Source organism: Nesterenkonia flava (genome assembly GCF_031432335.1).
In the GTDB taxonomy this organism is placed as follows: Bacteria; Actinomycetota; Actinomycetes; order Actinomycetales; family Micrococcaceae; genus Nesterenkonia; species Nesterenkonia flava.
In genome coordinates this window covers 1-56,782 of sequence record NZ_JAVKGT010000013.1, presented here as the reverse complement: position 1 = coordinate 56,782, position 56,782 = coordinate 1, and the positions used below count along the sequence as shown (strand labels likewise).

Here is a 56,782-nt window from a genome sequence, read left to right as displayed (position 1 = left end):
CAAGAACATCGTGGAGGAGGGCAACGAGACCGTGGCGCCGGAAGAGGCACACGTGCTCGAGAACCAGGATCTCGCAGACACCGATGAGCCCGATGAGGGCGATGTCGCCGCTGACTATCTCGAAGAGCTGCTCGACATCGTGGATCTCGATGGGGACATCGAGATCGAGATCCGCGGGGAGCGGACGTTCATCTCCATCCAGGCCGAAGACGGCGGCGACGAGCTGCAGGATCTCGTGGGTCCTCGCGGCGAGGTCCTTGACGCTCTGCAGGAGCTGACGCGACTGGCTGTCCTCTCCGCCACGGGCGAGCGCACACGGCTGGTGCTGGACATCAACGGACACCGCGCTCAGCGCAATGAGGAGCTCAAGACACTGGCTGAGCAGGCCGTCTCGGAGGTCAAGGAGCGCGGGGAGAACGTCCACCTCGAGCCCATGAGCGCTTTCGAACGGAAGATCGTCCACGACTTCGTGGCGGAGGCCGGCCTGGTCTCTGAGTCTGAAGGCGAAGGAAAGCGCCGTCACGTGGTGGTAGCCGCCAAGTGAGCGAGCAGGGGACCCCAATGAGCACCCAGTCTGATGAGACTCCCGAGAGGGAGCACACTCCTGAGCTGACGCCTGTAGAGCGCGCGGCGGCCGAGGCCATTTTCGGCGACCGGTTGCCCCTGGCCCAGCGATACGTGGAGCACCTGTGCACCACAGGCATCGACCATGGTCTCCTGGGTCCCCGCGAGGTGCCGCGTATGTGGTCTCGCCATGTGCTCAACTGCGCCGTGCTCGGACGGGAGCTTCCCGCAGGCGGCACGGTGGCGGACGTCGGGTCGGGCGCCGGACTTCCCGGTATTGCGCTGGCCATCGCACGCGCCGATGTGGAATTCACCCTCATCGAGCCCATGGAGAGACGCGTCGCCTGGATGGACACCGTGGTGAAGGACCTCGGACTCGAGAACGTTCAGCTCATCCGTGCTCGCGCTGAGGAAGCCGCGGATGAAGTCATGGCCGACGTCGTCACTGCACGCGCTGTGTCAGCACTGAAGAAGCTGATACCCATGACGGTCCCCCTGCTCGATGATGAGGGTGAGCTCTTGCTGCTGAAGGGTCGCAGCGCTGGGGAAGAGATCGAGGCCGCGGCTAAGGCGATCAAACGCTTCAGGCTTCAGCCGCCAGAAGTTCTTCTCGTGGGTGAGGATCTTCTGGAAGAGCCGACAACGGTCGTACGCTGTCGTCGTCGCTGAACCATCACGCCCATCCGGGCCCTGCCATAGACTCATGCTGAGTGTGGAGTAAAGGAGACAAGGTGAGCGAGGATAAGACCACCCCCGACGTTTCACGTGAAACGGGTCTGGCCGCCGACGCCGCGGAGGCCGCGAAGGTTGCCCAGGAGAGCTCGGTGCTCGACTCACTGTCCGCGTCTCCCCTGGCTGCACAGCTTGCGGATGAGCAGCGTCGCCGCAAGCTGCTCTCAGAGACAGACCTGGAGCGTCCCTCGGAGACGCGGATCATTACCGTCTCCAATCAGAAGGGCGGAGTGGGCAAGACGACGTCGACGGTCAATCTTGCTGCGGCGCTTGCTGATCACGGCTTCAATGTGTTGGTCATCGACATTGATCCGCAGGGCAACGCCTCCACTGCACTGGGCGTTCCGCATTCCGCGGACACTGATTCCATTTACGACGTGCTCATCGATGACCTCTCCATCGCTGAGGTGGTGGCACAGTGCCCGGACGTCGATCGACTCAGCGTCGTGCCCGCAACCATTCACCTCGCTGGGGCGGAGATCGAGCTTGTTTCCCTCGTGGCACGCGAGCAGCGCCTTCAGCGTGCTCTTGAGGAGTACCAGCGTCACCGGGAGACCGAAGGCCAGGAGCGCCTTGATTATGTCTTCATCGACTGTCCTCCGAGCCTGGGGCTCCTGACGGTCAATGCCTTTGTCGCGGCGAAAGAGGTGCTCATCCCGATCCAGTGCGAGTATTACGCACTGGAGGGACTGAGCCAGCTGTTGAACAACATCAATATGATTCAGAAGCACCTGAATCCACCCCTGCGCGTTTCTACTATCCTCCTGACGATGTATGACGCGCGGACCAACCTGGCCTCCCAGGTGGTCCAGGAAGTTAAGCAGCACTTCCCCAATGAAGTTCTCGAAGCCAAGATTCCACGCAGCGTCCGTATCGCCGAAGCCCCGAGCTATCAGCAGAGCGTGATCTCCTACGATCGCTCCTCCACAGGAGCACTGGCGTATCTTGAGGCAGCGGCAGAGATCGTGCAGCGCGGACGCTGAGTGAGGTGGCGTTTCACGTGAAACGCTGAGACCATTCTTCCGCCCGGTGTTCGCAGCCTGAGAAATCGCCCGGAGGGGATGCCCGTCAACCTGCCCATGGGGGCGGAAACAAGTATCAGGTCGCCAGGCCAACGAACCAGTTGTGTCTGGTCGACCGGGGTGTTTCGGAGTGGTCCCTACGAGCGGCGAGTCCCGTAAGGGTAGTAAATGCTGGCTCCCGGTGTCTGCTGCAGTATTCTCCGTGGAGACGCTAGGCATGGCGCGCCACGTAGGGGTGACAATTCCCAGCCGGGACCTTAGGGTTCGACGATGTGGGGCTGCGTCCCGCCTAGACCGTTGTTTTACATCCGCAGGCGCTCCCTTGGGGATCGCGTTTTCACGTGAAACGGGACGCCAGCTCGACAAGGTAGGGGCTTCGCAAGGAGTCTGCTCGAGAACTTGCCTGCGAGTACACAAACGCAGGGACGACGTGCTGGGTGATAGAGAAGGATTGGTGATCCCTATAGCGGAGCCGACTCGCCGCCGCGTGACCACAGGGCCGAGCCGCGGGACGGAGGCTCCGCCTCCGCCTTGACCTCAAGGGTGGACGACAATCCCACAACGCGATGACCTACTCATAGATTAATGGGACAGGAAGGCGACGGCTGGCGTGGAACTTCAGTCGCCTGCTTCGGATGCGGAGATGCCGGCGCCAGAGACCCTGAAGCAGGGACGCACGAGGGGATTAGGACACGCGAAGGCACTCAGCGCACGAGCACGGGCCTCAGCGCATGAGCAACGGGGTTTCATGTTTCACGTGAAACTGACCAGGAGGCAATTCAGCTTCCGACTCTAGAATGGAGGGGATTCCTCACGATGTAAGGAGCTGTCTTCATGGCTGAGCGCAAGCGGCGCGGTCTCGGGCGAGGCCTGGGTGCTCTCATTAACTCCGATGCCCAGGAGGCCGAAGCCTCGGGTGCGGCAGCTCATGCAGTGAGTGGCGAAGAGGACGCCACCACAAGTGAGACGACACCCGAGCGTCCCATTGACGTCTTCTTCTCGGCGAAATCCCATCTAGCCACTCAGCGTGTTTCACGTGAAACGGGCGTTGGTCCGGCCACTCCAGCCCCGCGTACGCGGACGGCTTCGCGGCGAACTAACGGGACTAAACGAGCGGAGATGCCGGACGTCCTCGGTGCTCGCAAGGCGTCATCCTCCGCTGACGTTTCACGTGAAACTTCGACTCCGGCCTCCGTCCCGGCGGAGCCACCCGTACACGCGGGGCCCGGTGACTTCGCGACGAGTGTGCCTGTTGAGGGTGCTGAGTTCCGCGAGATACCCGTAGACAGGATTCAGCCGAATCCTCGCCAGCCAAGGCAGGTCTTTGACGAAGACGATATGGCAGAGCTGGTGCACTCTGTCGGAGAAATCGGCGTGCTGCAGCCCATCGTGGTCCGGCCACTGGGCGGTGAGCAGTACGAACTCATTATGGGTGAGAGGCGGTGGCGCGCCTCAAAGACTGCCGGCCGGGAGACTATCCCCGCTGTCATTCGTATGACCAGCGACGAGGATCTCCTGCGAGACGCACTACTGGAGAACATCCATCGGTCACAGCTGAACCCCCTCGAAGAAGCAGCTGCCTACCAGCAGCTGCTGGAGGACTTCGACATCAGTCAGGAGGAGCTGTCTCGCCGCATCGGGCGGTCGCGTCCTCAGATCAGTAACACCCTGCGCCTGATGAAACTGCCTCCTGCCGTTCAACGCAGGGTTGCCGCGGGCGTTCTCTCGTCGGGCCATGCTCGTGCCCTGCTCAGCCTCGAGTCGGGGGAGCAGATGGAGGAACTCGCGCAGCGCATCGTCGCTGAGGGACTCTCCGTGCGTGCTGCCGAGGAGGAGGCCTCGGTGGCGAAGAAGGAAAAGAAAAGGGCGGTTTCACGTGAAACCGATCGGCTCCCCAGTACTACGCGTTACGAGCAACTCGACGAGTATGCAGAAGCTCTCACCGACCGTCTCGATACCCAGGTGAAAATTACCCTGGGTTCCAAGAGGGGACGCATTGCCATCGACTTCGCGTCTCTGGAGGACCTGGATCGGATTCTGGAGCAGATGGGGATGCACGTCCCACGCTGAAGCTATCGCGTGAGAGCGGTCAACTCGATCCCCTCTCGGCTGCTGCCGACTGCTGACCCACGGTCCTGGAAGACCCAGAGAATTTTCAGAGCATAGACAAGGACCCCGCCCCCAGTAGGGGACGGGGTCCTTGTCTATAGCGTGGTGCTGCGTAGAGGGCTCAGCTCAGCAGGTCGGAGAACTCTTCCTCCAGGGCTGGCTTGGGCTTAGCACCGATGGAGGTGTGGACATGCTCCCCACCCTTGAAGGCGAAGACGGCCGGGATGGAGGTGATGCCGTACTTGGCGGCAATGGACGGGTTCTCATCCACATTGACCTTGACGACCTCGATCTTGTCCTCGTGCTCCACCGCGAGTTCCTCCAGGACGGGAGTCAGCGCGCGGCAGGGGCCGCACCATTCGGCCCAGAAGTCCACGAGGACCGGCTTCTCGGACTGCAGGACGTCAGCTTCGAAGCTGGCGTCGGTGACACTCTTGAGATCGGACATGAGATGATCTCCTTTCAGCGGGTAGAGGTTCTTTAGGCGGTATTCAGAGCGCGGCGGCGGCCGGCTGGGGCTGCTCGGCCGCGTCGGAGTCGGCGAGCTCGGACAGGTAGTGCTCCACGTCCAGCGCCGCGGCACAGCCGGAACCGGCTGCGGTGATGGCCTGCCGGTAGGTGGGATCCAAGACATCCCCAGCGGCGAAGACGCCCGGCAGGGAGGTCTTGGACGTACGGCCTTGCACCTTGACCGTGCCCTCCTCGGTCAGCTCTAGCTGATCCTTGAACAGGCTGGTGCGGGGGTCATGACCAATGGCCACGAAGACACCTGTCACATCGAGAGTCGACTCTTCTCCGGTCACAGTGTTCCGCAGTCCCAGCCGATTGACCTTGCCATCACCCTGGACGTGGGTGACCGCACTGTTCCAGATGAACTCAATCTTCTCGTTCGCCTTGGCGCGGTCCGCCATGATCTTGGAGGCCCGGAGCTCGTCGCGGCGGTGGACCACATAGACCTTGGAGGCAAACTTGGTCAGGAACTGAGCCTCCTCCATCGCGGAGTCGCCTCCACCGATGACCGCAATGGTCTGCTCGCGGAAGAAGAAGCCGTCGCAGGTGGCGCACCAGCTGACGCCGTGGCCGGAAAGCTCCTTCTCGCCAGGCACACCGAGCTCGCGGTAGGCGGAACCGGTGGCCAGAATCACGGTGCGGGCGTGAAGCACGGCGCCGGAGCCGAGCGTGATCTCCTTGATGGACTGATCCAGCTTGACTGCGGTGGCATCCTCGTGACGGATATCCGCGCCGAAGCGGCGCGCCTGTGCCTCCATGTTCATCATCAGGTCAGGCCCCATGATGCCCTCGGGGAAGCCGGGGAAGTTCTCTACTTCGGTGGTGTTCATCAACTCACCGCCGGCGGTGACAGAGCCGGCAAGGACGATCGGCTTCAGGTTAGCGCGCGCCGTGTAGATGGCGGCGGTGTAACCGGCCGGGCCGGAGCCGATGATGATGACATCGTGAACCTGGTCGGGAGTCTGGTCTGTCACGGGGAACATCCTTTGAAGAGCAGTTGTGTCTTGCATGTCGAACGATACGGAGGTGCGGGCTATTCCGCGAGGTCCTTTTCCGGGCTCCGGAACAGTCAGCTGCGCGGAAGAGCGGCTAGTCCACCATAAACTCAGCAAGCTGGAGGCGGTAGGGCATGCCGCCCACAGTGGGGGCGACCTCCTGGGGCATCTCGGTCAGGTGCAGAATCACGTACTGAGCCTCGTCACCGCCGTCCACGCTGACAGAGACCTCGGTGCCGTCGAAGGAGCCGGATCCGATGCTCTGGGCGCCCTCCAGGGCGGGTTCGTCATTGATGAGAATCTCGAAAGCTCCCCCGGTGACGGCGTCCGGAAGGTTCAGCGTGACCGATTCGACCGGTGCCGGCTCCTCCAGTTCGGCCACCAAGGCCATGGAGGGCACGAAGCCGCCGAAGTTCGGTGAGTTGTAGCTGTAGGTGCTCCACACGGTGGCGGGATTGCCGTCGATGAGATTCGCCAGCTGACCGTCGGCCTCAGCATTGTGCTCCGGCGCGTCCTGGGCGCGGCTGATGCCGGTGATAACCGGATCCGGGGTTGTCGTCGGGGACGCCGGTTCCACGCCCTGCGCCTCGTTGGTCTCCTGGGCCTCAGGCTCCTCCTCCGGCGCGGGGTCCTCGGCAGGATCCTCCTGAGGATCGGCTGGAACGTTCTCCTCCACGGGGTCCTCGGAGGCCGGGTCTTCGCCGCCGCGCAAGCTCATAAAGACCAGGACAGCGGCGATCACCAGCACCAGGGCCAGTACGCCTGCCGCAATGAGTCTGCCCGGGGTGATCGCGGGTCCGCCGCGCTCCCGGGGGGCGCCGTCCTCCGCCTGTGGCTGCGTGTGCGCCGGTGCAGGTGCACGAGGTACGGGAACCGGTCCTGCGGCGCGACGTGGAGCCTCGGGAGTCTGGTTCTGCTCCTCCTCCTGGGGGGAGTGCGGGAAGGCGCTGCGCCGATGCGGCGCCACGGCGCTGATCAGCCCGGTGAACGTGCTTGCCTCCTCGGCCGCGCCCAGCGAGTGCTGCGCAGGGGACGAGGCGGGGGGCGCCGGCACGGTCTCCACTGCGCGAGTGCTTGGATGCGCAGAGGGCTGGGGGTCATATGAGTTGTCAGGACCCTCCGGCGGATTGTCAATGACCTCTTCGCCCTCGGCAACGCGCTCATCGACGTCAACGTCTCCGTGGGAGCGGCCGGCGGCGCTGTAGGCCACTGTGGACATTGCTTCTGAGGGGTCGCGCTCCACAAAGGGACCGGAGGCTTCAGGCTCGCTGTCGTCCTGAGTCTCGGAGGCCTCCAGATCCGACGAAGCTGAAGTCTCGGTCTCCACCACAGCGGCCGGCCTCGCCTGCGCTGCGGGGGCCGGTGGCGGCGGAATCAGAGGATCCGAGGAGGCGCTCTCGCGAGGCTCCCAGTGCGCCACCGCGTCGATCGTCTCGTCGGTATCGGCGGAGGCATCGGCGTCCACCACGTCCAGATCGCTGTGCAGACTCAGACGGGCCGAACCATGCGTGCCTCCCGCCGTGTGCGGCGACGCTGGGAGCGAGGTCACCGAGGCATCCTGCAGACCCCAGTCCTCGGCGGCCTGGGCCACCTCGTCCACGAGTTCATCCTCGGTGTAGTTCTCGGGCAGCTCCTCATCCTCGCGCCGGACCAGGCCGACCTTGTCGAGAAAAGCGGGACGCCGCTTCTTGAAGCGCGCAGCTGGGGTCTCCCCGGCGTCCTCGGCGCTCAGCCCAGCCTGCAGACGCGCGTAGTACTCGGCGTCGTCGTCGTAAGTCTCCGGCTCCATAACGCGGGACTGGCCAAAGAGCTCCGAGCCCAGCGAGTCGGTGAAATAGGGCTCCACGTAGGGAGCCGCATCAGGAACCACCAGGTCCAGCAGCTGGTTGGGGTTCACCAGGGAGGAGATGAGGTACGTGCGTTCCTCCACCAGGCCCAGGTCCAGGAGCTGCACATCAGAGTTTCGCTCGCCGGAGGCGAGTTCGCGGGCCGAGGTGGCCACTTGCTTGGCATTGGCCTTGGAGGCCAGGAGGATGTTCACATCCCGGTCCAGCACCTCATCGAGGCCCTGGAACACGATGTCCTGGTCCGCCGAAGTCACCACATGATGGGTGATCCGGTACCGACCGCCCACCACATCGCCGACGCCGAACGGCTGCGCCACTGATCCTCCCGGGGTTGACAAAGAACTGTGGAGACCAGATTACCCGGCCAATTTGGACAGAGCGGGCACCCTGCGGGCCACCGGTTCCATAAACTCGCGGAACTCCCGGACCTGCATGGCCCGCAGCACCGCGACGAACACGGCTCCCATCACGACGCCGACGGCGGCGCACGCCACCACGGCCGTCAGGATCGAGTTCCACGCAAAGCCCCAGTCATAGCCGCCCATGGCCCACAGAACGAGGGCGCCCGCCGCGCCGGCGGCCAGGGCGGCAAAGCCGGCGCGGACGTAGGCACTGAGGACCGAAGAGAGACCGAAGCCGCCCCATCGGCGGACCACCAGAATGTGGCAGAGCACATACTGCAGCAGATGCAGGACGCTGAAGAGCCCCACGATGAGGAACGGCAGTTGCTGATGGGGTGCCAGGAAAGCCATCACATACGCCGTGATCAGCCCGATTCCGGAGACCACTGAATAGATGAGCATAGGGGTGCGGGCGTCTTCGGCGGCGTAGAAGACTCGTAGGAGGTAGAAGTTCGCCGAACGGAAGGGCAGGCCCAGAGCCAGCAGCACCAGCAGCTGGCCGATGGCGGCACCGGCCAGGTGGGAGTCCTCCGCGGCACCGCCGAAGAGCCTGCCCAGCGGGCCCGCAAGGATGATGATCGCGACGACCGAGAACATCAGAGGGATGGCGAAGATCCTCAGGCCCCGGTTGATGAGTGCGCGAGCGTCGTCGTAATGCCCCAGGTCCATGGAGCGTGAGAGCTGGTTGAACAGCACGGTGGCGATGGAGAGCACGAACACCGAATGAGGCAGCAGCACAATCAGCTCGGCGACGTTCGCAGCGTATTCTCCGGGGATGGCCGCTCCGCCCTCGGTCATCTGCTCACGAGTGGCGGTAGCCCCGGAGATCAGCCGCAGGTACAGCAGGTTGGCCACATTGCCCACGGTCATGGTGGCCAGCGTCCAACCGGCGATCTTGCCGGTCTGGCGCAGGCCCATACCGCGCCATCCGAACTTCGGACGGATGGGAATGCCCAGCTTGGACAGCGGCCAGAGCAGAATCAGCGCCTGCAGCGCCACCCCGAGGGTGTGACCGCCGGCTAGCCACATGGTTTGCTGAGCGGTCCATTCGGTCAGCTGCTGATCGGCGGCCGAGTACCGGCCGAAGGTGATGATGTAGCTGATGATCACCGTGATGGCGATGACGTTGTTCAGCACCGGGGCCCACATGTACCAGCCGAATTTGGCATTGGCGTTGAGGATCTGTCCGACCACGGCGTAGAGCCCGTAGAAGAAGATCTGCGGAAGTGTCCACAGGGCGAAGGCCGCACCGAGGGCGATCATCGGCTCGGTCCAGTCCAGAGTGAGCGAGGCGATGATCGGGTAGGCGGCCAGCGTGATCAGCAGGGTCGCGGCGCCCATGACGATGACGGCAAGGGTCAGCAGCCGAGAGGTGTAGTCCGCGCCGCGGTCAGGGCGTTTGGCGGCCTTGATCAGCTGGGGAACCAGCACCACGTTGAACATGCCGCCGGCGAGGATCAGGTAGATGATGTTCGGAATGCTGTTGGCCTTCTCGAACACATCGGCCATCAGCGTCGTGGAGCCGATCGCAATCGCCAGCAGTGCAGTCCGCAGGAACCCCAGCACGCGCGAGACCATGGTGCCCGCCGCCATCAGCGCTGAGGCCGCGGCCGTGCCGGATTTCGGGATGTGGGACGGGGTCTGCGTCGCAGCGTCCTGTGTCTGTGGACTCCGCGCCGCGTCAGTCGCCGCGGTGCCGTCGGCCCCAGAGAGCTCGGTGGCCGGGTGCTCGGCGGCGGTGGCCGGGGAGGGGGGAGTCGTCGTCGTGCTGGGCTTCTTGCCCCCGTGGCGGGGACGGTACGGGGAAGGTGTGGGGGACATCAGTTGAGGACTATAGACCAGAGGTCACAGGGAATCCTGGATGACCTGCTTGGCAATGTGGACGATTCGCCGCTCATTGGGGAAGGAGAGGGTCCGGTCCAGGTCGTCGAGATTGACCCAGGCGACGTCGACGGCCTCCTGATCCGGGTCATTTTCAATGGTGAGCTCCCCGCCCACTGCCTCCATGAGGAAGTGGTGCACTGTCTTGTGCACCCGATGGGTGGGCACGGTGAACCAGTAGTCGATGCTGCCCAGAGAGGTCAGGATGGACCCGGAGATCCCGGTCTCCTCCTCCACCTCGCGGACCGCGGCCTCCTCATAGGTCTCCTGCCCCTCGGGGTGACCCTTGGGCAGGCACCACTCAAGGCGGCCTCCGCGGTTGTAGCGGGCGATGATGGCCACGTCGAAGCCGCGCGGAGCGGGTTTGATGACCACACCTCCGGCGCTGACCTCCTCCACCGTGGGCAGGGTTCCGGTGGGTCGGCCATGCGGAGAGGACGTGCGGCGGGCACCCATTGACACGGTCAAGGGTGTCCTCCGTTCATCGCCCGTTTCCGCAGTGGTCATACTCACTACTCTAATCGGTCGTATGTTGCTGACTGGTTGCAGCGCTCCGCCCGGCGGCGCTGTGGGAGACTGTTGGGCGTTATGGTTTCTCTTCCCCATGGTTTTCCCGACGGCGCCTGGCTGCCCGACGTCGTCGTTGAACTCGGCGAGGTCTTCGCCGCCGCAGGATTCGAGCTCTCCCTGGTGGGCGGCCCCGTACGTGACCTCTTCCTGGGCCGCACCTCACCGGACCTGGACTTCACCACCGACGCCACCCCGGACCAGATCATTCAGGCCGCCGCAGGGTGGGCGGATGCGCACTGGGACATCGGCCGGGCCTTCGGCACGATCGGTCTGCGCAAGGGCAAGCAGACCCTGGAGGTGACCACCTACCGGGCTGAGGCCTACGACCCGGCCTCCCGCAAGCCGGAAGTTCGCTTCGGGGAAAGCCTGGAGGAGGACCTGGTCCGCCGCGACTTCACCGTCAATGCCATGGCCCTGAAGCTGCCCAGCTTTGAACTGGTGGACCCCCATGGAGGCGTCCGCGACCTGGTGGCCAAGCAGCTGCGGACTCCGGCCACTCCCCAGGAGAGCTTCTCGGATGACCCGCTGCGCATGATGCGCGCCGCACGGTTCGCTTCTCAGCTGGGGCTGGACGTGGCCCCGGAGGTCGCCCAGGCGATGAGCGAAATGGCCTCCCGGATCGAGATCGTCTCCGCTGAGCGCATCCAGGTGGAGCTGGTCAAGCTCATCTGCGGAGACCACCCGCGGGCCGGCATTGACCTGATGGTCGACACCGGCCTGGCCGATATCGTGCTGCCCGAAGTGCCCGCGCTGAAGCGGCTCGATGACGAGCACGCACGCCACAAGGACGTCTACCAGCACTCGCTGAAGGTCCTGGAACAGGCCTGCGACCTCGAGACCGACGACGACGGACCGGTTCCGGCTCCTGACTTCATTCTGCGCTTCGCCGCCCTGATGCACGACGTCGGCAAGCCCAAGACCCGACGTTTTGAGCCCGGGGGTGCCGTCAGCTTCCGCCACCACGATGTGGTTGGCGCCAAGATGACCCGCAAGCGCATGCAGGCGCTGAAGTTCGACAAGGAGACCATCAGGGCCGTCACCCACCTGGTCGAGCTGCACATGCGCTTCTACGGATACGGGGAGCAGGAGTGGACGGATTCCGCGGTGCGCCGATACGTCACCGATGCCGGAGACCAGCTCCAGCGCCTGCACCGGCTCACCCGCTCCGACGTCACCACGCGGAACAAGCGCAAGGCCGCTCGGCTGGACCACGCCTATGACGACCTGGAGAACAGGATCGCCGAGCTCGCGGAGAAGGAGGAGCTGGCCAAGATCCGCCCCCATTTGGACGGTGAGCAGATCATGCAGGTCCTGGGGATCTCACCGGGTCCGCTGGTGGGCCGGGCCTACAAGTTCCTGCTGGAGCACCGCATGGAGCACGGTCCCGTGGCGGAGGAGGAGGCCGTCGTCCTGCTCAAGGACTGGGCCGCCGAACAGGGTCTCTAGGGCGAGGTGCGCACTACATCGCGTTCGGGACGCAGAATGTCCCACACCACCTGCGCGGCGATGTACGCGGTGGAGAGGTGGACGGCAACGATGGCGATCGCCATCAGGTCCGGATCCATGGAATGCCGGTCCATGTAGTTGTCTCCCCGCTGGGCCAGATGCATCCAGATGGCCCAGAAATGCAGCACCTGCACCGCGTGCCAGATGATCACGTCTCGAATGCGTGGCGCGGCCAGGGCGATCAGGGGCACCAGCCACAGCATGAACTGCGGCGAGTAGACCTTATTGAAGATCATGAACGCCGCCACGATCAGCAGCAGCAGCTGCACCATTCGGGGCGGATTCTTGGCCAGAAGTCCCAGGATCAGAACCCCCGCGCAGCTGAGCGCGAAGAGCGTCAGGCTCAGAAACGAGATCATCTCCGCGCCGCCGTCTTCCCCCGGAGCAGGGGCGAACAGCTCCGAGCCCCAGGTCCACAGCGAGTCCACAGGACCGAAGGTGTCCCCCAGCAGAATCCACAGGTGCCACAGCGAGGAGTTGCCAGCCCCGCGCTCCGCCGAGAAGTCGTAGAAGAGGCGCCAGGCCTCGAAGTTCAGCAGCATGGCGGGTCCATTGATGACCAGCCACGTCAGCGCGGTGGCTGCCAGCAGGCGGACAAAGTGCAGCGGGCTCACATCGGTGTCCCGTTTCCACAGTCCCCGGAGCATGAGCACGAGGACGGCTCCTAGGAGGAACAGCGGATAGACCTTGAAGGACACCCCGACGCCGACGAGCACGCCGGCCCACACGAGCCGTCCCCGTTGGTAGGCCAGAACCGCTCCCGCCAGGGCCACGGCCGGCCAGATGTCCCAATTGATGCCGATGCCAAAGATGATGGCCGGGGATACCGCCACGATGACCGCGTCCCAGGGCCTGCGGCCGGCGCTTTTCATGGTGATCAGCACCAGGGCGATCCACAGGAGGGCGGAGACCAGGAAGGTGATGTCCCACAGCAGCAGGCTGTCGCGCCCTGCCCAGTACGCCGCCGTCGGGGCGCCCTCTCCCCCGGGGAGGCTGAGCTTGTGGGTCACCCACGCGAGGGCCACGGCTACGAGGCTGGTCAGGATGGGATATTCGAAGCCCGGTTCTGCGGTTTGGGTGAATTCTTCGGCCGGTACAAAGGGTGCATGGGGGAACTCGTGAAAACCCCGCAGGGTCCACAGGGCGGTGACATCCGAGTAGCAGCCGTAGTGGTAGACCCCCGGCTGCCCCCAGCCGTTGATCCTGCACCACTGGGAGGAGAGCGCTGAGAGCAGGATGGCTCCCAGAGTCAGGGCTACGAGGATCCGCGGCACGGACCAGAACGATCCGCGGCGTCGTCCCTGTCGCGTTGGAGGCCTCAGGCGCGTCCCGGCTGGCCCGCCGGAACGGTCCGAAAGAGTCCTGACGAGAGGGTCCGTCGTTGAAAGAGGCACCACCGGCCCATCGTCGCTGCGCATCTCCTCCACTCTAGAGCGCAGGGTCATCCTCCAGGGAGATTTGTGTCCCACCAGAGAGGTGAGGGGAGGATTCCGCCCCTCTGAGCTGCAAAGATGAACCTCAGGTAAACGCGTGTGACCGCCTCGGGAGTACGCTTCACCCTGGTAGCGAAAGTTGAAACGAGGAGAGAAACTTGGCCGATAACCCGATCCGCGTGGCCATCGTGGGTGTAGGAAACTGTGCAGCCTCCCTGGTTCAGGGCGTCGAGTACTACAAGAACGCTCCGGATGACCAAGACGTACCGGGGCTCATGCACGTCCGCTTCGGCGACTACCACGTCTCCGACGTGCAGTTCGTGGCGGCCTTCGATGTGGACGACAAGAAGGTCGGCAAGGATCTCTCCGAAGCGATCGGTGCCAGCGAGAACAACACGGTCAAGATTGCCGAGGTGCCCTACGCCAGCGTTGACGTTCAGCGGGGCCCGACCCTCGACGGCCTGGGGCGCTACTACCGGGAGACCATCGACGAGTCCGCCCATTCGCCGGTGGACGTGGTCGCCGCGCTGAAGGAGGCCCAGGTCGATGTCCTGGTCTGCTACCTCCCCGTCGGCGCCGAGAAGGCCGCACGCTTCTACGCCCAGGCCGCCATCGACGCCGGCTGCGCCTTCGTCAACGCGCTGCCCGTCTTCATCGCCTCCACCCCCGAGTGGGCCGAGAAGTTCACCGAGGCAGGACTGCCGATCGTCGGAGACGACATCAAGTCCCAGATCGGGGCGACCATCACCCACCGCGAGCTGGCCCACCTCTTCGCCGAGCGCGGAGTCCACCTGGACCGCACCTACCAGCTGAACTTCGGCGGCAACATGGACTTCAAGAACATGCTCGAGCGTGAGCGCCTGGAGTCCAAGAAGATCTCTAAGACCCAGGCGGTGACCTCCAACACCACCGCAGAACTGGCCGCCGACGACGTCCACATCGGCCCCAGTGACTACGTACCGTGGCTGGATGACCGCAAATGGGCCTACATCCGCCTGGAGGGACGCAACTTTGGTGATGCTCCCGTCTCCATTGAGCTGAAGCTCGAGGTCTGGGACTCCCCGAACTCCGCCGGCGTGATCATCGACGCGGTCCGTGCGGCCAAGATCGCCCTGGACCGCGGAGTGGGGGGCCCGCTGCTCTCCGCGTCCAGCTACTTCATGAAGTCCCCGCCGGAGCAGTACAACGACGACGTCGCCCGTGAGAAGGTCGAAGCCTTCATCCGGGGCGAGATCGAACGCTAAGCAGTCTCCCCGCCCAGGCGGTCTCAGGCATGCACAAGCCCCCGGAACCCCCAGGCCCGACGACGTCGGCGCATGGCGGGGCGCCGGGGGCTTCACGCATTGTCGAGGTGGACGCCCTGCGGGCGCTGGCGCTGCTGGGGATTCTTGCGGTCAACATCTGGTACTTCGCCTTTCCCGCCACCCTGGCCGCCGGCACCCGGCCTGCAGCGGGAGAAAGCGGTGCGGACCAGGCGGCGCTCTTCGTCTCCACCGTGGTCTTTGAGGGCAAGTCCTATGTGGTCTTCAGCCTCCTCTTCGGGCTTTCGCTGGTGCTCTCGGGAACACTGGATGACCCAGGCCGCCGGGAACGGATCCCCGGGGACCGGGAGCGGGAGGACCACGTGCGGCGTCGTGCCTACCGGCGCTTCAGCGCATTGCTGGTCCTGGGCCTGCTGCACGGGCTGCTGCTGTTCACCGGCGACATCCTGCTGGCCTACGGACTTCTGGGGTTCTTGCTGTGGAGCATGCGGCACCTGGATGCGCGTGCCGCCCTGGGCTGGGCCGCAGGGCTCTACGCCGGAGTCTGCGGACTTCTCCTGGCCGTCGGTGCACTGGCGGCCGCCGTGCCCGAGGCGTGGGAGACCACCGCAGAGACCGGAGCCTCCGCCTCGGCGGCCGCCACGGCCTCCTACACCGAGAGTCTGGTCTCCTATCTGGGCTATCAGCTGGAGGTCTATCCCACGGTGCAGCCTGTTCTGCTGCTGGTGCAGGGGCCGGTGGCGCTGGCGGCCTTCCTGCTGGGCATGGTGGTGGGGCGTGCTCGTCTCATCCCCCGGCTGATCTCCGGTGAGATCCCCGTGGCGCGACTGGCGGTGGCGGGCACCCTGGCGCTGCTGACCGGCCTGGCCGGAAGCGTGAGCGCCGCCTGGCTCACGTGGGGGCTTCCGGGAGATTCGCCTCCCGGGACGGGACTGGAGGGACTTGCCACGGCCCTGGTGCTGACGGCGGGGCCGGTCCAGTCCGCCGGTCTGGCGGTGCTGATTCTGCTGCTGGCCCGGACCAGGACCCTTCGGCTGGTGCTGCGCAGCTTGGCACCGGCTGGTCGCATGACGCTGAGTAACTATCTGGGACAGTCGCTGGTGCTTGTGCTGATCTTCGCTGCTCCCGGGCTGGGGTTGGCCGGGACGCTGAGACCGGCTGAGGTCGGCGTCGTCGTTCTCCTGCTGTGGGGGACCCAGCTCGTCGCCTCCGCCCTATGGATGAGGCGATTCCGCCGGGGACCCTTCGAAGCTGCGCTGCACGCCTGGGTGGCCCGGTAGGAAGATCGGCTCGCGCCCGGGCGGCCCGGTGATATCAGCACTGAGGCTGATGACCTCATGCCGGCGGCGGACCTAGGTTGGTAATCACCGGATTGATCACCGATGCCAACGAACGTCATCAACCGGCACAGATCGGAGAACCCCCATGATCACCGCTGAGAATCTGCGGAAAACCTACGGCTCCAAGACTGCCGTAGACGGGATCAGCTTCCAGCTGCAGCCCGGCACCGTCACAGGCTTCCTGGGGCCCAACGGCTCCGGAAAATCCACCACCATGCGCATGGCCATGGGACTGGACCGCCCCACCAGCGGCTCCATCACCATTGCCGGCAAGCCCTTCGCCGCCCACCGGGCGCCGCTGCGCACCGTGGGCGCAGTGCTCGACGCCGGCGCCACCCATCCCGGACGCACCGGCCGGCAGCACCTGAAGGTCCTGGCCACCACCCACGGCATCCCCTCTTCCCGAGTGGACCAGGTCATCGAGATGACCGGCCTGGGATCCGCCGCCAGCAAACGCATCAAGAGCTACTCCCTGGGCATGAACCAGCGCCTGGGCATCGCAGCCGCCCTGCTGGGCGACCCCGCAGTGCTCATCTTCGACGAGCCCGTCAACGGCCTCGACCCCGAGGGTGTGCGCTGGGTGCGCCAGATGGCCCGCCAGCTCGCCGCCGAGGGACGCACGGTCTTCGTCTCCAGCCACCTGATGAGCGAGATGGCCCAGACCGCCGATCACCTGATCGTCCTGGGACGCGGCCGCATCCTGGCCGATGCGCCCATTCAGGAGTTCATCGACTCCGGAAGCGACCAGCGCGTGCTGGTGCGCGCCGAGCAGAGCTCCACCCTGATGAACGCCCTGCAGGCCCCCGAGGTGACCCTGCGCAGCATTGACGCCGAGACCTTCGAGGTCATCGGGCTCGACCCCCGCACCATCGGCCGCCGCGCACTGGATACCGGTGTCGCAGTCCACGAGCTGACTCCGCAGAAGTCCAGCCTCGAGGACTCCTACATGCGCCTGACCGGCGACCACGTCGAATACCGTTCCGGCGGCTCCGCCGGCTTCGAAGCAGGAGGACAGGCATGAACACCGCACACGCACCCACAGAACCGCAGCGGCCGGTCTTTACCCCCGACCCGTCCCTGAGCGGACTGAGCTTCATCGGCGTCGTGCGCTCAGAGCTGGCCAAACTGCTGGCACTGCGCACCACTTACTGGCTCTCCGCCATCACCCTGGGTCTGAGCCTGCTGATCGCCGGCAGCGTCGCCTGGAGCCTCTCCCAGTGGAGCGAAGGCGAGTCCCAGGCCATGCTCGCGGAGAGCGCCATGGCGGGCATGTACTTCGCCCTGCTGCTGCTGGGCGCTCTGGCGGTCATCTGCATGACCACGGAGTTCACTACCGGCGCCATCCGCTCCTCCATGACCGCGGTGCCTCGCCGAAGCATGCTCTACCTGGGCAAGGCGCTGGCGCTGACCATCCTCATCGCGGTGGTGACCGCGGTGCTGATCATCGCCTGCCACGTGCTGGCCGTGCTCCTGGGCGGGGAACTTGAGCTCACCGCTCCCTTCACCGACTCCGACGTCGCCTACATCTACCTCACCCACTGGATCGCGGTGGTGCTGACCGGACTGCTGGGCTTCGGCCTGGGCGCGCTGCTGCGCAGCTCCGCAGGCGGCATCGTGGTGCTCACCGTCATCGTGTTCGTGCTGCAGGTGGTCTTCACGATCATCCTCGGCGTCTCAGACGGCGCGGACTGGGCAGTCGCGCTGGCCCAGAGCGACTTCTCCTACCTCATCACCCAGTTCACCTCCCCGCCCTCGGAGACCTCTGTGGATGCCATGGAGTTCCTCGGGCTGGGCACTCTGGAGCTGTGGCAGTCCACCCTGGGCCTGGTGATCTGGACGGCCGTGCCCTTCGTGCTGGGCTGGGTGACCTTCCAGCGCCGCGACGTGTGAGGCTTCACCCGCATGACGCTCTAAAGTCGAGATGATGACGACGACGGACCCTCACCCGGCGCCGGATCACCCCTCACCCTCCACAGACTGGGAGGAGATGGGGCTGCTCCGGCGTCGTGGTGTGCGCGGGTGGCTGCGCCGGCACCCGCGGGTGATGGACGCCATCGTCGTCGTCATCTATCTGTTGCTCTCCTGCGGAAACCTCGGCCTGCTCTTCAACGACATGGGTGAGCACTGGTGGTGGGTGCTGAGCCTGAACGGCCTCATCGCCGCGGCCTTGGCCTTGCGTCACTGGAGGCCGCTGCTGATCACCGGCGTCATCGTGGTGCTGGAGGCTGCCGCGCTGTGGATCTACCCCTGGCACAACGCCCAGCTGATCGGACTGTGCTTCGCGCTGTACTGCGTGGGGCTGGCGCGCGGCCTGAAATGGGGACTTCCGGCGGCAGTGATCGGCACTGCGCTCTCCTATGTGCCGGGTCTGCGCGCTCAGGCCTGGGTGGCTCAGCACGGGGAGCCGCTGATGACCGAGCTCACCGAGGTCACCACCATGACCTTTATGGCCACGATCGCCCCCATCATGACCGTGCTGGCCGGCGTCTCCGCGGGCATCGGCGCGGCCGTGCGCCGCGGCCGGCTCCACGAACGCGAAATGCTGGAATGGGCCCGCCGTTCGCGGGAGCTGGCCCAGGTCGGAGAGCGGAACAGGATTGCACGCGAGATGCATGACGTCGTCGCGCATTCTCTCTCGGTGATGATCTCCCTGGCCGACGGTGCTCGTGTGGTGGTGAAGAAGGATCCGCAGCGGGCCTTGGAAGTGCTCGATGAGCTCGCCGGCACCGGGCGCAGTGCGCTCGCCGACATGCGCCGGGTCATCGGTGTGCTGAAGAAGGGGGAGGACGTCGGGCAGGCTCGCCGCCCCGTGCAGGAGTCCCTGGAAGAGCTCTACGAGGGTTTCCGTCAGGCAGGGCTGCCGCTGACTGTCACCCACACTGGCCCGCCGCTTCCGGAGGACACCGCGTTCGGCCTGACGGTTCACCGCATCATCCAGGAGGCGCTGACCAATGTGCTGCGCTACGGACGGCAGGTCACCGAGGTCGAGGTGCGCATCGAGCACCGCGAAGGGGCGAGCCAGTCCGAACGCGACCGTCTTTCCCTGCAAGGACTCAGCGCTGCAGACCAGGAGGCTCTGGGGCTGAACCACTCCCCGGAGGTGGCCATCACCGTCACCGACGACGGTCTGGCGACCCCGGACGGCTCGCGGCGCGAATCGGTAGGCTCGGGACTGGGGATCCAGGGGATGCAGGAACGCGCCGGCTTCTACAACGGTTCGATCTACGCCGGACCGCTGAAACACCGCGGCTGGGTGGTACGGGCGGTGCTGGAGCCGCCCGCGGCGGCTGAGAAGAAGAAGGCCGGGCGATGACGATGCACGCCCAGTACGGACACAGCAGACGAGGGGACACGATGACGCAGAACTCAGCACCCGGACAGGACGGCGTGGAGGCCGAGGCCGCAGAGGTGGCCGCAGAGGCGCCGCGAACCGGGCCCATCCGCGTAATGCTGGTCGATGATCAGCACCTGCTGCGCATGGGCTTCAAGCTCATCCTCGAAGGGGAGGATGACCTGGAGGTCATCGCCGAGGCGGCTGACGGTGCCGAGGCACTGGCCACGCTGGAGTCCCTGGGTGAGGACCGCCCTGATGTGGTGCTGATGGACGTGCGCATGCCGCGCATGGACGGGATTGAGGCCACCGGCAAGATCGTGGAGCGCTGGTGCGACACCAAGGTCATCATCCTCACCACCTTCGACTTGGACGAGTACGCATTCTCGGGGCTGCAGGCCGGAGCCAGCGCGTTCCTGCTCAAGGACGTCGAGCCGGCGGATCTGGTCAGCGCGGTGCGCGTGGTGGCCTCCGGTGATGCCGTGGTGGCCCCGCGCATCACCCAGCGGCTGCTGGAGATGTATGTGCGCAGACCAGAAGGAGCTGGAGAAGCATTCGGCGCGGCCCAGCAGGCGCACTCCCCCGCACAGCGTGGGCATGTGGAGACGCCCGGGCTGGCCGCAGGTCAGGTGCCCTCGGCTCAGGGTCCGGCCGCACCGCTCACCCCCACCGGGGCGGAGATCGCCGCGGCGCTCAATGACGGAGTGCCCAGAGAGCCGCTGACCCAGCGCGAGACCGAGGTGCTCTTCGCGGTGGCCGAGGGCCTGTCCAATGCGGAGATCGCCGCAAAGTTCTTTCTCTCCGAGGCCACGGTGAAGACCCACGTGCGGCGTATCCTCACCAAACTCCAGCTGCGTGACCGTGTGCAGGCCGTGGTCTACGTCTACCAAGCGGGTCTCGTAGGATGAACGCCATGCCCACCAGCACTGATGCGCTGATCGAAGAGCTGAGCCGCTTCGTCACAGAGTCGCCGTCGTCCTACCACGCCGCCCACGCAGCGGCCGGCCGCCTGGTGCGTGCCGGCTTCACCCAGCTGGGGGAGGACCAGGACTGGCCGACAGAGCCGGGACGTTACGTGGTGGTCCGCGAGGGCGCGATCATCGCTTGGGTGACTCCTCGGCACGCTTCCCCCACCACCGGCGTGCGGATTCTGGGTGCTCATACCGACTCGCCCGGCTTCAAGCTCAAGCCGCGCCCCTCAGCCACCGCCTGCGGGTGGGAGCAGGCCGGGGTCGAGGTCTACGGCGGTCCGCTGCTGAACTCCTGGTTGGACCGCGAGCTGCGGCTGGCCGGCCGTCTCATCACCCGGGACGGCGCCACCCACCTGGTCTCCACCGGACCGGTGGCGCGGATCCCGCAGTTGGCCATCCACCTGGACCGGCAGGTCAACGAGGGCCTCACGCTGGGCAAGCAGGCTCACACGATGCCGGTGCTGGGCCTGACCGGCGCGGCGACGGGTCAGGACCACGTGCTGGAGCTCCTGGCCCAGGCTGCGGGAGTTCAGTCGGAGGAGATCGACGGCTACGACATCGTCGTCGCCGACGCCCAGTCCCCGGCCCGCTTCGGCTCCGGAGCCGTCGCTGAGGCCGGGTCCGGTGAGTTTCTGGCCTCCGCCCGCCTGGACAACCTCTCCTCCGTCTACGCCGGGCTGGATGCGCTGATCACGGCCGCGGACGAGGCCGAGACGGGTCATGTGATTCCTCTGCTCGCCGCCTTCGACCATGAGGAGATCGGCTCGGCCACGCGTACCGGTGCGGCGGGGCCCTTCCTGGAAGAGGTGCTGGGGCGGATCTACGAGGGATTGGGACGCCGGGCCGGCCAGGAACACGGGGCCACCGCAGGCCAGCGCGCTCAGGCCTACGCGGCCTCCTGGCACATCAGTGCCGACGCCGGCCATGCTGTGCACCCGAACTACCCCGAGCGCCACGACCCGGGCAACCGCCCCCTGCCCAACCACGGTCCGCTGCTGAAGATCAATGCCAACCAGCGCTACACCACCGACGCCGCAGGAAGCGCCATGTGGCGCCAGGTCTGCCGTGCCGCTTCGGTACCGACCCAGGAGTTCGTCGCCAACAACAACATCCCCTGTGGCTCCACCATCGGCCCCCTGACGGCAACTCGCCTGGGCATCCGCACGGTGGACGTCGGGATCCCGCTGCTGAGCATGCACTCCGCCCGCGAGATGTGCGGAGTTGAGGACATGACCCACCTGCGCAACGCCGTCGTCGCGTTCTACACCGCTGACCTGCAGCAGTAGATAAAAGGTGCACTCCGCCCGCGGAACCACCACCGCGGCATTCGTTTACGGTTGCCTCGGCGTGTAAACTTGATGAGTTGTGTGCATAGGCACACTCGACGTGATTGAACCTCCTGTTACGGAAATCCCGTGACCGCAAGACCGAAGGAGGTGGGTTCACACATGCGTCACTATGAACTGATGGTGCTCGTCGACCCCGAGGTGGATGAGCGCACCGTGGAGCCGACTCTGGGCAAGTACATGGAGCTCGTCAAGAAGGACGGCGGCTCTGTGGAGGAGATCGACATCTGGGGACGTCGTCGCCTGGCCTACGAGATCCAGAAGAAGAACGAGGCGATCTACGCCGTCGTGAACTTCCACTCCACCCCCGACACGGCCAAGGAGCTGGACCGTCTGCTGCGCCTGAATGAGACTATTCTGCGCACCAAGATCATCCGCCCCGAGGACCAGAAGATCGCCTGATCCCCTTCAGGGACCAGGCACACCCCAACATTAGGTACATCAGGCTAGGAGAAGAGCATGGCCGGCGAAACGATCATCACCGTGGTGGGCAACCTGACGGCGGACCCCGAGCTGCGCTTCACCCCTTCGGGTGCGGCGGTCTCAAACTTCGTCATCGCCTCCACCCCGCGGTTCTTCGACCGTCAGACCAACGAGTTCAAGGACGGCGAGACCCTGTTCGTGCGCTGCTCCCTGTGGCGTGAGGCAGCCGAGAACGCTGCTGAATCGCTGACTAAGGGAACCCGCGTCATCGCACAGGGCCGGCTGAAGGCCCGCAGCTTCGAGACCAAGGAGGGCGAGAAGCGCACCTCCTGGGAGCTCGACGTTGATGAGATCGGCCCCTCGCTGCGCTTCGCCACTGCACAGGTCCAGCGCCAGGGAGGCCAGGGCGGCGGGGGATCCCGCTCCGGTGGCTTCGGCGGTGGCGGTGGAGCAGGCTACGGCGCCTCCGAGTCCTTCGGCGGCCAGCCCTCCTCCGGCGGAAGCTGGGGCGACAGCGGCGGTACCCCCGACCCGTGGGGCGGCCAGCCCTCCTCCGGTGGCGGCTGGGACACTCCGCCGAGCAACGAGCCCCCCTTCTAAGGGCCTGAAGAACCACCTGAAATATCCACCATCCCGCACTAGATCTGAAGCTCTGTGCGGGCTCCGAACAAGACAAGGAGCACCACGATGGCAAAGGCTGAACTGAAGAAGCCGAAGCCCAAGGCGAACCCGCTGAAGGCTGCTGACATCAAGGTCATTGATTACAAAGACACCGCCCTGCTGCGGAAGTTCATTTCCGACCGAGGCAAGATCCGTGCACGTCGCGTGACCGGCGTCTCCGTCCAGGAGCAGCGCAAGATCGCCCAGGCGATCAAGAACGCCCGTGAGATGGCTCTGCTGCCCTACTCCGGCGCAGGCCGCGGCTGATCCGGGCCGAGGATTAGGAAAGGAACAACTGATATGGCAAAGCTCATCCTGACTCAGGAAGTGACTGGCCTCGGTGCCCCCGGCGACGTCGTCGAGGTCAAGGACGGTTACGCACGCAACTACCTGCTGCCCCGCGGCTTCGCTCTGACCTGGACCAAGGGCGGAGAGAAGGACGTGGAGCGCATTCGTGCCGCCCGCAAGGCCCGCGAGATCGCGACCGTCGAGGAAGCACAGGCCATCGCCGAGAAGCTGCAGTCTGCCCCCGTGCAGATCAGCGTCAAGTCCGGCGACTCCGGCCGCCTGTTCGGCACCGTCGGCGCCGCCCAGGTCGCTGAGGCTGTCGAGGCTGCCGGCCTCGGCTCCATCGACAAGCGCACCGTGGAGATCCCCGAGCGGATCAAGTCCACCGGCAACTACACCGCGACGGTGAAGCTGCACGCTGACGTCACCGCGAACGTCGACCTGCAGGTCGTCGCCGCCAAGTAAGACACCGTTCGGAGGTTCACACCTTCGCACAGCAGAGCGGCCCCGGGAGATTCTCCCGGGGCCGCTCTGGCGTATCCGGCGCCGATACCCGGGTGCGGCATGAAGGCGACGATCAGCCCGCACCGCTACCGTGGGCCCAGGATGTACCCCCAGGCCACAGGAGAGACCAGCGATGACTGACCATGCCGAAACCCAGCCCGTGGAGGACTACCTCGCCCGTGTGCTCGCCGACTGCGGGGAGGACACCTCGGGGCATCTGCCCAGCGACGCCGAGGACCTGGACAGCGATGTTCCGGGGCAGCACGCGCTGGCACTGACCACCGCGGAGGGGGCTGAGTACGCGGCTGGAGACACCGATCATCTGTTCACCATTCAGTCGATCGCCAAGCCGTTCGTCTATGCCATGGCCATCGATGACCTCGGCCTGGAACGGGTTCAGGAGGCTGTGGGCATGGAGCCCTCGGGGGAGGCCTTCAATGAGCTCTCCTTAGAGGGCGGCACCGGCCGGCCGCTGAACCCCATGATCAACGCCGGGGCCATTGCCACCCACCAGCTGGTCGATCCTCAGGACTATGAGCCGCTGCCGCAGCCCGGGGACGCCTCGGAGGCCCAGCGGAGCGAGTCTGTCATGCGCCGCAGTGCCCGCATCCTCGCCGGCCTGCGTGCCTTTGCGGGCAGGGACCTGCAGGTGGACTGGGAGTCCGCAGACGCGGAGTACGACGACGGCTACCGCAACCTGGCCATCGCGCACATGCTGCGCACTCATGGCGTGCTCGAGGTGGAGCCCGAGGAGGCGGTACGCGGCTATATCGATCAGTGCTCGGTGCTGGTCACGGTCCAGGACATCGCACGGATGGCAGCCACGCTAGCCAACAACGGCCTGCATCCGGAGACGGGGGAACGGGTGGTCTCCCAGCGCGCGGCCCGTCAGACGCTCAGCGTGATGGCCACGTGCGGCATGTACGACGCCTCCGGCCGGTGGCTCGCTCAGGTAGGCATCCCGGCCAAGTCGGGAGTCTCTGGAGGCATCATCGGGGTGCTCCCCGGCCAGGTGGGGCTGGCATCGTTCGCTCCCAGGCTCGACGACGAGGGCAACAGCGTGCAGGGAGTGGAGATGTTCAAGAGACTCTCTCAGGACCTTGGGCTGCATCTCATGGCCAACGAGCGCCGCGACATTGCCGAGAGCCTGCGCCAGGAGTCCTGAACCGGCCGGAGGCAGGGGCGACCCGGCCCGGCCCCGGCTTCCCGAGACTACTGCGGGGGCTGTGCGCCCCCGGGGACGGGTTCCTGCCCGGCTGCGCGGCGCTGCCGCAACCATTCGTGGGTGGGTGCCTCCGGCGTGGTCTCCGGAGCCTGGGCGGCGAACTCGCGCCGCAGCACCGGGACCACCTCCTCACCGAGCATGTCGATCTGCTCCAGCACGGTCTTCAGCGGCAGTCCGGCGTGATCGATCAGGAAGAGCTGGCGCTGGTAGTGACCGGCGTACTCACTGAAGGTCAAGGTCTTCTCAATGACCTGCTCTGGAGTGCCGACTGTCAGCGGGGTCATCTCCGTGAAGTCCTCTAGGGAGGGGCCGCCGCCGTAGACCGGGGCATGGTCGAAGTAGGGGCGGAACTCGCGGACCGCGTCCTGGGAGTTCCGGCGCATGAAGACCTGTCCCCCCAGCCCGACGATAGCCTGATCGGCACTGCCGTGGCCGTAGTGTTCGAACCGCTCACGGTAGAGGTCGATCATCCGGCCGGTGTGCTCGCGGTTCCAGAAGATGTTGTTGTGGAAGAATCCGTCGCCGTAGTATGCGGCCTGCTCGGCGATCTCAGGGGAGCGGATGGAACCGTGCCAGACGAACGGCGGGGTGTCATCCAGCGGCCGCGGTGTGGCGGTGAAGTTCTGCAGGGGGGTGCGGTAGCGGCCCTGCCAGTCCACCTCCGTTTCGCGCCAGAGTTTGTGCAGCAAGGCGTAGTTCTCCACGGCCAGGGGGATCCCGGCCCGGATGTCTTTGCCGAACCAGGGATAGACGGGACCGGTGTTGCCGCGGCCCAGTGTCAGGTCTACGCGCCCCTCGGCCAGATGCTGCACGTAGGCGTAGTCCTCGGCAACACGCACCGGGTCCGTGGTGGTGATCAGCGTGGTAGCGGTGGAGAGGATGATCCGCTGTGTCTGGGCGGCGATGTGGGCCATGAAGATCGGCGGGTTCGCCGGGGCGATGAAAGGCGGGTTGTGATGCTGGCCGATCGCGAACACGTCCAGACCCACCTCCTCGGCCTTCTTGGCGATGGTGACGGTGGCCTGAATTCGTTCGTGCTCGGTGGGGGTGCGTCCGGTAGTCGGGTCCGGGGTGACATCGCCGATCGAGAAGATGCCGAACTGCATGTGTGGCTCCTGAGGGTCAACAGCGAGAAGCACGACGACGACGTCGACTCCGGGCGGGGAAAGCGCCCATCTAATTATTTCAAAATTGAAAGAAAAAGGCCACCGCCCTGACATGGGGCGATGCAAGAACTACGCGAGGGGATTTCACCAGTGTGTGGAAATCCTGTGGAAAACTTGCCGCCGCGATATATCCATACACCCAACAGCAGGTAAACGGCAAGCTGTTGTCACACACAGAGAGCGGTCCGAAAAAAATTTATCCCCACAGGCGTGTCGCTACATTTCCCCTGGTCAGCGCAGCATCGACGGTGGCGATCCGCGCTAATCCACAGGGTTTCCCTCAGGTTGTTCACAAGACACGCCGCCAACTTCACACTTTATCCACAGGGCTTGTGAGCAGAGCTATTGCCCCGGGGTACCCCGAGCCCTACAGTGTGAAGCGTCCCTTTGGGTATCAGCCCCGCACCGGGACCGGTGCGGAAGCTGGTGGAAACGAATTCACCCGGGCGCGGGTATTGGCTGACCCACCTCAGCGTGCATCCGCGTCCACGCTTCGGGCCTGCCCGGCCCGGAGTCAGGGTGTCAGGACGGATGCGCCTCGCGGCCGCCCTGAGACCCACTGAAGAAGGGACATGGGCGATGATCGGGCCGCCGGCCACGCCGGCACTGGGAAGAGGATCACGGCATCGAGGTCTGCGGACCGCGGCTTCGTGATCCTGCCGGTGTCGGCGGCCCGGTCGTGCCGTCCGGGATCCCCGTACGCCCGTGCGCAGAGAACCTAAGCCGCCAGCGGGTGGCGAGCAATGAATCGCGCCGCCTTGGCCGGCCACGTCTCCAGGTCTTCCGGAGTCTCGGCAATGCTCAGCTCGGAGCCGGGGATGAGCTCGTGCAGCGCCAGGGCCGTAGAGACCGGGTGCGCATGATCATCCACCCACGCCAGAATCTGGGTGGGGATCGATATCTGTGAGACCAGGGCCTGGGCAGGCAGATCCGTCTGTGCCGCCCCGCGGAAGAGCGAGGGGAGCAGCTCCTGACTGGCGGCCGGGACCTTCTCATGCCGGCGCTGAGCCAGCGCCGGGGGCGGCAGCACGGAGCGACTGACCCTGACAAAGGCCCCGATCCCCTCGTTCTCCACCAGGTCCGCGGAAGAGAGGTAGGACTTCGCCTGCGCGGCCCGTGACTCCCATGCCGTGGGCGGGACCAGCAGGCTCAGTGTGGCGAATCGAGAGGGAGTCTCCAGCGCAGCGTAGAGCAGGGTGGCCGTGCCCATCGAAGGTCCGGCCGCATGCACCCGCTCCCCGGGGGCCACATGGTCCAGCAGCTCCAGCAGGTCCTGGGCCAGCCTCGGCCAGACGTAGTCTTCCGGCACCGGCCGTCCGGTGGAGGAGCCGTGACCGCGCGCGTCATAGCGCAGTACGCGGAACCCGGTCAGGTCCCGACTCATGTCGAGCCCAGCGCGCTGCTCGCGCGCCGCAGAGGAGGTCAGCCCGTGCAGCTGCACAAAGAGGGGTCCCTCGCCCTCAAGCTCATAGGAGATCTTGGCTCCGTGAGTCTGAAAAATGGCCACGGCCTGCGGTTCACCTTCTCGGACTTGTTCGGCGGCTGCCGCCGCGGAGATCATCAGCAGCCGATCTGACCTGGTGCGAGTTGTTAACTTCAGGTTTCTCGGCTGACATGTGGGGTTGTGGTTACCCATCTACACTACGCCGTATGCGGCTGACCAACGTCTCCCAGATGCAGACCCAGGCCGGGAGGCTCTCCAGCTACGCCGTCGCGGTGCAGCCCCTGAGCCCGGAGGCCTCAGGCGGTGCAGCCTCCGCGCAGCTACCGGTCTCCTTCGACCAGTCCCGGCACGTCAGCTTCGGGTCCAGGCCAGGCTCCTGGATGGGGGTCTCCTTCCAGCTGCCGGCCCACGCGAGCCTTGAGCAGATCGAACAGGCGTGGCTTGCCGTCGTCGCCCGTCACGGCACGCTCCAGAGCGTCTTCGAGTGGGCGCCCGCGGCACGTGCGTCCACGCCGGAACCGCTCCGAGCTGCAGCCGAGGCCGAGGGGCCCGCCCGCTCCGGGGGTCCGGACACTGATCTGACCCTGCAGCGCGTGCAGGTGTTGCCGGGAGCCTGGGAGCGGCTGCGCTCGCCGGCGGCACGTGTCCCGGCCAGCGGGTTCACGGCCCCCACCCCTGCGCCCCCGCGGGACAGTGAGGTGCTCTCCGCGCCGGAGGTCCGCGCCGCCCTGCGGGCCCACTTCGACACCGTGTGCGACCCCTTCGGGGCGCCCTCCTACCGTCTGTGCGTCATCGAGGACGTTCCTGGCACCGAGCCTGGGCGCGGCAGCCTGCGGACCCCGCAGATCATCATCGGCTCGGACCACTCCCATGTGGACGCCTGGTCACTGCTGGTGCTCGTCCGGGACCTCAACGCGTGCCTGGCCGACGTGCTGAGCGGACAGCCCGTCGGTGCGCAGCTGCCGGAGGCCGAGCCCTTCGCGGACCACTCCGCCCTGTTTGAGAACAAGCCGTTCCCCCCGGAGGAGGTCGTCACCCGGTGGCGGGAGATCTTAGAAGCCGGTGGGGGAGCTATGCCCAGCTTCCCCCTGGCGCTGGGGGACATCACCGCCCCGGCCGATGAGGTCGTCGAGGTCCGGGACGTCTTCGATGCGGAGGAGCTGGCCTTTGTGGAGGACCATGCCAGGCAGCGCGGGGTTCGGCTGATCGCCCTGGCGGTCTCAGTGATGACGCGCCTGGCCCGGGAGCTCAGCGGCCAGCCGCTGCGTGCGGTCTTCCCCGTCCATTCCCGCGAGGATCCCCGCTGGTTCAACTCCGTGGGGTGGTTCATCACCAACTCGGTGCTGGAGAACGACGACGACGATATCCGCGCCTCCTATGCGGCGGTCAAGGAGGCCATCAGGCTGGGCTCCTACCCGTTGGCGCCCATTATGCGGCCCTACGGAGGCATGCCTCAGGACCCGGGAATGTTTGCCATGAGCTGGCTGGATCACCGCAAGCTCCCGGTCAACGTCTCCGAGGAGCTGAACCCCCAGCACATCTCTGCGGTCATCCGCACCAACGGTGTCATGATCTGGTTTGTGATCAATGACTCAGGACTGCATCTGCGGTGCCGGTACCCCGACACCAGGCAGGCCCGCAGAGCCATGAGGACGTGGCTGGCGGGCCTGGTCTACGGTCTGCGGGCACCCCTGGAGCAGAGTCCAGGGGCCCCTTCCTGACGGGTACCCTGGTGGGGTGACAATGGAAACCTACGACCCCGGCACCGGGGCAGGAGCCGAATCCCGGACCCCGCCGCAGGATATGGTCGCCGAACAGTCGGTGCTCGGCGGCATGATGCTCTCCAAGGACGCGATCGCCGACGTGGTCGAGATCCTTCGGGGACGTGACTTCTACCGGCCCGCTCACGAGATGATCTACGAGGCGATCGTGGACCTCTACGGCCGGGGCGAGCCCGCCGACGTCGTCACCATCTCCGACCACCTGACCAAGAAGCAGCAGCTGCAGCGCGTGGGCGGACCCGCCTACCTCCACAACCTCGCTCAGTCGGTGCCGACCGCGGCCAACGCCGCCTTCTACGCCGAAATTGTGCGCGAACGCGCCATCCTTCGCCGCCTGGTGGAGGCCGGGACCAAGATCGTGCAGCTGGGTCACTCTGCCGACGGTGAGGTTGACGCGATCGTCAACGAGGCGCAGTCGGAGATCTACAACGTCGCCGAGAACCGGCAGACCGAGGACTATGTGCGCCTCTCGGAGGTGCTGGCGCCCACGATCGATGAGATCGAGGTCAATGCCTCCCACGACGGTTCCCTGACGGGAATCCCCACCGGCTTCCGGGACCTCGATGAGCTGACCCACGGGTTCCACGGTGGTCAGATGATCATCGTCGCCGCCCGTCCGGCGATGGGTAAGTCCACCTTGGCCCTGGACTTCGCCCGCTCCGCCGCAGTGGGCCACAACATGGCGGCGGCCTTCTTCTCCCTGGAGATGGGGCGCAACGAGATCGCCACCAGGCTCCTTTCCGCCGAGTCACAGGTGCAGTTCGCCGATCTGCGCAAGGGGCGTCTGCAGGACTCGGACTGGGAGAAGATCTCCCAGGCCGTGGACAAGCTGGACTCCGTGCCGCTGTTCATTGATGACTCGCCGAACATGTCCCTGATGGAGATCCGGGCCAAGTGCCGTCGCCTCAAGCAGCGCAACAACCTCAAGCTCGTGGTGCTGGACTACCTGCAGCTGCTCTCCTCGGGCAAGCGTGTGGAATCGCGTCAGCAGGAGGTCAGCGAGTTCTCGCGAACCCTGAAGCTGCTGGCCAAGGAACTCGACGTGCCGATTATTGCGCTCTCCCAGCTGAACCGCGGCTCCGAGCAGCGCCCGGATAAGAAACCGCAGGTCTCGGACCTTCGCGAATCGGGTTCCATCGAGCAGGACGCCGATATGGTCATCCTGCTGCACCGGCCTGAGGTCTATGACAAGGAGTCGGAGCGCGCCGGCGAGGCTGACATCATTGTGGCCAAGAACCGTAACGGTCCCACCAAGGACATTGTGGTGGCCTTCCAGGGTCACTACGCCCGTTTCAAGGACATGGCGCGCGACTTCTGAGTGGTCCCCCGGTGCGCCGGAAGGGTCATCAGAAGTAGGCGAGGATCTGGTCCAGGAACAGGAACCCGACGATGCTGTAGATGAGGCCGATCCACAGGGCGTGGGTCAGGCTAAACCAGAACCGTCCGGTCGCGATGAGCAGGCCGAAGGCGGCAGGAAGACATGCCATCACGTAGCCGGAGATGATCAGCCACAAGCCGGTGAACTCGGCCACGGCGACCATGTAGATGCCCACGCCCAGCATCCAGATCATAGTGGCCTGGAACAGCAGGGCGGCAATAAGCAGGGCGGTGACCACCGCCCACAGGTACCGGGCGAGCTGCATGGACCCGCGCGCTGCACGCTGACCGGCGGTGCGCTGATCAGTGCCGCTGCGGGCAGAGCTGCGCGTCCCCCGGGCGGAAGTGCGGGCGCGAGGGTCACCCGTACGTTTGGGGTTCTTCTGCGAGCGCTGCCCGGAGGAGGTGGACTTCTTGCCTGAGCGGGGGGTAGATGAGCTGCGGCGCGCGGAGCTGGACTGTCTGGAGGAGCTGCGCTTCGACGTCGTCGCCGGCTTCTTCTTTTTCTTGGTACTCATCGCGCTTCAAGCGTATCCGCCCCTCGAGGGCAGAAGGAGCAATGAAGCGGCGGGTTCAGCGGCTGATGTAGGGGAGGAGAAGGATGAGCACCATGAGCCCGATCCCCAGTGCCAGGGTGACGGCTACGGCGCGGTTGGAGGCTGATACGCCGAGGTCATCGGCCTCGCGACCTTTGCGGGGCGATGACTGCTGGGCACGGAGATCGAAACGAGTGTCTCCCTCATCTGATTCCTGGGACGTCATATAGACCTCGCTTATGCGGGTTCTCTTTCGTCGGGTGTGGGACGGAACGCACCGGCTCGGCGAACCGGTTCTTGAACGTTCTACTTGGTTCTTCAGGATTTAACTGTAAGTACCAACTCTGAGAGAGACCTGAGCAGAACGTTGGATTTCCCAACGACTCTGAAGGTCAGGGTCCCAGGTCAGCGCCCGACGACGTCACTGCACCACCGCTACCACCGTTACTGGGCCACCCCGCGAATGCCCAGCAGCGACTACACCACGCGAGCGGGTGCGCTGGGCAGCACCTCCAGGAACCGGACCTTCGGGGAGAGCGCCGCCAGTGCCTTGGTCATGCCGGCGGCACGATCCTTGGGCACCAGGGTCAGGACTGAGCCGCCGAAGCCTCCGCCGATGAGCCGGGCGCCCAGTGCGCCCTCACGCAGGGCGGTATCGACCACCTGGTCAGCCATCTCAAAGCTGACCTGGGCATTCTCGCGCATGCTGGTGTGTCCGGCAGACATCACATCGCCGATGGTCTCCGCGGTGTGGTCCACGCCGTGGGCCTCCCCGGTGAGCAGCTTGTGGATCTTCTCCGAGCGCATCATCTCGGTGACGGCGTGCCGCAGGCGACGCCGGCATGCTGCGGTGCTGTAACCATTGATCTCCTCCTGGCCCTCGGCCAGTCGGTCAAACTCCTCCAGCACCTCATCGACGTCCACGCGGCGGCAGGCGTCGGGCACGGTGTCCCGCAGGCGCTCTACACCCAACAGGGCGGCGGCAGCCTCGGATTCGGCCCGGCGGGCGGAGAACTCTCCGCCGACCAAGCGGTGGGGCTGGCCGGTGTCGACGGCGATGAACCGGTAGGAGCGCAGCAGGAAGGAGATATCGACCCGACGCAGGCTGAAGTCCCGGCAGTCCAGCGAGAGCAGCTTGCCTTCGGAGGCGCGCATGCTGGTGGTCTGGTCCAGTCCGCCGGTCCCGGCACCCACGACTTCGGTCTCGGCGCGCACACAGGCGGCAGCAATCACCGCACGCTCGGCGTCGGAGAGCGCACCGTCCAGCTCGCCCTGAGGATTCTCCGCGCCCCGCTCCGTGCCCAGGGCCACAAACGCGAGCGCGGCGGCGCACTCTAACGAAGCGGACGAGGAGAGGCCGGCCCCAATGGGCAGGGTCGAACGAATCAGAAGATCGGCACCGAACTCCGGGGACAGGCGCAGCTCGGCGTGCTCCTCGTCTAACTGGCCGAGGGTCCACAGGACACCGGAGACGTAGCGCGTCCAGTCGGGCAGCTCGGAGGTCTCAGCGGGTCCGGAGGGGGCGTCGTCGTGGGGGTGCGCCGAGACCGCCGCGGAGGCGGGGATCTCCACGATGCCGGTGTCCAGCTCCTCATCCAGAGTGCGCAGGCGCAGGATCCCGTCCTGCCGGGGTGCCGCAGCAACGTAGGTGCCGTGCGGCAGGGCCATCGGCAGGCAGCGGCCGCCGTGAAAGTCGATGTGCTCCCCGTTCAGATTGGCGCGCCCCGGGGCAAAAAAGACTCCCTCGGGTTCGTGACCAAAAACCTGGACGAATCGAACCGAGAGAGCGGAAGCGATCTGCGAGGAGTCCCCTGGCGAGAGCCAGCGGGCCGTCTCATTACTCATGATGTCCCATTCTGCCAGGCTCGCGCACCTGTTCAGTACAGGTTTTCTACAGGTCCACGGTTCAGGGCCGCGGCCCGGAGCCCCGGTCGATGTGCGGACATGCAGGGAATTCCCAGCGGGCGTCTCTGGAACTGCTTCACAGAGTGTGGTGTTGTAAGAGAGGATCAACCACGTACGACGACGGCGCCCGCCGCTCGTCGGCACGCCCCCTACCGAGAGGAGCCCCCATGGCAATTGAGGTTGCTTACACTGCAGAGGCCCTGGCCACCGGCGATGGCCGTAATGGCCACGTCAAGACTGCCGACGGGACCGTTGAGTTCGACCTGGCCGCCCCCAAAGCTATGGGCGGATCCGGCGAGGGCGCCAACCCCGAGCAGCTCTTCGCCGCCGGCTACGCCTCCTGCTTCCACGGCGCGCTGCGCAAGATCGCCGGTGACTCCGGTGTTGATGTCACGGACTCCGCCGTGGGCGTGAAGGCCTCCATCGGCAAGGACGACGACGGCGGGTTCGGCCTGGCCGTGGAGATTGAGGTGGTTCTTCCCCACCTGGACAAGGAGCAGGCTCAGGAGCTGGCCGACAAGGCCCACGCCTTCTGCCCCTACTCCAAGGCCACTCGCGGCAACATCGACGTGAAGGTCACCGTCACCGACGACTGATCCCGTCTCTGACGCAGAGGCCCAGCAGGCGCGGCGCACAGCCGCTGCTTGCTGGGCCTCTGTGGTGCTTCTGAAGCCTAGGAGCGTCACACCATGCGGTGCACCGCGACCCCTATGGCGTTCTCGACGCCCGGCTCGGCGGCGCGCTGGGCGAACTCGGCGCTCATGCCCTCGAGCATGCTGCGGGGATCGAAGTCCCCTCCCAACTCGGCGATGTACTCGCGATGCGCCGCCAAAGACGCGATGCCGCGCTGGAGGGGATCTCCGGTGACGTCGATGAGATGCGTCGGCTGTGCGCCGTGGACCAGCAGCCACGGCGCTCCCCAGGGCTCGAGCCCTTCCTGCTCCGCGAGGTCCCGGTGGACCCAAGGGTTGTCGGCGTCGCGCATGGCGTCTACGGTGGCGATGCCCGTGGCCCTGTGATCAGCATGGTTGAGTCCCCATCCGACCTCGAGCTCCCAGGTCTGGGTGAGGACGACGTCGGGCCGGGTCTGGCGAATGCGGCGGGCGATCGCCCTGCGCACCTGGAGGCTGGGCTCCAGCAGGCCGTCGGGGAAGTCGAGGATGCTCAGATCCGTGACGCCCACCGCCTCGCAGGCGTTTCGCTGCTCTGCGGCGCGCAGCGTGGCGACCTCTTCGGGATCTCGGGAGCGCATACCGGCTTCGCCGGCGGTCAGTAAAAGGTAGGAGACCTCGATGCCGCGGGCAGTCCACCGGGCCGCGGCGGCCGAGCCTCCGTATTCCATATCGTCAGGATGGGCGACGACACAGAGCACACGGTGAATGCCTGCGTCCTCAAAGAGCGGGAGGTGATCGGACATGGCTGTTCTTCCTCCGGCAGGTGGTGGGGCGACGACGTCGCAACAGTCTTGATTCCACAGGACTGGCGCCTGATGCGCAACAGTGAAGGAGCGCTGCCCAGGCCGCCGCGAGGGTCTAGCCGGAGGTCACCGGTTTCAGACGCTGGAGCTCATCCTCGGTGAAGAGACGGGAACGGATGATGAACCGGTGACCGGTGGGTCCTTCAATGCTGAAGCCGGCTCCGCGTCCCTCCGTAACATCGATGGTGATGTGGGTGTGGGACCAGTACTCGTACTGGCTGCGGGAGATCCACACCGGCACCGGCTCCGGGGTCCCGGGTTCGAGCTCTCCGAGGAGCACGTCGGCGGAGCCCGTGAGAAAGGTGCCTTGGGTGTAGCACATGGGCGCCGAACCGTCGCAGCATCCGCCCGACTGGTGAAACATGAGGGGCTTGTTGTGCTCCTCGCGCAGCTGCCTCAGCAGGGCAGCGGCCTGTTCGGTGATGGCGACTCGTTCGGCGCCCATGGCTGACTCCTTCATCGTCCGATGGACGGTCGGTGCCCGGCTCGTTCTAGAAGAAGCCGAGCTTGTTGGCCGAATAGCTGACCAAGAGGTTCTTGGTCTGCTGGTAGTGGGAGAGCATCATGAGATGGTTCTCCCTGCCGATGCCGGACTGCTTGTAGCCTCCGAAGGCGGCATGTGCGGGGTACTGGTGGTAGCAGTTGGTCCACACGCGCCCGGCCTGGATGTCTCGTCCGGCACGGTAGGCGAGGTTCGCCTCACGCGACCACACTCCGGCTCCCAGACCGTAGAGGGTGTCGTTGGCGATCGAGATGGCCTCGTCGTAGTCGGAGAACCCTGTCACGGAGACCACCGGGCCGAAGATCTCCTCCTGGAAGACTCGCATGCTGTTGCTGCCCCGGAAAATGGTCGGTTGGACGTAGTAGCCCTCTGAAAGATCGCCGCCGAGGTCGGCCCGGGCGCCTCCGATGAGGACTTCAGCGCCCTCCTGCTGTCCGATGTCCAGGTAGCTGAGGATCTTCTCCAGCTGATCATTGCTGGCCTGCGCTCCCACTTGGGTCTCGGTGTCCAGCGGATTGCCCTGGACCACGGCCCGGGTGCGTTCCACGGCGGCCTCGAGGAAATCATCGAGGATGCTGCTCTGGATCAGGGCCCGGGAGGGGCAGGTGCAGACTTCACCCTGGTTGAGGGCGAACATCGTGAAGCCTTCGAGGGCTTTGTCGTAGAAGGCGTCGTCGGCGCGTGCCACGTCTTCGAAGAAGATGTTGGGGCTCTTGCCGCCAAGTTCCAGGGTCACGGGGATGAGGTTCTGCGAGGCGTTCTGCATTATGAGCCGGCCGGTGGTGGTCTCACCGGTGAAGGCGATCTTGCGGATCCTGGGGCTGGAGGCCAGTGGTGCCCCTGCCTCCGCGCCGAAGCCGTTGACCACGTTCACCACGCCCTCGGGCAGCAGGTCGGCGATGAGTTCCATCAGCAGCAGGATGGTGGTGGGCGTCTGTTCAGCGGGTTTGAGCACCACGGCATTGCCAGCGGCGAGGGCGGGAGCCAGCTTCCACGTCGCCATCAGGAGGGGGAAGTTCCAGGGGATGATCTGTCCGACGACCCCCAGCGGCTCGTGGAAGTGGTAGGCCACGGTGTCGTGGTCGATCTCGCTGATTCCGCCCTCCTGCGCCCGGATGGCCCCGGCGAAGTACCGGTAGTGGTCCACCGCCAGAGGGAGGTCGGCGGCCAGCGTCTCCCGGACCGGCTTGCCGTTCTCCCAGGTCTCGGCCACGGCCAGCATCTCGAGGTTCTCCTCGATGCGGTCGGCGATGCGGTTCAACACCACGGCGCGGTCTGCCACCGAGGTCTTTCCCCAGGCCGGAGCGGCCTTGTGGGCAGCGTCCAGGGCCAGCTCAATGTCCTCAGCGGTGGATCTGGGGATCTCGGTAAAGGGCTTGCCGGTGACGGGCGAGGGGTTCTCAAAGTACTGCCCCTTCACCGGTGCGACCCATGCGCCACCGATGAAGTTCTCGTAGCGCTCCTTGAAGGTCACAATGCTGCCTTCGGTGCCTGGCTGTGAATAGATGGTCATGACAACCTCCGATGATTCTGATGTGTGTGATCTGCATCACGGTATGGTCTCACGCTAGGTGCGGCGGGGTTGCAGTCACGTTGCATAGCCAGGAGGCGCTCCGGCGACCTATTATGTGATGTGACGCACACTCTTCAAAGGTGAAGGAGTGACCATGAAGGCCGTCCCCGACGAGCCCAGCACCTGGGGGAATCTCAGGCCGGAGCTGCGTGAATCGTGGCGTCGATCGGCGGCGTTTCTCAGTGATCCCGGTGCCGCGCAGGCCCCGGTGGAGGTTCCAGAGGATGACCTCGTTGAGATTCGGCAGGCGCATCCGCTGCGTTTGGTGCTGCCCGTCTTTGATCAGCTGCTCATCCGTCCGGCGGCGGAAGCGGGTCTCATCGTGGCCATCGGAGACGCTGAAGGCCGGCTCCTCTGGGTTGACGGCGACCGGGGGGCATTGCGCCGCGCCGAGTCCTCCGCCTTCCAGCCCGGTGCGCGGTGGTCCGAGCAGGCTATCGGGACGTCTGCTCCCGGCGTCGCCCTGGCCACTGGGCGAGGGGCGCAGGTTCATCAGGAGGAGCACTTCGCCCTCTCGGCGCATCAGTTCTCTTGCTCTGCTGCGCCGATCCGCAACCCTCATACCGGGGCTGTCCTCGGGGTGGTTGATCTGACCGGGGACGAGAAGGCCGTGGCCACACACTCACTGCCCCTGATCTACGCCGCGATCTCGGCCGCTGAGGCAGAGCTGAAAGTGTTGCCCGCGGATTCAGGACTGACTCAGCTCATCACTTTGGGCACCACCATGCCGCTGATGGGAACGGCCTCAGACCGGGTGCGCCTCGGCCTGCGGCACGCGGAGATTCTGACCCTGCTGGCGTGGCACGGGGGGCTGCAGCTGGGCACGGGGCTTAGCTGCGGGGAACTTGCCGAGCTTTTGTTCGGCGAGCCCGGTCACGAGGTGACATTGCGTGCCGAAGTCGTGCGCCTGCGTCGAATGCTCAGGGCCACTCCCGCGGCGGGGGGAGCGGATCTGGTTTCCAAGCCCTATCGCCTTGATCGACCCGTGGAGCTGGACGCGGTCCTGGTGCACCAGGCCCTGGTCGCCGGACAGCGGCAGCTGGCCCTGGATATCTACGGAGGGCCGCTGCTTCCGGCCTCTGAGGCCCCCGGAGTGGTGGACCTGCGGCGTCAGCTCTCCGTTGAACTTCGGGAAGCGGTGTTATCCGATGGCACTCCGCAGGAGCTGTGGCGGTACCTCCAGCTGCCCGAGGCTGCCGATGACGAGGAAGTCATCTACACCGCGCTGCGAGTCCTCCCGGCGGATTCTCCTCAGCGAGCCGCTCTCGTGGCCCGCATGCAACGGTGATGCAACCCGGGCGTGACTAGCGTCGCTGGTGCATCTACCGGTTGCGGCCCGGGCCGCACTGATCAGGGAGAGATTATGAGCACCATGACCGCCGCCGTCGTCGAGGACTTCGGTAAAGAGCTGAACATCACCGACTATCCCCTTCCCGAACCGGGCCCCGGCCAAGTTCGTGTCCGGCTCATCGCCTCGGGAGTGTGCCACACCGACCTCCATGCTGCCGAAGGTGACTGGCCGGTGAAGCCTACGCCCCCGTTCATCCCCGGCCACGAGGGGGTCGGAGTCGTGGAGAAGCTGGGAGAAGGCGTCACGGAGCTCAAAGAGGGACAGCTTGTCGGGAATGCGTGGCTCTGGAGCGCATGCGGGTCCTGTGAATACTGCCGCACTGGATGGGAGACTCTGTGTGAGGCTCAGATCAACGGCGGGTACTCCACGGACGGATCCTTCGGGCAGTACATGCTTGTTGACGCTCGGTTTGCTGCCGTGATCCCTGAAGGTTCGGACCCGCATGAGATTGCCCCGGTTCTGTGTGCGGGTGTGACGGTGTACAAGGGCCTGAAAGTCACCGACGTGCGACCGGGCCAGTGGGTCGTGATCTCCGGGATCGGTGGACTGGGTCATATCGCCGTCCAGTACGCCGTCGCGATGGGGATGCGTGTTATTGCCGTGGACATTGCGGATGACAAGCTGGCACTCGCCGAGAAGCACGGAGCGGAGATCACGCTCAACGCTATGGGCGTGGATCCGGCCCATGAGATCCAGCAGAAGGTCGGCGGGGCCCACGGCGTCTTGGTGACAGCTGTTCACCCCAGCGCCTTCGGTCAGGCCATCGCCATGACCCGGCGTGGAGGCACCATTGTCTTCAACGGGCTTCCTCCCGGAGAGTTCCCGGCCCCGATCTTCGACATTGTGCTCAAAGGCCTGACCATTCGAGGGTCCATTGTCGGGACCCGGCAGGACATGGAGGAGGCGCTGGACTTCTACGCTCGAGGGCTGATCCATCCGACGTACTCGAAGCGGCCTCTGGGGGATATCAACGCCGTCTTCGATGAGATGCACCACGGCAAGATCGACGGACGCGTTGTCATCGACTATGGCGTCTGAGTGACGCTGCAGGAATGTTTGAGCTGCAGCGCGGACGGCGGTGTATGGATGAGAGTCTCTCCTGCACCGCCGTTTCCTATTTCCTTCACGATTGAAAGAATGAAGACATGAGTGATGCCCCGGTGGAGGAACAGCTGCAGGAGCAGATCTGCATCAATGGTCCCTACACGTATGACTCCAGCGGCCGGACCGATGAGGAGAGTCCTGGCTCTGCGGGCAGCGGGCTGCGCGACGGCGTCACCCGGACCGAGTCTGGCGTGGAACTGCTGGAGCCTCGCGACGTGCCCCTGGGCGGACCCCGGGCGATGAATGTGCGCCGCACGTTGCCTCAACGAGCCCGCTCCCTGGTGGGAGCCTGGTGCTTCCTGGACTTCTACGGTCCCGATGACCTCACCGAGGCCACCCCGATGCGCGTGCCCCGTCATCCCCACACCGGACTGGCCACCTGTTCCTGGCTGTTCTCCGGGCGCATCGATCATATGGACTCCGCCGGCAACTGGGCCACCGTGCGGCCGGGTGATGTGGCCATGATGAACGCCGGGCGGGGTATCAGCCACTCCGAATACTCCAGCGCCGACACCAAGGTCCTCCACGGGGCTCAGCTGTGGTACGCGTTCCCGGATGAGCACCGTTTTGTGGAGCCCACGCTGGACACCCACCGCCCGGATCCAGTCTCCGGAGACGGTTGGCAGGCCAAAGTCTTTGTCGGAAACCTCCTGGGGTACCGCTCTCCCGTGAAGACCTACATTCCGCTCACCGGCGCGGAGCTGCGCTTAGAGCCCGGCACAGTCCTGGACATCGACGTGCCCGCGGGCCATGAACATGCACTGCTGCACGTCAGTGGCGCTGTGAAGTTCAACGGGTGCGAGGTTCCCCCTGATCACCTGGCCGTGGTCGAGACGGGGGCCACCAGCCTGCGTGTCACCGCCGGGGAGGAGCCGGTACTGGCGCTGCTGATCGGGAGTGAACCCCTGGGAGAGCAGATCGTGATGTGGTGGAACTTCATCGGCCGCTCCCACGAGGAGATCGCGGCCTACCGTGCGGCCTACCAAGCCGAGATGGGCTTTGAAGCTCCCGGCGAGGACTCACCGCTGGCGCAGCGACTGGGGCTGCACGGGGGCGAGGCGCCGTCGTCGTCGGTGGGCAAGGACACGGAGACCGCCGCGCACCCCGACGGCAGCGAGGAGGAGGTCACCGTGGAGGCGGGCGCCCTCGGAGACCCCGTGCATGGTGAGCTGCGCGATGCGCTCGCCGGAACCGCCTACGACGACGGCAGGCCCTTCCCGCAGTTTGGAGACTTCCCTCCAGGTCAGGCCGCGCCCCTGCCGGCACCGGAGCTTCCCAGCAGCCGCATGCGCCCGCGCGGCTGAATCTCGCGCGGCGATCTGGTGATATCGCCTCCCAGCAGCAGCAGGCGAGAAACAGCCCGGAAACTCTGTGCCCATTAGGGTGAGGTCAGATGCTCAACGGAAGAAGGGAAGCGATACACGTGGTCAAGATCGGATACATCGTTGGAAGCGCGGCCGAATCCTCGATCAACAAGAAGTTGGCGAAGGTGCTGGTGGACCAGGCGCCTGAGCGTGTAGAACTCCACTACATCGACATCCACGAGCTGCCCCTCTATCACCGGGACATGGATGAGGACTTCCCGCAGATCATGACGGAGTACAAGGCGAAGGTGGGGGCCCAGGACGCGCTGCTGCTGGTCAGCCCGGAGCACAACCAGTCCTTCCCTGCAGGCGTGAAGAACGCCCTCGATATCCTCACCCGCGGTGGCACCAACGAACTGCAGGGTCTGAAGCTCGGCATCACCGGCGCTTCACCCGGTCGATTCGGCACCATCAATGGGCAGTCACAGCTGCGTCAGTTCCTGCCCCCGCTCGGTGTGAAGATCATGGGCGCACCCCTGCTTGCGGTCCAGGTGGGCAAGGACACCTTCAACGACGACGGCACCGCAGACGAGCGGACAACCCAGCGGGCCAAGGACTATATGGAAGCGTTCGCCCAGTTCGTGGAGGTCTGAAGACTTCCGGCACCAAGGAGCTGAGGGCGCCGGCACATACGGAAGGGCGGGCCAGCAGCGGATCCCTTCGGAAGTCCTTTGCCAGCCCGCCCTCTCGCCATGGGGTCAGCGGGTGCCGAACTCTGTGGAAGCCACGGTCCAGGCCCGCGCCTGCTCGCTCAGCGTGACTCCCAAGCCCGGTCGGTTGGGAATAAGCATTCGGCCGCCCTCGGTTTCAAGCCGCTCGTTGAACAAAGGGTCCAGCCAGTCGAAGTGTTCCACCCACGGCTCGCGCGGATAGCAGGCCGCGAGATGAAGGTGGATCTCCATGGCGAAGTGCGGTGCCAGATCCAGGCCCTTCTGGTCGGCGAAGTTCATCAGGCGCAGGAACTGAGTGATGCCGCCCACGCGCGGAGCATCGGGCTGGATGATGTCACAGGCCTTGCCTTCGATCAGGCGCTCATGCTCGGCTACGGAGGCGAGCATCTCTCCCGTGGCGATGGGAGTGTCGAGGGTGCTGGTCAGTCGGGCATGTCCCTCGACGTCGTACGCATCAAGAGGCTCTTCGATCCAGACCAGATCGAACTCCTCAAGGCGCCGTCCCATACGCAGCGCGGTGCTGCGGTCCCACTGCTGGTTCGCGTCCACCATCAGAGGCGCCTCGGAGCCGATGTGCTCGCGGACTCCACGCACCCGTCGGATGTCCTCAGCGTTGTCCGGCAGACCGACTTTGATCTTGATGCCGCCAATGCCTTCCTCAAGGGACTGGCTGGCGCGCTCCTTGACCTCCTCGAGGGAGGCGTTGAGGAATCCGCCGGAGGTGTTGTACGTACGGACGGAATCGCGATGAGCGCCCAGGAGCTTGGCCAGGGGGAGACCGGCGCGCTTAGCCTTCATGTCATAGAGCGCCACGTCAATCGCAGCCAGAGCCTGCGTTGCCAGGCCGGAGCGTCCCACGGAAGCGCCCGCCCACTGCAGTTTGGTGATGAGTCGCCCAATGTCATTGGGGTCCTCACCAAGAAGATTCTCTGCAACTTCTGCTGCGTGGGCGTACTGGGCGGGCCCACCGGCACGCTTGGAATAGCTGAAGCCCAGACCCTCGTGGCACTGCTCGGTGGCGATCTCAGCGAAGAGGAACGCCACTTCGGTCATCGGCTTCTGCCGTCCAGTGAAGACCTTGGCGTCGGAGATCGCCGTCTGCAGCGGAAGCGTGATGGATGAGAGCTTGACCCAGCGGATGGAGTCGTTGGACATGAGTCTCCTTCGGAAGTGTTGTGCGCGGTGTGTGTGGGAGCGGAAATCAGTGTGAAGTCAGGGAGTTCTTGAGGGCTCCTGACCTGCGACGGTCTCCACCAGGGAGCCCTTTCCTCCGCGGCCGGTGAGCTTGAGCACCAGCGGGATGATCACCACGACCAGGAAGATGACCAGCAGCGTGAGTGCGATCGGCCTGTCAGCTACCCGGGTCAGATCTCCCTGGAACATCATCAGGCTGCGACGGAAGTTGTCTTCGAGCAGCGAGCCCAAGACAAAGGCCAGTACCAAGGGCGCCGGGTCGAAGCCGAACTTCTTCATCAAGTAACCCAGTACGCCGAAGACGATCACCACCATCACCTCAAAGAAGCGGTTGGAGATGGTGAAGGCGCCCATGCAGACGATCAGCAGGGTGATCGGAGCCAGAATGGTCGTACGGACATAGAGGATCCGGACAAACAGTCCGATCATCGGAATCGCGAGGATCAGTAGGACGAGGTTGCCGATGTACATAGAGTTCACCACGCCCCAGAAGAGGTCCGGGTTGGTGTTGACCAGCTGAGGACCCGGAGCAATGCCCTGGATCATCAGGGCTCCGAACATGACGGCCATTGTTGCGTTAGCAGGAATGCCGAGGGTCAGCAGCGGGATGAAGGATGAGGTGGCTGCCGCGTTGTTGGCCGTCTCCGGTCCGGCAACACCCTCGATGGCGCCCTTCCCGAAGCGCTTCGGGTCCCTGGCGATGCGCTTCTCCACGCCGTAAGACACCATGGAGGAGACCGTGGCGCCACCACCGGGCAGGATGCCCAGAAGAAAACCCAGGACGCCGCCGCGTGCGATGGGGCCCGCAGACTGCTTCATGTCAGCCTTGGTGGGCAGAACCTTCTCAACCTTGATGGGTTTGGGCTGTGCCAGGTGGCGCTTCTCGAGGTTGTAGAGGATCTCCGCCAAACCGAAGACGCCCATGGCGATCGGCACGAACTGCAACCCGTCGGAGAGCTCGAGGCTGCCAGCCGTGTAGCGCTGCTCCCCGGTGAAGCCGTCTCGTCCGACTACTGCCAGCAGCAGTCCGAGAGCGGCAGCCACCAGTGCCTTCAGCATCGTGCCGTTGGAAATGGTGGCAACCAGGAGAATGCCCAGGAGAGCCAGCGCCGCGTATTCGGGGGGACCGAAGCGCAGAGCCCAGCCAGCAATGATGGGGGCGACGAGGGTCAGCGCAATGATGGAAACGGTGCCCCCCGCAAAGGACGCGATGGCTCCGATACCCAGCGCTTTCCCCGCATGGCCTTTCTGACCCAGTGGATAGCCATCCAGGGCTGTGATCGCCGAACTGGTTTCCCCAGGCAGTTTCAGGAGCACTGCCGTCACGGTGCCGCCGTAGATCGCCCCGTAGAAGATCCCCGCGAGCATGATGATGGCGGTGACGGGTTCCATGCCGTAGGTCAGCGGCAGAAGGATGGCAATGGTCGCGGCGGGGCCCAGGCCGGGCAGGACGCCGATGACCATACCCACCAGCACGCCCAGCAGGCAGAAGAGGAAGTTCTGAGGCTGCAGAACAACCTGGAACCCCTCGAGGACTGGAGTCAGGTCCATAGAATCGCGGTGCCTTTCACAGAAGTGTCGAACTCACGCACCTCAGAAGAGGCGCGGAATAGGGACGTTCAGTCCGGTGATGAAAACGAGGTAGAACGCGACCACCATGACGACTGAGAGCGGCACCGAGAGCCGGAATCGTTCCTTGCCCAGCACGCTCATCCAGAAGATCATCATGGCCGTGGCTGGCAGTTCAAAGCCGACCAGGGGCATGAGCTGAACCGCCACCACGAGGCTGACGACTCCCACGGCCACTGCCGCAGCGTTGCGTGTGAGCTTCTCAGCGTCTTCGTAGGTCTTCGCGCGAAGCATGATGAAGATCCCCAGGACAAGGAGCAGCGCAGAGAGAATTGCGGGCCAGGTGCCCGCCCCGGGCGCGGCCATCGAGCCGAAGCCCAGATCCCACGCCACGAGGAGGGCTCCCAGCCCGAGGAGGGACACCACCGCGCCACAGACGAGATTGGTCACGGCGCCGGCCTGCGGCGGCTCGTAGTCCGCCATGGTCAGGACGCGGTCTGCGGTGTCAGCCGAGGAGGCTTCCCCGGCGGCTGCCTCCGATGTCGTCATCAGTCTCCCCCGAGATCAATCTCGTGCTCTTCGGCGAAGGCAGCGTAGGTCTCGTGCAGCTCCTGCCACTGCTGCTTAACTTCATCTCCAGGGATCTCGGCTCGAACCAAGTAGTTGGAGTCGATGAAGCTCTGCCACTCGTCGGTAGCCAGAATCTCTTCGATGCCTTCCTGCAGGCCGGAGATGACAGCGTCGTCGGCGCCGGCGGGAAGGGCGATCGCGCTGTACTGGGTGACGGGGATGTCATACCCGGACTCCAGCGCAGTGGGTGTGTCGGGCAGGTGCTCATTGCGCTCATCCGAGAAGATCAGGATGGGCTTCACCGTTCCGGCCTCGATCTGGGGCATGGCGTCCCCAATATGAACGGTGCCGACTTCCACCTGGCCGCCCATGACGGCAGTCAGGGCTGGAGGACCCGAGTCGTAGGGAATTTCGTTTCCTTCGATGCCGGCCTCCCCGAACAGGGCCAGCTGGGCGAGCTGGCTTCCGGTGCCCACGCCGGTGGTTCCGTAGGTGATGGTCCCGTCGAAGTCGATCATGTCCTCCAGCGTCTCGATCTCGCTGTCAGCATGTGCGATGAGCACGTAGTCGTTCTGGACAAGGCTCATGACGACGTCGACCTCATCCCAGCTGACCGCCTCGTTCTCTGGGACGGCCATAGGGCTGATGGTCATCAGGGAGGCGTTGAGCAGTGTGAGTTCGTAGCCGTCGGCGGCGCGGCCCGCGACTTCCTTGACGGCGAGGGCGCCGTTGGCGCCGGGCTGGTTCTCGACTGGCATGGCTACCCCGAAGGCATCCTGCGAACCCTCTGCCACGGCCCGGGCGATAAGGTCTGCCGGTCCGCCGGCGTTGTAGCCCACCGTCATGCGAATGGGCTCGGTCGGGAAGTCGTCGTTGTCGTTACTCGTGGAACCGGTGGTCACGCCTCCGCAGGCGCTGAGCCCGAGCACCATTGCTCCGGCTGCAATACCGGCCAGGGGCCGGCGAAGATCTGACATCCCAAGCATCTGGGCCTCCTAATAGGTCTGGTTCCTGCGGATGCTGTGATAGGCACCACAGGAGCGAGTGATACGAGGGTAGAGAATCAGATCGATACCTGTCTAAGCCCCAGAATGAATAGCGTGATACCTTACAGGTATTAATAGGGGGTGGTGACGGTGTTCACATTAGACCAGGCTCGAGCCTTTGTGGCCGTGGCCGAAGAGCTGCACTTTGGCCGGGCGGCGGATCGTCTGCATATGACCCAGCCGCCGCTCAGCCGGCAGATCCAGAAGTTGGAGAGAGCTCTGGGAGTGGTGCTGCTTCTGCGAGAGTCTCGCGGAGTCCGACTCACGGAAGCTGGGCGAGCGTTTCTCGACGAGTGCAGGCACTTGGTGACCAAGGCCGAGCAGGCTCCGCGGCAGGCTCGCCTCATCGCCGCCGGTGAGGTGGGACTGCTTCGACTCGGATATACCGCCGGGTCAGCCTTCAGCATTCTGGGACCGCTGGTGGCCAGCATTCGGGAAGAATTGCCAGGAGTGGCCGTTGAGTTGGATGAAATGGTGACGGCCCGCCAGCTCGGCGACCTGCGCAGTGGTCGGATCGACATTGGGTTGGCTCGTCCCCCCTTTGACGCAGATGAGGTGGAATCCACGCTCCTGCTGACCGAAGCGCTCATGGTGGCAGTGCCGGGGGACCATCCGCTGGCTCTCCGGGATGCGCCGATCTCATCCTCTGAGCTGCGGGGGGAGCCGCTCATCATGCATTCCCCGGAGCAGGCTCGGTACTTCCGTGACTTGGTTACCGGCTTGATGGATGTGCGCGACGATCAAATTTCCCATACGTCCAGCCAGGTCCTGACCATGGTTGCTCTGGTGGCAGCGGGCCAGGGGCTCGCCCTGGTCCCGGAGTCCGCCAGGCGGCTCGGGATGGCAGGTGTGAACATTCTGCCGTTACGGGAGTCACCGGTGGATCTGGTGCAGCTGCATGCCGTCTGGCGGGGTGACTCGACGAATCCAGCGCTCTCCACGGTTCTCCCGTTGGTGCGGCGGTTGGGAGAGCAGGCTGCGAAGGGCTGAGCCATGCCGCGAGGGTATCGATATATGCGAAACAAGGCTTGGACAAGCATCGGCGGGCGATCGTAGCGTAAATCACATTCGTTTCCCAGAATGTGGAGGTCACCATGACGCGCTATGCGCCCCGGGAGCTTGCAGAGGTCCTCAAAGACGGGCTGCTCTCCTTCCCCGTTACACCGTTCGACGAGCAGTTGGCCCTCGATGAGGCCAAGCTGCGTGAGCATCTTGAATGGCAGTCCAGCTACGACATCGGCGGACTGTTCGTCGCCGGAGGAACTGGCGAAGGCTTCTCTCTCACCCTGCAGGAGAGTGAGCGTGTGGTGCGCACAGCTGTTGCTACTGTGCGCGACGGAGTGCCGGTACTGGGTTCGGCCACCGGAAGCACCGCCCAGGCCGTGGAGTTCGCGAAGATGGCGGAGGCCGCGGGAGCCGACGGTCTGCTGCTGATGCCTCCGTACCTGACCGAGACGACCCAGGAGGGCCTGCGGGCACATGTGGCCGCCGTGCTGGAAGCCACGTCTCTGGGTGTGATCCTCTACAACCGCGCAAACGGCATCTACAGTGCTGAGACGGTGGCATCCCTGGCGCAGGCTTATCCGAACCTCATCGGCTTCAAGGACGGCATCGGGAACTTCGAGCACCTTGCCCGTGTGACGGCAGCCAACGGCGACCGGCTTTTCTACCTCGGAGGGCTCCCCACTGCGGAAACCTACGCACTGCCCCTGCTGCAGATGGGCATGAGCACCTACTCCTCGGCGATGTTCAATTTTGTTCCTGAGTTTGCGCTGGAGTTTTACCGGGATGTTCGTGCTCTAAACACTGACGCTGTGCACGCCAAGATCAAGGACTTTGTGCTTCCCTACTTGGACATTCGGGACCGCGGCAACGGCTACGGCGTCTCCATCGTGAAGGCTGGTCTGCGGTCGGTCGGCCGGAATCCCGGTCCGGTGCGTCCCCCGCTGCGTGACCTCTCCGCGCAGGAGCAGCAGACTCTAGATGCGCTCGTGGCCAGCGTCGCCCCGGCCGCCGTCTGAGCAGGCGTCGCACCGATATCGAAGGGGCCTGAGCTGGCGTGGAAGGGATACTGCTGGGATTCAGCATCGTCGCGGTCCTCATCGCGGTGGGCGCGCTGATCGCTGCCGTCTCCCCAGTCGTGTCGGAACGCATCCGTGCTGGGCTTACTCCTCTGGTGTACTACCTGACGAACCCGTGTCTGATGGTGGTGCTGGTCTCCCAGACCGACGTGCGATCTGTGGCGGGGATCTATGCGCCCATTGCGCTGACCGTCGCTCTGCTCACCGGAGCCCTCTTCGCCGTGTTCGGCGTGCTGACGCATCGTCGGGCCGGAGAGGTCGCCGTTGGGTCAATGGCATCCTCTTACGTCAATGCAGGGAATATCGGGGTTCCGGTAGCCCTTTACGTGGTGGGAAGTACCGCGCCGGTAGTGGCGGTGCTGCTAGCCCAGCTGCTGGTTCTGGCGCCCTTGTACTTGACGATCTTTGGTGTGATCTCCCGGCGGGCAGGTGCGTCGGACAAAGGCAGCTCCGGTGCGGCAGGTATTTTGGCCTCGCTGTTTAACCCGACCACGGTGGGCGTGCTGATCGGGGGGCTGCTGTCACTGACAGGTCGGACTCTTCCGGCGCCCCTCTGGGAGCCGCTGCGCATGGTCGGAGAGGCATCGATTCCGCTGATGCTGATGATTTTCGGTATGGCGTTGTGGAAGGAGCGCCCCTTTACGGTAAGAAACCGGTTGCCCGATACGATCGCCGGACTCGTCTGCAAGTCTGCACTCATGCCCTGCATCGCGTGGTTCCTCGCGGGCCCCGTGTGGGGACTGAATGGAACCGAGCTATTGGGCGTTATCGCGATGGCAGCCCTGCCCACTGCGCAGAACGTCTACCTCTTCGGGGCTCAGCACAAAATGCCTCTGACGGTGACCAAGGACATCATCTTCGCGAGTTCCTTCCTCTCCCTGCCAGTCACGCTGGCTGCATCGTGGCTGCTGGCGATGGGATAGGGGGCAAAACGAAAGCAAGAAAGCGCTATCTCAGCTAGTGTCATGCGCAGGACCAGTGACTCCGACCACAGACAGGGGAAGACTCCCATGAGCACACTGACCGACTCCACCTACCACTCCCTCATCGCCGGCACACCGACACCGGGCAACGGGGGCACCGTTCGGGCCATTGACCCGGCTGCCGATGCCGAGACCGGTCCCGAGTTCACCCTCCTCGGCACTGATCAGCTTCAGGCTGCTACCCAGGCCGCCTCCGAAGCGTTCAGCGTCTACCGCCGGCTAAGCCCCGAAGCCCGCGCGGCTTTCCTCACCACAGCTGCGGAGAAGATCCAGGCGGCCGGTGAGGAGATCATTGCCACCGCTATGACGGAGACCGGCCTGCCCGAGCCTCGCCTGCAGGGCGAGCTGGCGCGCACCGTGAATCAGCTGAAGCTTTTCGCCAAGGTCGCCGCCACAGGCGACCACTTTGGTGTGCGCATTGAGCCTGCTCTGCCGGAGCGCAAGCCCCTGCCGCGCCCGGACTTGCGTCAGGTACAGGTCCCTCTGGGCCCGGTAGCGGTCTTCGGCGCCTCCAACTTCCCCCTGGCCTTCTCCGTGGCCGGCGGTGACACCGCCTCCGCGCTGGCTGCGGGCTGTCCCGTGGTATTCAAGGCCCATAACGCACACCCTGGCACCGGTCAGCTGGTGGGCCAGGCCATTTCCGAGGCCGTGGCCGAGCACAACCTTCCTGGCGGCGTCTTCTCCCTGGTCTACGGACCGGGCACGAAGGTGGGCCAGGCCCTGGTGGAGGACCCGCGCATCAAGGCCGTGGGCTTCACCGGATCCCGCGGAGGCGGCACCGCCATCATGGCCACTGCGAACGCCCGGCCCGAGCCCATCCCGGTCTATGCGGAGATGAGCTCGGTCAACCCGATCTTCGTCTTCTCCTCTGCCCTCGCAGGCGAGCGGACCGCGCTCGCCGAGGGCTTTGTGACCTCACTGAACGGCTCGGCCGGTCAGCTCTGCACCGCACCGGGGCTCATCTTCGTGCCCGAGGGAGCCGACGGCGATGACTTCGTGGCCCAGGTCGGCACTGCACTGGCCGAGGCCTCCGGCTTCACGATGCTGACCCCGGGCATCTGCTCGGCACGCATCAACGGTGAGAAGAAGCTCAGCTCCATCGCCGGCGTCAGCCAGGTTGGACGCGGCGCTGAGGGCGCGACCGAGAACGCTCCCGCTCCGGCCGTGTACACCACCGACGTCGCCACCTTCCTGAACACGCCTGAGCTCTCCGAGGAGATCTTCGGCGCCGTCTGCCTGGTGGTTCGGTACAGCGCACCTGAGCAGCTGACCGCTGTGGCTCAGGGCATCGAGGGGCAGCTCACCGCCACGCTCCACCTGAACCCCGAAGACGACGCCGACGCCGTCGTCGCCCGTGATCTGGTGCAGGATCTTGAGCTGAAGGTTGGCCGCCTCTTGGTTAACGGCTGGCCCACCGGTGTGGATGTGGGAGACGCGATCGTTCACGGCGGGCCTTTCCCGGCGACCTCGGATGGCCGCTCCACCTCCGTGGGAACCCTGGCGATCCACCGCTTCCTGCGGCCAGTGGCCTTCCAGAACGTTCCTGCGGCACTGCTGCCCGAGCAGGTGCAGGATGAGAACCCCTGGAAGCTGACGCGTCGACTCGACGGCCAGTACCAGTTGGCTGACTAATCCTCCGCGGCTCTGTGGGTCAGAGCGCAAAGACGACTGTGGCCGGGACCCTCACAGGGGACCCGGCCACAGTCATGCTAGTGCTCAGCGCTGCAGCGTCACAGGGCGCTCAATGCCGTTGACGCTCACCGTGGGCCAGTCGGGATCCACGGTGAGAGGGCGGATTTGGTCTCCTTCGAGGATGACGGTGTCCTCCACCTTCTGGCCTGCAGCCGAAGGGTTCCAGGCGAAGAGTTGGCGGTCCTGCACCAGGTCGGAGATTCCCGGCACTGCCCGGGGGTCACGTCCGGCGTAGCCTGCCGCGCCACCCTGGTGGTGGTTCTGCCACTCGTCAGCCGGGAATCCCTGGGCTGCGTAGGCTGCTGCGCCGTCGGCCAGCACATCACCCAGTACGCGTCCGGTGCGCGTGGCGCTCAGATATGCCGCTTCGACCTGCAGCAGACGATGTTCTCCCTCAGCCTCGGACGCCGGAGCTTTCCCGAAACGGACCCAGCGGCTGAGATTGGCGATCATGCCGTGCCGCCTGGCGCACACCACCACCATGGCGCGTTCCCCCACGGGTGCATCGGTGACGAGGGGGTGCTTGTAGCCCAGGCGGGAGGCACCGGCGACCATGACGACGACGGGATCCGCGCCGATGCGCAGGATTTCTGCCGCGACCAGCGCGCTGAGCTCCCGCTCGGTGGTCTCCGGGGTTACGGCGCTGAGCTGGGCGGTGAGAATCTCGGCCGACTCCCTGCACAGGCGTTCGAAGCGGCTCAGCTCACGGGGCAGCACGGAGGCCCGAGCGGCTCGCAGCTCAGCGTCGAGCTCAGCCTCGCGCCGGACTGCAGGCAAGGATGCCACGGCGCTGTCCAGGGGAGTGTGCCAGGGCACGGTGCGGATCTCGACGTCGTCGGGCAGCTCCTCGGTCGCAAGGCGGTCGGCCTCATTGCTGAACGTCACCACCTGCTCAGTCTCCCGGCCCACCAGGACGCCGGCGATCGGCGGGCCCACCAGGGAAGTATGGACGCGGGCTCCTCCCAGATACCAGGAGACGGCGGCGGGGCTGGAGAGCCAGACAGCACTGTCGGACCCCTCCAGCAGCTCAAGAACGCGCTCCCTCTTGACGGCCCGTTCTGCGGTCAGATCAAACGTAGAAGTCTCAAGTGTGGTCACTGTCACAGGGTACGTGAGAAAGCGTTTTCCTGCGACGGGAGGCGCGGAACGCCCTTCTCAGTTGAGTGAGGCGCGTGTCACAGGCTAGTCTGGTGAGAAAGCGCTTTCATGGGGTGGGTATCCCTGACGCAGCTGACGAATCTGATTGTGACTGGAGAAAGGTGTGGCATGCGCGTAGCAGTGACCGGCGGAGCAGGCCGGCTGGGACGGAGCGTGGTCGAGGGACTGCGAGCCGCTGGGCACCACGTGACCTCCATTGACCGCAGCACCACCGGGGTGGGTGACGAGATCACCGCCGATCTCACGGACCCCGCCCAGACCGCTGAAATCCTTGAATCGCTGTCCCCTGACGCCCTGGTGCATCTGGCAGCCATCGCCGTGCCCTTCAGTGCGCCGGAGCGGACCATCTTCGAGGTCAACACCGGCATGGGCTTCACCGTGCTGGAAGCGGCGGTGAACGCCGGCATTACGAACATCCTGGTCGCCTCCAGCCCCACGGTGCTGGGCTATGGCCGCTCCGGATGGCACCCCGGCCGGCTCCCGCTGGATGAGGGCATCACTCCCCAGCCCTTCCACGCCTACGCCCTGTCGAAGGTGGTCCTGGAGAAGATGGTGGCCAGCTTCGCGCTGGCCAACCCTGGCGTGCGGCTGGCTTCTTTCCGCCCCTGCTACGTGATTGCGCCGGAGGAGTGGGAGGGCGCTCCGACTCAGCAGGGCCACACTGTCGAGGAGCGTCTGGCCAAGCCCGAGCTGGCCGCCGTCTCGCTGTTCAACTACCTTGACGCTCGCGATGCCGCGGGATTTGTGGACACCTGGCTGGGGGCTGAAGGTTCCCCCTCCGGTGCGTGCTACTTCGTCTCAGCCGCAGACGCGATGTCGGTGGCGCCTCCGGCTGAGCTGTTGGCACAGTATCTGCCGGAGATCGCCGATCTGGCCGGCGGTCTCACGGGCCATGAATCCCTCTTCAGCATCGATGCGGCCCGGCGCGATCTTGGTTGGGAACCAACCCGCAGCTGGCGCAACCAGCTGGCGCCCGAGGCTCTGGAGCGCCTGGGCGTGAACCCGGCAGCGCTGCAGGCCTGAACCGACTCTAGGAAATGAGGCCCGTTGGTCGGCATCCGTCGGCCGAGGGGAGCCGCGAGGTCCCGGACCCGTGCGGCCGCACAGCGGGCGTGCGGGCCATCTCGTGGACGTGGCGGGGCTTCCCCGCCCGCGGAACCAGCACAGAAAGGACCACCTCGTGACCACCATTAACTTTGCCGAGGGGCCGTTGTTCTTCCCGGTCACCCCCTTCCACACCGAGGGCCCTGCGGCAGGCAGCGTGAATGTCGAGCTGCTGCGCGAGCACGTCAGCCGGGGGCTGAGCGCGGGCCCGGGTGGGATCTTCCCCGCCTGCGGCACCGGCGAGTTCCACGCCTTGGCGCAGTCGGAGTCGATCCAGGTGGTCAAGGAGACCGTCGACGTCGTCGCCGGTGCGGTCCCGGTCATCGCCGGCATCGGGGGACCGGTTGCTCAGGCGGTCGAGTCGGCCAAGGAGCTTGAGGCCGCCGGTGCCGACGGTTTCCTGCTGCTGCCGCCGTACCTGGTGGGAGGCACCCAGGAGGGAGTGCGCCGCTATGTGGAGTCCGTTGCCCGTGCCACCGAGCTGCCCGTGATCATCTACCACCGCGCCAACGCTCGATTCAGCGCTGAGACGGTGGCTCAGCTGCTGCAGGACCACGCCAACGTGGTGGGGCTCAAGGACGGCGTCGGCGATGTCGCTCTGGCTCAGCAGATCGTGCTGGCGGCCCGTGCCGTGCGCGAGGATGTTCTCTTCTTCAACGGTCTGCTGACCGCCGAAGCCTCCCAGGCTGCCTACCAGGCCATCGGCATTCCGCTCTACTCCTCCGCGGTCTTCGCCGCCCAGCCGGAGATCGCCATCGCCTTCTACCGCGCTTACCGTGAGGGGGCCACGAGCGTCACCGAACGTCTGCTCAGCGAGTTCTATCTGCCGCTGGTGCAGCTGCGGGACACCACCCCGGGGTACGCGGTCAGCCTCATCAAGGCAGGAAACCGCTTGCGCGGACTGCCGGTGGGCAGTGTCCGGCCGCCACTGGTGGACCCCGCTGAAGACCACCTCACCAGGCTCGAGGATCTTCTCGACCACGGTCTAAAGATCGCCCAGGAGCTGGGGCAGTGACCAGCACGACGACGTCACCTTCCTCCACCACGATTGCTGAAGTCCGCACGCGTCACCTCACCCGTGACATGGCGCGGCCGTGGGTGCCGGAGGCGCCGCGGATGCATGCGATCGTCGTGGAGCTCACCGACAGCGAGGGGCAGGTCGGCACCGGGTTCGCATGGACCCCGACCATCGGCCCCGAAGCCGTCAAGGCCCTCCTGGACCATGACATTGCCCGTTTTATCGTGGGACGAAGCACCGATCCTGACGTGCTGTGGGACGAGTTGTGGTGCCACCTGCACGAGGCCGGCGGAGGCGGATTGACCACCATCGCCATGGGTGGAGTGGACCTGGCGCTCTGGGACTTGAAGGCGCGCAGAGCTGGAACCGGCGTCGTCGGTCTGCTGGGGCGCCGGCACGAGAGGCTGCGCACCTACGGCTCAGGCGTGAACCTGCACTACAGCCTGGAGGAGCTGGGGGAGCAGATCCAGCGCTGGGTAGACCAGGGCCAGCCCGCCATCAAGATGAAGGTGGGCTCGCCCGACCTCGCCCGGGATGTGGCGCGCGTGAAGCTCGCCCGAGAGATCCTGGGGCCGGAGCGGGCGCTCATGATCGACGCGAATCAGCGCTGGGACCTTCCGGCTGCCGAGCGGGCGATCGCGACCCTGGCAGAGTATGACCTCGAGTGGATCGAGGAGCCGCTGCGCGCTGATGACACTCTCGGCTACGCCGAGCTAGCCCGGCGCATCAGCCATACGGGGCCGCGCGTGCCCATCGCTGCAGGTGAGAACTTTCACACGCTCTTCCGGTTCCGGGAGGTCATCGCCTCCGGAGGCGCCCAGATTCTGCAGCCGAACATCGTGCGAGTCGGAGGGATCACGCCCTTCCGGCGCATTGCTGAGCTGGTGCGCGCTGAGGGGTTGCGGCTGGCTCCGCACCTGCTGCCCGACCTCAGCGGCCAGCTCGCCGTCACCCTGGAGGAAGAGGTCTGGGTGGAGGACGTGGAAGACGCCGGATTCCACGCGCTGGGCTTCCTGGCCGAGGCCTCCCCAGTCAGCATCGAGGACGCCTCCCTGAGCGTGCACGACGCGCTCGGGCTCGGGCTGCGGTTCGCCTGAGCCGAGCGCTGGGACGGGTGCGATGCAGAACACATCCGCTGAAGTAGACTCCTGAGGATGGCACCGCGGAAGAGAACCGGCCGGTCTAAGGGATCGGCCACGATTGCACAGGTTGCGGGAGAGGCAGGAGTTTCTCCCGCCACTGTCTCGCGGGTGATGAATAACCGATTCGTGGGCGCCGACGAGGTTGCCGAGCGCGTGCGCAGTGCGGCTGCCAAGCTCAACTATGCCCCCAGCTACACTGCGCGCAGCCTCGCCCTGGGTCAGACCCAGGCGGTGGCCTTTGTGGCCCCGGATCTGCGCAACCCCGCGTTCCAAGCCATGCTCTCGGGCCTCAGCGCCACAGCGAACGAGGATGGATACCGAGTGCTCATCGGGGATTCGGCCGAGTCTGCGCTGGAGGAGCCCATGCTCGCCGGGGACATTCGTCGGCGCACCGACGCCCTGGTCCTGTGCGCCCCGCGTATGGCGGAGGAACAGCTGGCTTCCCTGTCGGGGAGTCTGCATCCCATGGTCCTCATCAACCGCAAGGCCAGCTCGGCCGCACCCTCGTTGACCGTGGACTACCGGGCCGGGATCGAGGCGCTGCTGGGGCATCTCTACGAGCTGGGGCACCGCCGTGTGGCCTACGTGGAGGGCACGAGCCAAAGCGTCTCGAATCAGTACCGCCTTCAGGGGGTGGAGGCCTTCACAGCAGCCCATCCCGACCTGGAGGTCCTGCGGATTCCCGGCGGAGTAGCCAGCCAGCACGGGTTCGAGGCAGCGGACCGTCTCATGGAGACCGGTGCCACCGCCGCGATGGCTTACAACGACCTGGTGGCGATTGGGCTGCTAGGGCGATTGCAGGAGCGCGGAGTCCGAGTGCCGGACGATATCTCGGTGACCGGGTTCGATGATATTCCCTTTGCCCGCTACATCGCTCCCGCGCTGACGACCGCCTCGGTGCCGCATGAGGAGCTGGGGGTTCAGGCGTGGTACCGACTGCGTTCCCTCATCGAGGGCAAGGAGCCCGGTCACGACATGGTCTTCCAGCCGAGGCTGGAGGTTCGCGCCTCAACAGGCGCCCCCAAGAGGGATACTACGCATCCTGTAAGCGGTTTCTTGGCCTAGGCCGCCAGAATCGCTGTTCTCCCTCATCAGACTGGGAATCGCGGAATCCCGCAGGTTACGGAGTCATCACAAGATGACACACAGGACATCCCCAGATTGACACTGTGTGACGTGGCTCATAATATCTTCTACACATGAGAAAGCGGTTTCTCAGACTGCGTTCTCGATTCCCTTCTGATGAGGACTCGTGGTGAGACTCGAACGGGGCGGGAAGACACAGCACCATTGAAGAGGTGGTCGCACCAGCGACCACCACGAGACGAAATGAGGCAGAGCAATGAAGCCTACTGCAGCATCATTTAAGCGCCGTGCCGCACTCGGCGGCGCGCTGGTGGCCGCCCTGGCCCTCACCGCCTGTGGCGGCGGAGGCGGCGGCGAGGCTGCCGAAGACTACGATGAAAACCGCGAGATCACCCTCGAGGTCGCATGGTGGGGCAACGACGAGCGTGCCGCACTGACCCAGGAGGTCTTCGACCTTTTCATGGAGGAGCACGAGAACATCACCATCCAGACCACCCCCACGGGTGATCCGGAGGACCTGTTCAACCGTCTCTCCACCGACTTCGCTGCAGGCGGCGGTCCCGACCTCTTCACCCTGGGCGGCGCTATGCCTCAGGAGTACGGCGGAGCCGGCATGCTCTACCCACTTGAGGAGCTCTCCGAGTACGTCGACCTGAGCCCCTATGAGGATTTCACCCTCACCAACGCCACCGTCGATGACGTGGTCTACGGTCTGCCCACCGGCGGTAACGCCATCGGCCTGCTGATCAACGAAACCACGTTCGAAGAAGCCGGTGTGGAGCTCCCCGGCGACGACTGGGACTGGGACGACCTGCACGAGAAGGCCACCGCCATCTCTGACCACGGTGACGTCGTCGGCCTGGATCTGCGTATCCAGGACATCATCTCCACCTATGTCTCCCAGTACAACGACCCGACGAGACTCAGAGAAAGTCCCCGCGTAGCCAGGGGCCGTGCCTCATAGAAAA

The 56,782-nt window shown here is 65.4% G+C and carries 52 protein-coding genes (1 of these 52 cut by a window edge); 33 read left to right on the top strand and 19 right to left on the bottom strand.

From position 1 onward, the window contains the following. The 4 genes from RH857_RS06550 to RH857_RS06535 all read left to right on the top strand — a co-directional run. Positions 1–544, top strand: the 3' portion of a protein-coding gene (locus RH857_RS06550) for a Jag family protein (RefSeq protein ID WP_310537167.1). It extends 32 nt beyond the left edge of the window; 544 of the gene's 576 nt are visible here — the last part of the coding sequence; its start codon lies beyond the left edge, outside the window; it ends in the stop codon at positions 542–544. 17 nt (positions 545–561) lie between these two features. Beyond that, a complete protein-coding gene (rsmG, locus tag RH857_RS06545; protein ID WP_310537166.1) occupies positions 562–1,233 on the top strand; it encodes a 16S rRNA (guanine(527)-N(7))-methyltransferase RsmG in 672 nt (223 codons plus the stop codon). Positions 1,234–1,295: 62 nt separating this feature from the next. Beyond that, positions 1,296–2,279, top strand: a complete 984-nt coding sequence (locus RH857_RS06540; RefSeq protein WP_374761128.1) for a ParA family protein — start codon at positions 1,296–1,298, stop codon at positions 2,277–2,279. Positions 2,280–3,152: 873 nt separating this feature from the next. Continuing rightward, positions 3,153–4,388, top strand: coding sequence for a ParB/RepB/Spo0J family partition protein (locus RH857_RS06535; protein ID WP_310537165.1), 1,236 nt, complete (start codon positions 3,153–3,155; stop codon positions 4,386–4,388). 160 nt (positions 4,389–4,548) lie between these two features. Here RH857_RS06535 and trxA read toward each other — a convergent pair whose 3' ends face one another. The 5 genes from trxA to RH857_RS06510 all read right to left on the bottom strand — a co-directional run bounded on the left by trxA (position 4,549) and on the right by RH857_RS06510 (position 10,568). Next, entirely contained in the window at positions 4,549–4,875 is a 327-nt protein-coding gene (gene trxA / locus RH857_RS06530; RefSeq protein WP_310537164.1) for a thioredoxin, read from the bottom strand. 43 nt (positions 4,876–4,918) lie between these two features. Beyond that, positions 4,919–5,920, bottom strand: coding sequence for a thioredoxin-disulfide reductase (gene trxB / locus RH857_RS06525; protein ID WP_374761127.1), 1,002 nt, complete (start codon positions 5,918–5,920; stop codon positions 4,919–4,921). 106 nt (positions 5,921–6,026) lie between these two features. Continuing rightward, positions 6,027–8,096, bottom strand: coding sequence for a hypothetical protein (locus tag RH857_RS06520; RefSeq protein ID WP_310537162.1), 2,070 nt, complete (start codon positions 8,094–8,096; stop codon positions 6,027–6,029). A 39-nt stretch (positions 8,097–8,135) separates the two neighbouring features. Then, positions 8,136–10,001: a murein biosynthesis integral membrane protein MurJ gene (murJ, locus tag RH857_RS06515; RefSeq protein ID WP_310537161.1), complete on the bottom strand. Its 1,866-nt coding sequence runs from the start codon at positions 9,999–10,001 to the stop codon at positions 8,136–8,138. A 24-nt stretch (positions 10,002–10,025) separates the two neighbouring features. Further along, positions 10,026–10,568 carry an NUDIX hydrolase gene (locus RH857_RS06510; RefSeq protein ID WP_374761126.1) on the bottom strand — a complete coding sequence of 181 codons (543 nt, stop codon included), beginning with the start codon at positions 10,566–10,568 and terminating at the stop codon, positions 10,026–10,028. A gap of 81 nt (positions 10,569–10,649) precedes the next feature. On the opposite strand from RH857_RS06510, the gene RH857_RS06505 reads away from it, so the two are divergent. Beyond that, the gene (locus RH857_RS06505; RefSeq protein WP_310537160.1) at positions 10,650–12,077 is read left to right on the top strand and encodes a CCA tRNA nucleotidyltransferase; all 1,428 of its coding nucleotides are present in this window, start codon (positions 10,650–10,652) and stop codon (positions 12,075–12,077) included. Here the strand turns inward: RH857_RS06505 and RH857_RS06500 are convergent. Further along, positions 12,074–13,411 carry a glycosyltransferase family 87 protein gene (locus tag RH857_RS06500; RefSeq protein WP_310537159.1) on the bottom strand — a complete coding sequence of 446 codons (1,338 nt, stop codon included), beginning with the start codon at positions 13,409–13,411 and terminating at the stop codon, positions 12,074–12,076. The genes RH857_RS06505 and RH857_RS06500 overlap by 4 nt on opposite strands. Before the next feature lie 317 nt (positions 13,412–13,728). Here RH857_RS06500 and RH857_RS06495 point away from each other — a divergent pair, with 317 nt between their 5' ends. From RH857_RS06495 to glsA, 12 genes are all read left to right on the top strand, one after another. After that, entirely contained in the window at positions 13,729–14,814 is a 1,086-nt protein-coding gene (locus RH857_RS06495) for an inositol-3-phosphate synthase (protein WP_310537158.1), read from the top strand. A 29-nt stretch (positions 14,815–14,843) separates the two neighbouring features. Further along, on the top strand, positions 14,844–16,112 hold the full coding sequence (locus RH857_RS06490; RefSeq protein ID WP_310537157.1) for a DUF418 domain-containing protein: 1,269 nt from the start codon (positions 14,844–14,846) through the stop codon (positions 16,110–16,112). 145 nt (positions 16,113–16,257) lie between these two features. Beyond that, on the top strand, positions 16,258–17,193 hold the full coding sequence (locus RH857_RS06485) for an ABC transporter ATP-binding protein (protein ID WP_310537156.1): 936 nt from the start codon (positions 16,258–16,260) through the stop codon (positions 17,191–17,193). Then, a complete protein-coding gene (locus RH857_RS06480; protein WP_310537155.1) occupies positions 17,190–18,062 on the top strand; it encodes an ABC transporter permease subunit in 873 nt (290 codons plus the stop codon). Before RH857_RS06485 ends, RH857_RS06480 begins: the two co-directional genes overlap by 4 nt. 34 nt (positions 18,063–18,096) lie before the next feature. Next, entirely contained in the window at positions 18,097–19,485 is a 1,389-nt protein-coding gene (locus RH857_RS06475; protein WP_310537154.1) for a sensor histidine kinase, read from the top strand. A gap of 134 nt (positions 19,486–19,619) precedes the next feature. Further along, positions 19,620–20,411, top strand: a complete 792-nt coding sequence (locus RH857_RS06470; protein ID WP_310537189.1) for a response regulator transcription factor — start codon at positions 19,620–19,622, stop codon at positions 20,409–20,411. 5 nt (positions 20,412–20,416) lie between these two features. Then, positions 20,417–21,760, top strand: coding sequence for a M18 family aminopeptidase (locus tag RH857_RS06465; RefSeq protein WP_310537153.1), 1,344 nt, complete (start codon positions 20,417–20,419; stop codon positions 21,758–21,760). A 162-nt stretch (positions 21,761–21,922) separates the two neighbouring features. Then, on the top strand, positions 21,923–22,222 hold the full coding sequence (gene rpsF / locus RH857_RS06460; RefSeq protein ID WP_310537152.1) for a 30S ribosomal protein S6: 300 nt from the start codon (positions 21,923–21,925) through the stop codon (positions 22,220–22,222). Positions 22,223–22,279: 57 nt separating this feature from the next. Further along, positions 22,280–22,843: a single-stranded DNA-binding protein gene (locus RH857_RS06455; protein ID WP_310537151.1), complete on the top strand. Its 564-nt coding sequence runs from the start codon at positions 22,280–22,282 to the stop codon at positions 22,841–22,843. An 87-nt stretch (positions 22,844–22,930) separates the two neighbouring features. Continuing rightward, positions 22,931–23,170, top strand: coding sequence for a 30S ribosomal protein S18 (gene rpsR, locus RH857_RS06450; protein WP_070159044.1), 240 nt, complete (start codon positions 22,931–22,933; stop codon positions 23,168–23,170). Positions 23,171–23,203: 33 nt separating this feature from the next. Then, positions 23,204–23,656 carry a 50S ribosomal protein L9 gene (gene rplI / locus RH857_RS06445; RefSeq protein WP_310537150.1) on the top strand — a complete coding sequence of 151 codons (453 nt, stop codon included), beginning with the start codon at positions 23,204–23,206 and terminating at the stop codon, positions 23,654–23,656. A gap of 172 nt (positions 23,657–23,828) precedes the next feature. Continuing rightward, on the top strand, positions 23,829–24,860 hold the full coding sequence (glsA, locus tag RH857_RS06440; RefSeq protein ID WP_310537149.1) for a glutaminase A: 1,032 nt from the start codon (positions 23,829–23,831) through the stop codon (positions 24,858–24,860). Between the two features lie 47 nt (positions 24,861–24,907). Here glsA and RH857_RS06435 read toward each other — a convergent pair whose 3' ends face one another. Beyond that, positions 24,908–26,026, bottom strand: a complete 1,119-nt coding sequence (locus tag RH857_RS06435; RefSeq protein ID WP_310537148.1) for an LLM class flavin-dependent oxidoreductase — start codon at positions 26,024–26,026, stop codon at positions 24,908–24,910. A gap of 778 nt (positions 26,027–26,804) precedes the next feature. Continuing rightward, positions 26,805–27,593 (bottom strand): alpha/beta fold hydrolase, encoded by a 789-nt coding sequence (locus tag RH857_RS06430; RefSeq protein WP_310537147.1) that lies wholly within the window; start codon positions 27,591–27,593, stop codon positions 26,805–26,807. Between the two features lie 143 nt (positions 27,594–27,736). Here RH857_RS06430 and RH857_RS06425 point away from each other — a divergent pair, with 143 nt between their 5' ends. Further along, positions 27,737–29,251 carry a peptide synthetase gene (locus RH857_RS06425; RefSeq protein ID WP_310537146.1) on the top strand — a complete coding sequence of 505 codons (1,515 nt, stop codon included), beginning with the start codon at positions 27,737–27,739 and terminating at the stop codon, positions 29,249–29,251. Positions 29,252–29,267: 16 nt separating this feature from the next. After that, complete coding sequence (dnaB, locus tag RH857_RS06420) at positions 29,268–30,629, top strand: replicative DNA helicase (RefSeq protein ID WP_374761125.1); 1,362 nt, start codon at positions 29,268–29,270, stop codon at positions 30,627–30,629. 28 nt (positions 30,630–30,657) lie between these two features. On the opposite strand, the gene RH857_RS06415 is transcribed toward dnaB, so the two are convergent. The 3 genes from RH857_RS06415 to RH857_RS06405 all read right to left on the bottom strand — a co-directional run bounded on the left by RH857_RS06415 (position 30,658) and on the right by RH857_RS06405 (position 33,069). Next, positions 30,658–31,206, bottom strand: coding sequence for a hypothetical protein (locus RH857_RS06415; protein WP_310537145.1), 549 nt, complete (start codon positions 31,204–31,206; stop codon positions 30,658–30,660). 55 nt (positions 31,207–31,261) lie between these two features. Continuing rightward, entirely contained in the window at positions 31,262–31,450 is a 189-nt protein-coding gene (locus RH857_RS06410) for a hypothetical protein (protein WP_310537144.1), read from the bottom strand. Between the two features lie 251 nt (positions 31,451–31,701). Further along, positions 31,702–33,069, bottom strand: coding sequence for a galactokinase (locus RH857_RS06405; RefSeq protein ID WP_310537143.1), 1,368 nt, complete (start codon positions 33,067–33,069; stop codon positions 31,702–31,704). 233 nt (positions 33,070–33,302) lie between these two features. Between RH857_RS06405 and RH857_RS06400 the strand changes: the two genes are divergently transcribed. Then, a complete protein-coding gene (locus RH857_RS06400) occupies positions 33,303–33,725 on the top strand; it encodes an organic hydroperoxide resistance protein (protein ID WP_310537187.1) in 423 nt (140 codons plus the stop codon). An 86-nt stretch (positions 33,726–33,811) separates the two neighbouring features. Here RH857_RS06400 and RH857_RS06395 read toward each other — a convergent pair whose 3' ends face one another. The 3 genes from RH857_RS06395 to adh all read right to left on the bottom strand — a co-directional run bounded on the left by RH857_RS06395 (position 33,812) and on the right by adh (position 36,621). Continuing rightward, positions 33,812–34,546: a PIG-L deacetylase family protein gene (locus RH857_RS06395; protein WP_310537142.1), complete on the bottom strand. Its 735-nt coding sequence runs from the start codon at positions 34,544–34,546 to the stop codon at positions 33,812–33,814. Positions 34,547–34,661: 115 nt separating this feature from the next. Next, positions 34,662–35,051 carry a DUF779 domain-containing protein gene (locus tag RH857_RS06390; protein WP_310537141.1) on the bottom strand — a complete coding sequence of 130 codons (390 nt, stop codon included), beginning with the start codon at positions 35,049–35,051 and terminating at the stop codon, positions 34,662–34,664. Positions 35,052–35,097: 46 nt separating this feature from the next. Continuing rightward, positions 35,098–36,621, bottom strand: coding sequence for an aldehyde dehydrogenase (gene adh / locus RH857_RS06385; RefSeq protein WP_310537140.1), 1,524 nt, complete (start codon positions 36,619–36,621; stop codon positions 35,098–35,100). A 154-nt stretch (positions 36,622–36,775) separates the two neighbouring features. On the opposite strand from adh, the gene RH857_RS06380 reads away from it, so the two are divergent. The 4 genes from RH857_RS06380 (at position 36,776) to RH857_RS06365 (ending at position 41,093) form a co-directional block, all read left to right on the top strand. Beyond that, positions 36,776–37,969 (top strand): sigma-54-dependent transcriptional regulator family protein, encoded by a 1,194-nt coding sequence (locus tag RH857_RS06380; protein ID WP_310537139.1) that lies wholly within the window; start codon positions 36,776–36,778, stop codon positions 37,967–37,969. 75 nt (positions 37,970–38,044) lie between these two features. Beyond that, positions 38,045–39,070 (top strand): alcohol dehydrogenase AdhP, encoded by a 1,026-nt coding sequence (gene adhP / locus RH857_RS06375; protein ID WP_310537138.1) that lies wholly within the window; start codon positions 38,045–38,047, stop codon positions 39,068–39,070. A 107-nt stretch (positions 39,071–39,177) separates the two neighbouring features. Further along, positions 39,178–40,440 (top strand): pirin family protein, encoded by a 1,263-nt coding sequence (locus RH857_RS06370; protein ID WP_310537137.1) that lies wholly within the window; start codon positions 39,178–39,180, stop codon positions 40,438–40,440. A 119-nt stretch (positions 40,441–40,559) separates the two neighbouring features. Further along, positions 40,560–41,093: an NADPH-dependent FMN reductase gene (locus tag RH857_RS06365; RefSeq protein WP_310537136.1), complete on the top strand. Its 534-nt coding sequence runs from the start codon at positions 40,560–40,562 to the stop codon at positions 41,091–41,093. Between the two features lie 105 nt (positions 41,094–41,198). Here RH857_RS06365 and RH857_RS06360 read toward each other — a convergent pair whose 3' ends face one another. The 4 genes from RH857_RS06360 to RH857_RS06345 are packed head-to-tail and all read right to left on the bottom strand — an operon-like array spanning position 41,199 to position 45,490. Next, entirely contained in the window at positions 41,199–42,326 is a 1,128-nt protein-coding gene (locus RH857_RS06360) for an L-talarate/galactarate dehydratase (protein WP_310537135.1), read from the bottom strand. A 57-nt stretch (positions 42,327–42,383) separates the two neighbouring features. Further along, on the bottom strand, positions 42,384–43,916 hold the full coding sequence (locus RH857_RS06355; RefSeq protein ID WP_310537134.1) for a tripartite tricarboxylate transporter permease: 1,533 nt from the start codon (positions 43,914–43,916) through the stop codon (positions 42,384–42,386). A 42-nt stretch (positions 43,917–43,958) separates the two neighbouring features. Next, positions 43,959–44,483 carry a tripartite tricarboxylate transporter TctB family protein gene (locus RH857_RS06350; RefSeq protein ID WP_310537133.1) on the bottom strand — a complete coding sequence of 175 codons (525 nt, stop codon included), beginning with the start codon at positions 44,481–44,483 and terminating at the stop codon, positions 43,959–43,961. Further along, entirely contained in the window at positions 44,483–45,490 is a 1,008-nt protein-coding gene (locus tag RH857_RS06345) for a tripartite tricarboxylate transporter substrate binding protein (protein WP_310537132.1), read from the bottom strand. Before RH857_RS06345 ends, RH857_RS06350 begins: the two co-directional genes overlap by 1 nt. 150 nt (positions 45,491–45,640) lie before the next feature. On the opposite strand from RH857_RS06345, the gene RH857_RS06340 reads away from it, so the two are divergent. The 4 genes from RH857_RS06340 (at position 45,641) to RH857_RS06325 (ending at position 50,246) form a co-directional block, all read left to right on the top strand. After that, on the top strand, positions 45,641–46,540 hold the full coding sequence (locus RH857_RS06340) for a LysR family transcriptional regulator (protein WP_310537131.1): 900 nt from the start codon (positions 45,641–45,643) through the stop codon (positions 46,538–46,540). 104 nt (positions 46,541–46,644) lie between these two features. Beyond that, the gene (gene kdgD / locus RH857_RS06335; RefSeq protein WP_310537130.1) at positions 46,645–47,571 is read left to right on the top strand and encodes a 5-dehydro-4-deoxyglucarate dehydratase; all 927 of its coding nucleotides are present in this window, start codon (positions 46,645–46,647) and stop codon (positions 47,569–47,571) included. A 38-nt stretch (positions 47,572–47,609) separates the two neighbouring features. Continuing rightward, positions 47,610–48,554 (top strand): AEC family transporter, encoded by a 945-nt coding sequence (locus tag RH857_RS06330; RefSeq protein WP_310537129.1) that lies wholly within the window; start codon positions 47,610–47,612, stop codon positions 48,552–48,554. 87 nt (positions 48,555–48,641) lie between these two features. Further along, positions 48,642–50,246 (top strand): aldehyde dehydrogenase (NADP(+)), encoded by a 1,605-nt coding sequence (locus RH857_RS06325; protein ID WP_310537128.1) that lies wholly within the window; start codon positions 48,642–48,644, stop codon positions 50,244–50,246. A gap of 84 nt (positions 50,247–50,330) precedes the next feature. Here the strand turns inward: RH857_RS06325 and RH857_RS06320 are convergent, their stop codons facing one another. Next, on the bottom strand, positions 50,331–51,404 hold the full coding sequence (locus RH857_RS06320) for a M24 family metallopeptidase (RefSeq protein WP_310537127.1): 1,074 nt from the start codon (positions 51,402–51,404) through the stop codon (positions 50,331–50,333). 168 nt (positions 51,405–51,572) lie between these two features. Between RH857_RS06320 and RH857_RS06315 the strand changes: the two genes are divergently transcribed. From RH857_RS06315 to RH857_RS06295, 5 genes are all read left to right on the top strand, one after another. Then, positions 51,573–52,487 (top strand): NAD-dependent epimerase/dehydratase family protein, encoded by a 915-nt coding sequence (locus tag RH857_RS06315; RefSeq protein WP_310537126.1) that lies wholly within the window; start codon positions 51,573–51,575, stop codon positions 52,485–52,487. A gap of 166 nt (positions 52,488–52,653) precedes the next feature. Further along, positions 52,654–53,583: a 5-dehydro-4-deoxyglucarate dehydratase gene (locus tag RH857_RS06310; RefSeq protein ID WP_310537186.1), complete on the top strand. Its 930-nt coding sequence runs from the start codon at positions 52,654–52,656 to the stop codon at positions 53,581–53,583. A gap of 68 nt (positions 53,584–53,651) precedes the next feature. Next, positions 53,652–54,683 carry a mandelate racemase/muconate lactonizing enzyme family protein gene (locus RH857_RS06305; RefSeq protein ID WP_310537185.1) on the top strand — a complete coding sequence of 344 codons (1,032 nt, stop codon included), beginning with the start codon at positions 53,652–53,654 and terminating at the stop codon, positions 54,681–54,683. A 57-nt stretch (positions 54,684–54,740) separates the two neighbouring features. Next, the gene (locus tag RH857_RS06300; RefSeq protein ID WP_310537125.1) at positions 54,741–55,793 is read left to right on the top strand and encodes a LacI family DNA-binding transcriptional regulator; all 1,053 of its coding nucleotides are present in this window, start codon (positions 54,741–54,743) and stop codon (positions 55,791–55,793) included. Between the two features lie 277 nt (positions 55,794–56,070). Further along, positions 56,071–56,778, top strand: coding sequence for an ABC transporter substrate-binding protein (locus RH857_RS06295; protein WP_310537124.1), 708 nt, complete (start codon positions 56,071–56,073; stop codon positions 56,776–56,778). The last annotated feature ends 4 nt before the right edge of the window (positions 56,779–56,782 follow it).

What these genes read in the sequence shown, in the direction of transcription:
- rsmG (WP_310537166.1), top strand. Translation starts at nt 562, where the DNA reads ATGAGCACCCAGTCTGATGAGACTCCCGAGAGGGAGCACACTCCTGAG.
- RH857_RS06535 (WP_310537165.1), top strand. Translation starts at nt 3,153, where the DNA reads ATGGCTGAGCGCAAGCGGCGCGGTCTCGGGCGAGGCCTGGGTGCTCTC.
- trxA (WP_310537164.1), bottom strand. Translation starts at nt 4,875, where the DNA reads ATGTCCGATCTCAAGAGTGTCACCGACGCCAGCTTCGAAGCTGACGTC.
- trxB (WP_374761127.1), bottom strand. Translation starts at nt 5,920, where the DNA reads ATGTTCCCCGTGACAGACCAGACTCCCGACCAGGTTCACGATGTCATC.
- murJ (WP_310537161.1), bottom strand. Translation starts at nt 10,001, where the DNA reads ATGTCCCCCACACCTTCCCCGTACCGTCCCCGCCACGGGGGCAAGAAG.
- RH857_RS06510 (WP_374761126.1), bottom strand. Translation starts at nt 10,568, where the DNA reads ATGACCACTGCGGAAACGGGCGATGAACGGAGGACACCCTTGACCGTG.
- RH857_RS06505 (WP_310537160.1), top strand. Translation starts at nt 10,650, where the DNA reads ATGGTTTCTCTTCCCCATGGTTTTCCCGACGGCGCCTGGCTGCCCGAC.
- RH857_RS06490 (WP_310537157.1), top strand. Translation starts at nt 14,844, where the DNA reads ATGCACAAGCCCCCGGAACCCCCAGGCCCGACGACGTCGGCGCATGGC.
- RH857_RS06485 (WP_310537156.1), top strand. Translation starts at nt 16,258, where the DNA reads ATGATCACCGCTGAGAATCTGCGGAAAACCTACGGCTCCAAGACTGCC.
- RH857_RS06480 (WP_310537155.1), top strand. Translation starts at nt 17,190, where the DNA reads ATGAACACCGCACACGCACCCACAGAACCGCAGCGGCCGGTCTTTACC.
- RH857_RS06475 (WP_310537154.1), top strand. Translation starts at nt 18,097, where the DNA reads ATGACGACGACGGACCCTCACCCGGCGCCGGATCACCCCTCACCCTCC.
- RH857_RS06470 (WP_310537189.1), top strand. Translation starts at nt 19,620, where the DNA reads ATGCTGGTCGATGATCAGCACCTGCTGCGCATGGGCTTCAAGCTCATC.
- RH857_RS06465 (WP_310537153.1), top strand. Translation starts at nt 20,417, where the DNA reads ATGCCCACCAGCACTGATGCGCTGATCGAAGAGCTGAGCCGCTTCGTC.
- rpsF (WP_310537152.1), top strand. Translation starts at nt 21,923, where the DNA reads ATGCGTCACTATGAACTGATGGTGCTCGTCGACCCCGAGGTGGATGAG.
- RH857_RS06455 (WP_310537151.1), top strand. Translation starts at nt 22,280, where the DNA reads ATGGCCGGCGAAACGATCATCACCGTGGTGGGCAACCTGACGGCGGAC.
- rpsR (WP_070159044.1), top strand. Translation starts at nt 22,931, where the DNA reads ATGGCAAAGGCTGAACTGAAGAAGCCGAAGCCCAAGGCGAACCCGCTG.
- rplI (WP_310537150.1), top strand. Translation starts at nt 23,204, where the DNA reads ATGGCAAAGCTCATCCTGACTCAGGAAGTGACTGGCCTCGGTGCCCCC.
- glsA (WP_310537149.1), top strand. Translation starts at nt 23,829, where the DNA reads ATGACTGACCATGCCGAAACCCAGCCCGTGGAGGACTACCTCGCCCGT.
- RH857_RS06435 (WP_310537148.1), bottom strand. Translation starts at nt 26,026, where the DNA reads ATGCAGTTCGGCATCTTCTCGATCGGCGATGTCACCCCGGACCCGACT.
- RH857_RS06425 (WP_310537146.1), top strand. Translation starts at nt 27,737, where the DNA reads ATGCGGCTGACCAACGTCTCCCAGATGCAGACCCAGGCCGGGAGGCTC.
- RH857_RS06415 (WP_310537145.1), bottom strand. Translation starts at nt 31,206, where the DNA reads ATGAGTACCAAGAAAAAGAAGAAGCCGGCGACGACGTCGAAGCGCAGC.
- RH857_RS06410 (WP_310537144.1), bottom strand. Translation starts at nt 31,450, where the DNA reads ATGACGTCCCAGGAATCAGATGAGGGAGACACTCGTTTCGATCTCCGT.
- RH857_RS06405 (WP_310537143.1), bottom strand. Translation starts at nt 33,069, where the DNA reads ATGAGTAATGAGACGGCCCGCTGGCTCTCGCCAGGGGACTCCTCGCAG.
- RH857_RS06395 (WP_310537142.1), bottom strand. Translation starts at nt 34,546, where the DNA reads ATGTCCGATCACCTCCCGCTCTTTGAGGACGCAGGCATTCACCGTGTG.
- RH857_RS06390 (WP_310537141.1), bottom strand. Translation starts at nt 35,051, where the DNA reads ATGGGCGCCGAACGAGTCGCCATCACCGAACAGGCCGCTGCCCTGCTG.
- adh (WP_310537140.1), bottom strand. Translation starts at nt 36,621, where the DNA reads ATGACCATCTATTCACAGCCAGGCACCGAAGGCAGCATTGTGACCTTC.
- RH857_RS06380 (WP_310537139.1), top strand. Translation starts at nt 36,776, where the DNA reads ATGAAGGCCGTCCCCGACGAGCCCAGCACCTGGGGGAATCTCAGGCCG.
- adhP (WP_310537138.1), top strand. Translation starts at nt 38,045, where the DNA reads ATGAGCACCATGACCGCCGCCGTCGTCGAGGACTTCGGTAAAGAGCTG.
- RH857_RS06370 (WP_310537137.1), top strand. Translation starts at nt 39,178, where the DNA reads ATGAGTGATGCCCCGGTGGAGGAACAGCTGCAGGAGCAGATCTGCATC.
- RH857_RS06360 (WP_310537135.1), bottom strand. Translation starts at nt 42,326, where the DNA reads ATGTCCAACGACTCCATCCGCTGGGTCAAGCTCTCATCCATCACGCTT.
- RH857_RS06355 (WP_310537134.1), bottom strand. Translation starts at nt 43,916, where the DNA reads ATGGACCTGACTCCAGTCCTCGAGGGGTTCCAGGTTGTTCTGCAGCCT.
- RH857_RS06350 (WP_310537133.1), bottom strand. Translation starts at nt 44,483, where the DNA reads ATGACGACATCGGAGGCAGCCGCCGGGGAAGCCTCCTCGGCTGACACC.
- RH857_RS06345 (WP_310537132.1), bottom strand. Translation starts at nt 45,490, where the DNA reads ATGCTTGGGATGTCAGATCTTCGCCGGCCCCTGGCCGGTATTGCAGCC.
- kdgD (WP_310537130.1), top strand. Translation starts at nt 46,645, where the DNA reads ATGACGCGCTATGCGCCCCGGGAGCTTGCAGAGGTCCTCAAAGACGGG.
- RH857_RS06325 (WP_310537128.1), top strand. Translation starts at nt 48,642, where the DNA reads ATGAGCACACTGACCGACTCCACCTACCACTCCCTCATCGCCGGCACA.
- RH857_RS06315 (WP_310537126.1), top strand. Translation starts at nt 51,573, where the DNA reads ATGCGCGTAGCAGTGACCGGCGGAGCAGGCCGGCTGGGACGGAGCGTG.
- RH857_RS06305 (WP_310537185.1), top strand. Translation starts at nt 53,652, where the DNA reads ATGGCGCGGCCGTGGGTGCCGGAGGCGCCGCGGATGCATGCGATCGTC.
- RH857_RS06300 (WP_310537125.1), top strand. Translation starts at nt 54,741, where the DNA reads ATGGCACCGCGGAAGAGAACCGGCCGGTCTAAGGGATCGGCCACGATT.
- RH857_RS06295 (WP_310537124.1), top strand. Translation starts at nt 56,071, where the DNA reads ATGAAGCCTACTGCAGCATCATTTAAGCGCCGTGCCGCACTCGGCGGC.